Source organism: Nocardia sp. NBC_00403 (assembly GCF_036046055.1).
GTDB lineage: Bacteria > Actinomycetota > Actinomycetes > Mycobacteriales > Mycobacteriaceae > Nocardia.
Window position 1 is genome coordinate 4,937,566 of record NZ_CP107939.1, and the last position, 57,671, is coordinate 4,995,236.

Here is a 57,671-nt window from a genome sequence, read left to right on the forward strand (position 1 = left end):
CGGCTCGTTCGTCATGCTCGCCAAGGGCAATCGCTCGGCCCAGGTGACCAAGGCGTGCAACGAACACGGCGGCTTCTACCTCGGTTCCATCGGCGGGCCGGCCGCGCGTCTCGCGCTGGATTGCATCAAATCCGTCGAGGTGCTCGAGTATGAAGAGCTGGGTATGGAAGCGGTCTGGAAGATCGAGGTCGAAGATTTTCCCGCCTTCATCGTGGTCGACGACAAGGGCAACGATTTCTTTGCCGAAACGCAGAAGCCTATTGCGCTTCGGGTGCGTACGCGCTCCAAAGAACGCGTCTGATATGGCCGTTTGACCGCAGCGCGGGCAACTATGCGGACATCCGAATGTCACCCCGATCGCCGGGGTGGCGTTTGCCGTCACAGCAGGCACTCTTAATCGAGGACGTCGCCGCACAGTTGTGCCATGGAGGTCGAGGAGGGCAATGAGTACGACGTTTCGTATCTCCGAATCAGCCAGCCGCCGGTTGGCCGAACGCGCCGCACGCGAGGGAACCAGCTCGATCGCATTGCTCAGCCGCCTGATCCGCGAGGGGTTCGACCAGCTCGATCACCCCGGCATCGTTTTCCGCGGCCCCATCACCGACCGCCGTGCGGCTCTGGCGGCCGGGCCCGATGTGTGGGAAGTCGTTGCGCGACTGGAGGAACTCGATGGGCCGGTCGAACGCCGGATCGCGGTATTGAGCCAGCAATCGGATCTGCATTCCCGCAAGATCGAGCTCGCCGTCGCCTATGCGCGTGATCACGGCAGCGAGATCGTTGAGCGAATTGTCCGGAATCGTGAAGCCGCAGAGGAGATCCGGCGGGGGGTGTGGGCGAGCTCGACGTCACCGGGTGTGCGTAGTCGACCAGTGTGAACAGGTGGTCAAGGGAACTCGGGGTCGCCGATGCGGTGTGCATCGGTGACCTTCCCGTCGGTGCGCCTCCCCATGTTTGGTCGTGCGGGAAGGGGTGTCGTGCAATAAAGTTCGTGCGATGTGGGCGATCGTCGGGCGGTGGATACCCGATCGTGACGGCGGGTTCGGTGTCGTGACCACCGAGTCGTGTGACGAGCTCATGGTGCGGGACGCGCTCATCGAGGCCGACGGTCCATTGCGGACGGGGGATCGGGTGTGGGTCGAGTTCGTCGATGGTACGGACGCGGGTGCTGTCATCAAACTGGTGAAGGCGCCCTAGATTCCGGATTTGGTGATAGCAGAACCCATGCTTCAGTGATCCACAACACTGGAATGGATTGTGGACAAGGGCCATTCCTGTGGATAACACGCTGTGGGACACGCCGATTCGGCCTTGCTCGACGGTAACTCCTTACGCCAGATGTGGATTCTGGACAACGGTGTCCCGAGGACAAGGTGTTGTCACCCCGTTTGCCGGCATGTCGCTGAATTCGTCGCGCCACGCGGCTTGCGGTTCCGGCGTATGCGAGCCTGTCGAGCAGCGTGCGGCCGTTTTGCCGCTGGATCGGGCCTGAGGCAACCTGCCGCAGGAAGCCGTTAGTATCGCCCCCATGCTGAAGTGCGGAGTGCAAAGGAATCGGATCCTGCTCGCCCTGCCTGTCGCGGTGTTCCCCGCGCTGGTCGCCACCGCACTGGCCCTGCCGACCGCGTCCGCCACGCCCGTCGACGAGCGGGTGGTGACCGGGTCGGCGAGCGGCACCGAGGGGCTCGAGCCGAAGCTTGCGTTGGCCTATTCGCTGGCTCATGACCAGGCCGAGGTGGAGGGAGTGGAGCTGTCGATCACCTCGGGCTATCGCACGCCGGAGCAGCAGGAAGAGCTGTGGCTCAACGGGCTGCAGACCTACGGCAGCCCGGACGAGGCGCGGCGCTGGGTGCTGCCGCCCTCGGAGTCGACGCATGTGTCGGGTCAGGCGATCGATGTGGGGCCGCGGGGTGGTGCGCAGTGGCTGGAAGTGAACGGTAACCGGTGGGGGTTGTGCCGGATCTACGAGAACGAGTGGTGGCACTTCGAGCTCGCCACCTTGCCCGGCCTGGCATGCCCGCCGCTGCGCGCGGATGCCAGTGGGCGGTAGCTGGGCCGCTACAGTGGATCGCCGTCCAGTAGCGGTTCCATACGGCGGTAGGCGTCGTAGTCGCGGAAGTGGCGGGAGTAGAAAGTTCCGCCGGTCTCTAGATTGTCGTCGACGGCGGGGGCTACGTCGACAAGGTGCTCGAGTGACCAGGTGACGGTGTCGCCGCGCTCGTTGCGATATCGCGCTTCCTGGTCCTCGGCCTTGGTCCGCGCTGCCGTCCGCGCGGATTCCACCGAATCGGCGAACACGAGGATGAAGCACTCTTCGTAGAGCGGCCGGTAGTCGGGTGCGTCAGAGGTCGATTTGTAGAGCGCCACCGCCACGTACGGACTGGTCCGGGTGCGCTCCAGCGCTTCGGGCGGCAGCACCTGCTGTGCGCCGAGGACTTCGAGGCCGAGCAGCGTGCCCGACGCGCTGATGTCGAGCACCACGGTCCCTCTTTCGATCGCCGTGACGACCCGTTGTGCAGCCGCACCTGGGGCGATGCTGTCGGCGATGTGGCAGTACGCGGCATCGGCGGCCGGGTCGTAGGTCATCCGCATGTCAGATTCCTTCGTCGGTGTCTTTTCGCCATTGTGTCGCAGAGCACTCCACCGTGGCCTCTGCATTCTGGGACCATGTGGTCTCAGAATTCCAGTGTGGCTCGGAGCGACGAGTTCGGCCGAATCGACAGTCGGTGTCGTGACAGCGGTCGTCGCCAACCGCGACCCGAATTCGCCGCTGTACGACAGGATCGACCTGAGCCGGACCTTCTTCGCCGGACATTCCGGCGGCGGGCAGGCCGCTTTGCAGGCGGGGTCGGTGTTCCCGGGTATCGCCTCATTGATCGATCCGGCGATGCGGGTGCGCGGCGTACTCGCGGTGCAGCCGGGCCCCTTGGCGGTCGGCGCGCTGGTCGGCGTGCCCACCTTGTTCCTCACCGTCTACAACGATTTCGTGGTGCCCGACTTCGCCTGGGTGCGCTGGTGGCAGTACAACCTGACCTTCCGCGCGTCGGGGTGGATTGCAAATGCTCGTGGCGTCAGCCATTGCAACGTCCTCTGGTGCAACGGAAAACCGTTGCCGCAGGACGTCTTCGTCGCCCTGCTCGTCCATGCCGGCCAGATCGTCACGGCGCTACTCGGACTGCCGCGTGGCGCAAGATAGGGATGTTCTGCCACCTGATGCGGCCCGCAGCTCGGCGAGGGCAATACGTCGACCGAGATCGTGTACGTCAAATCTCATGGATCAATTATCGAACATTTCAGCGGGCAGGTCGTTGTGCCACGAAGTTGGCAATATGTGGCGGCTCATATGAATCGAGCTCATCGGCACAGCTCGCCAGCGCCTCGTCGAGCAATTCAATTCGCTCTGCTATCGGTATACTCATAAGGCTGGGTAAGAATGTAACCATGGAGCCATGGCGATAGAATCCGTCGAGCGTGAATCGAAATGCTTCACTCGGTGACAACGGCAGCTGCCAAGCTTCGATATGTACGTTGTCGAAGCCTGCTGTACGCAACTGCTGCGACTCCCAAGAAGTATCTGTAAACTGTTCGGACGACTCGGCGTTCTCCTCGGCCGGTTCAATATGATGCCGTGCGAGCGTCGATCGAAGGTGATCGACATAGACTTTACCGAACGAGTTGTACCATCGTCCGTTGATTTTCATCTCACCGAGATACTTTGTGAGGTTGAAAGCCCACCGCCCTCCAGGTCTCAGTATCTTGTACGCCGCCCTATGGAGGTTCGTACGGGATTGGTATGTGTAGTAGTAGGTAAAGCTGGAAAGGATGACGTCACAGTCCAGAAAGCTGGCATCCGTAGCCGACTCGACTAAATCTTCTGCGCCACCCTGAGCCCATTCGACGCCGCAAGGGAAAATTTTACCCGAGGCGCGTTCGAGCATGGGGAGACTTGGTTCAAGTGCTAGCAACCTTCCTGACGGGCCTGCAGCTTCGGCGATGGATTCAGTCGAAATTCCGGTTCCCGCTCCGACATCTATGGCCAAATTTCCTGGCTCGACCACAGCCAGGCTCACGAGATGATCGGCAGCAGATTTATAGATGTGTGAGTATCTTCTGTTCAGGCCCTCATACTGGTCGGGATAATCTACAGGCAACGCATTCCAGTTGAATACAGGAATTTCGTTATTTGGCATTGCAAGCTCCATCGTAAGGTAATCCGAATCCGGTCCGCTCGGGAGATCGGCTGGATTACCTGAGCTTGCTCATGCCCCACTGGGCGGATCCGGTCACAAGCGCGGCAAGGGCAAATGTGAGAACTCCCGTCGCCGGGTTGGCGGCGAACGCAGCTGGGATGGCAATGATGGCGCCGCCGGATATTGCAACGATCGGCTCTATTGTTGATGACCAGATGCGGTAAGTAACACAGCCGCTGATCGTTTGTCCCTGTCGTGGTTCCCAGCTCGTGTGCGAATACACCGCGCGACCGTCGATCTCCGCAGTCCTCTCAACGGCATGCAATGAGGTGTCGTTACTGTCGACGCTCAAGCTTGCCCCTTTCGGGAATTGCATTTTGGTCTCGAAATGATTGGTGCGGGACAGAAATGTGTAGGTCCATACAAACGTGTGAGTTGTGTAGAACGTGCCCCGCTTTGTGGTATCCACAGAGCTTTCCAGCGAGTAGCAGAAGTTGAGTTCTATCGCCGATCCTTCAAGGCAATCCGACAGATCGAAAATTACAATCGTACACGCAATGTCGTTCGAGGTGTCTACTTGCTCGACCCGATAGAGCAACGGGGATGGACGTGTAGTTATGTCGACAGCAAAAGGTGGGCGGTTGGGTGTGTGTGGAATACGCCAGCGGTATTCTGGTGAATCGTCGACGAGCGGGCCCAGGCACATCAATACACGAATTCTTCGTGTAAGGTCTCCATGAGCGGAAAGTTCGCTGTCGAAAGTGACAGCAACAAGCCTGTGGGGAGACGGGGTTGCATCCCCGAAGGCCTTATCCTGCTCGCGCAGCTGACGATATATTGCACGCTCGTTGGCTGAACCGCGCCGAGATGGGGAGTTCGTACGCTCGTCACTGGCATTCATTTGTGCCTTACCGTATAGATGGATCGCTGAATTCAAGGCTACGTCACTTCGCGGTATCAGCGCCCCGGAACTCTTCACCCGTATCGACCGGTTTGCCGGCGGGCACGTAGCTCTGCAGCTGGGCCGAGCGCACCACCCGAACAGTCGGTTCGACTAGCGAATGTGGTTGTTCCACAACAGTCTTCGAGTGTCCCGTGCGGGACACCCGAGCGTGCGACGGAGCCGCCCACACACCCTGACCACGCCCCCTGGTTAATTGACCTTCCGTAGGGCTCTCAGAGGTCGCGGCCGATCATGAACAGGTCGGGGTCGAAGTCATGTGACCCGTCTTAGCGGATGTGGAGTCCGTCCAGCAACCTGCCTGCTAGTGCCTCGTTCGGATAGGTTGCGCTGGCGATCCGATGTGCCTACGGTTATATCCGGGCTGCGGGCACCGCCCCGAACAGGCTCGATCAGTCGGAGCAGGCCGAGCGATCGGTGCCGCGACTGCGAAACAACCGGCGTTTTCATTCGCGCCGCGTGGCACCCGCGTACATTCAGGGAACTTGCTCGGGCTGTTCCCTATGCGAAGGGATCGCCGTCATGAGCGTGCCTGATCGCCGATGGATGCGCAGCACCGCATGCGCTGCGCTCGCGGTTGTTGTCGCATTCGCTGCCGGAGCTTGCGGATCGGACCGTCGCAGTGACGTCGAGGAACACACGACCGCGCCGGGAACGGAGACTTCGCGCGTCGACGGCCCCGAAGCCGCGCGCATCGTCGAGGTCGTCCGCGGCGAAGTAGCCGAGCTCAATCTCAGCGCGGCCGTATTCGGTGTGTGGCATGGCGACGACGAGATCGTCCGCGGTGCGCTCGGGGGATCCCCGCTCGGCATTTCGGCGACATCCGATATGCGGCTGCGGGTGGGGCAGCCGATGGAGCCGATGCTTTCGACGGTGCTGCTGCAGCTCGACAAGAAGGGGGTGGTGCGGCTGGACGAGCCCATTGCCAAGTGGGTTCCCGACTTCCCCCGCGCCGACAAGATCACCCCGCGGATGCTCGCCAACGGCACCACGGGCATCGCGGACTATGTCACCGATCCAGAGTTCCTGCGGCGCTTCTACACGAACCCGATCGCGGGGTGGACCGCGCAGGAGATCTTGGAGCTGGCCAACTCGCGTCCGCCGCTGTTCGAACCCGGCACCAGCTGGGCGTATGCCCACAGTGACCTCACCCTGCTCGGCGTGGTGCTGGAGAAGGCGACCGGTCAAGCCCTCGGCGACCTGCTCGAGCAGCACGTCTTGGACCCGCTGGGCATGCACCACAGCGCGGTGGTGCTCACTCCGCAGATAGCCGAGCCGATCCTGCACGGCTACACGAACGAGCGCCACGTATTCGAGGACTCCACGTTCTGGAATCCCACGGCCTTTCTGAACAGCGGCAACATGAACTCCACCGTCGCCGATGTTGCCGTGTGGGTGCGTGCGCTCGGCGCGGGCAAGCTGCTCTCCGACACGCAGTTCCACGAGATGATGGCGGCGTCGACGGTAGGACTCGGACCACTGACCGCACAGAAGTTCTTCGCGTTCGGCGTCGTTCATTTCGACGACTGGCTCTTCATGAACCCGGCATTCGGCGGCTACAACGGTGTTGCCTTGTACGACGCGGAAACCAAGACGACCATCGTCGTCTACGTCACCCTCGGGCCGAGGGCCGACGCCAACCTCAACAACGCGGTCCCCATCGGCACCGCGATCGGTGCCGTCGTCGTGCCGGACCGCCCGCCGCATGTCTCATGATCTTCCACTAGCGACCTGGTCCGGTGGCCCGGAAGCGTCTGCCGGGACCACCGAGTCGGACATGTTCAGCTGACCTGGACGGTTTCGGCCCGGGTCGGTGTACCGGCTTCGTTTCCTGGCATGTCCGGCAATGTGAGTCCCCCTTCGATCGTGTTCGCTACCCGGCGGCGGTTGGGGGAGCCAAGGGCTGTGGTGAGGTCGGTGCCGTCGTGTTCGGCGAGGAGGTCGCCGCTGTCCCAGACCAAAAGGGTTGCGCTGACGGTGTTTTCGGCGGCAGAGTGGGCGAGGTCGTAGTGCGCACAGCCGGGGACGTGGGTGTAGGTGATCCAGAGGTCGTAGCCGGTCATGAACAGGTCGAGATCGAATTGGACGCTGAGGCCGAGTAGTTCGCTGCGGCCGTTGTCGTCGACGCCTGCGAAGGCTTCGTCGAGTGCCAGGAGGCGGGGGGCCTGGGGGTCGGCGGAGTCGAGCATGACATGGGCGGCGGCGAACAAAGGCAGGTGCAGCGACACCGACTGCTCGCCGCCGGACAACGCGCTGTGGCGGGCGACGGTGAGTTTGTCTTCGCTGCCGTCGGCGGAGATGAGGGTGAAAGAGAAGACTCGCCAGGTCCGGTAGTCCAGTGTTGCGGCAAGGATTTCGGGGTAGGAGCGTTCGGGGTGGGCGGCGCGCGCGGTGCGGATTTCGGAGGCGAAGTGAGCGCGGATGGTGGCGAGATCCTCGGCGACCAGTGACGAGGAGTCGCGGTCGAGAAGCTTGCACATCGCGCGCGCCGGATCCGACAGGGTGTCGGCCAGCACCCAGTGCACGCCGATGGTGTTGCCCGAGGACATCCGCCGCTGCTTCATTTCCGCGCCCATGCGGGCGATAAGATCGCGGGCGTCGCTGGTGCGTTCGTAGATCTGCTGGGCGAGTCCGGTCAGCAGCGCGTCTTCCAGGATGCGGCGTTCGGCGTCGGTGAGCAGCAGCTCTTGATCATGGCGGGCCTGGTCGATGCGGGTCGCGAAATCCGCGAGCGCGGACAGTCCGTGGTCGTCTTGGACCTGGACGACGGTCAGTCCGTCGGCGGCGTCCCATTGCAGCCGATAGTCCCGGCCGCACCCGGCGAGTGCGGCATCGAACTCCTGCAGCGCCGCGGTGACCGCGCTGCGGGTGGACTTACGGGCGGCCTCACCGGCGCGCACCGAAGCTGTTGCCGTGGAGAGATTTTCGAACAGCTCGGCGACCTCCTCCGGCAGCACCTGCGGTTCGGCCGCTGGCCCCGCCGCGGCGATCCGGTACAGCAACTGTTCGGGAGTCGACCACGCGGCCGCACTGCTGGGCCAGCGACCGTCGGCGGGCGTGCCCAGGAGTGTGAGCAGGTCCGGTTGTGCGTACGGGGCAAGACTTTTCACATCGGCGAGCACCTCGGTGAGTGCGGTGCCGAGCGATTCGTGTGCGGTGCGGTAGGCGGCCTCGGCATCGCCGACCGCTTCGATCGCTTCGTTGGCGGCCTTGCGGGCGGCCTTCTGCCCGGCCCGTGTCGCCTCGATCTTTTCCCGCGCCTGGTCGAGTTCCCGATCGATGTCGGCGGCACCCGCACCGAGCGCCTCGCGCAGCGTCTCCAGCTTCCGCAACTGTTCCTGGTAGCCGGCCTGCGCGGCTTCGGCCTCCTCGGCGAATGCCTCGGCGAGATCACGGGCCTCGTCGAAACGGTCGACGCCTTCGCGTTCGCGTTCACGCTCCCGCTCGTGGTCGGTGCGCAAGCGCAGCAGGCCTGTTCCGGTGTTCTCGAAATGCCGGATGGCAGCGGCGAGTGCGTCGATATCGCGGGCATCGCGCGGCGTGCGGTGCTGGACCGCGACGGCACGTAGCTTCTTCTCGACCGCCGACACGTCCGCAACAGCTTGGTCGAGATCGCGCTCGGCCTGTTGGACCGCCTCGGAGCGGGAACGCATCATGCCCGCGGTCTCCGAGACCGCGCGCAGCGCCGCCGCTACTGCGGTCGGGCGGGGCAGTGCCTTCGCGGCCGCGGAGATGCGGGCGAGCTCGGCGGCGGCCGCGGCCTCTTGGTCCTGCGCCTGCTGCCGCACACTCTCAGCGGCCTCGATCGCCGCCGAGAGTTCGGTCATGCGGATTTCGCGGCGCTTGGCGCGTGCGGTCGCGCCGATGAACTCTGCGTCGGGCTTGTGGTGGCGGCCGACCTGAACGCCCTGGCGGAAGCCACCGGTCGTGCTGACCGCCACTGCCGCACCGAGATCGGCGTCGCCGTCGTGCAACGCGATCGAGGCCAGCACTTCGGCGACAATCGGCTTCGGCACGGTGAGTTCGTCGGAATCGTCCTCGACGACAAGGACATCGGCGAGTGTGCGCCCCGTCGGCCGTGCCGTCGCGGGCAGGGGAACCAGGAACTGATCGGAGGCGTAGTCGGATGGCAGCTCGGATTCCGCGCAGACCCAGCTGTCGAGCAGGTCCGCGGCATGCAGCGCGGCCTCGATACCCGCTGCTGTCGCCGGGGTGACATCGTCGGCGAACCGGACCAGCCGCCACAGCGGTGCGCCGGGCCTGCCCTCCCTGGCATCGGTGCGGGCGACGTAAACCGGTGGCGCCTCATCGCGTTGGGCAGCCACCCGATCGCGCTCGGAGGTGAGTTCGGTGATCCGTTCGACTGCTGCCGCCGCGGTGGCTCGTGCTTCTCGGCGGCGGTTACGGATCTCTTCCAGCAGCGGTTCGGCATGTTCGGTGAGCACCTCGGACATACCCGCGGCCTCGTCGGTTCCCGCGTGTGCCAGCGCCGCGTCGAGTGCCTGGAACAGCCCTTTCGCGATGCGGGAGTATACCTCTCGGTGCGCGTCCCACCAGGACCGCAGTGCGCCCGCCGCCTCGGTGCGCGCCAGCACCACCGCCGCCTCGGCGTGTGCGACCTCGGCCGCGGCGGACTCACGCAATTCCCTTGCCCGCTCGGCCAATCGCTCGGCCCTGGTCCGTTCTGCGGCCGCGGAATCCATCACACCAAGCGCCTTGCGGACCGCGCGCACATCGGCGTCGCGTTCCTCGGCCTGACCGCGCACCGCCGCCGTCAGCTGGTCGGCGCGGGTCTGTTCGGGCAGCGCGGTCCAGTTGATGCCCGCTTCCTCGGCCGCGGCGCGCAGCTCGTCCTCGCCGCGAGCCAGTGCGGCCGCCGCATTCCGCACCGCCGCCTTGGCGCGCTCGGCCTCCTGGCCGCGTTGATCGAGGGTCTGGCGCGCCTTGAGCGCCTTGTCGCCGTGCACGCCGGCCGAGGTCTCCAGCCTGCGCACGGCGTCGGCGAGATCGTCGAGCTGCTGCTTGCCCTCGTAGGCGCTGGAGCGCTGCAGCGTTTCCCGATCGGAGAGAGCCTGTTCGTAGGAGCGGTCGGCATCGTCGGCGCGTGCCTCGGCGGCGGTGCGTTCGCTCTCGCGCCGCTCGCGCAGCGCGGTCGCGGCGAAAAGAGCGGTGCCGGCGTGGGTCACTGCGTCCAAGCGGGCGCGCACTTGATCGACATCCGTCTTCGCCTGCACCGCAAGGTATTTCCGGTACACGCCGACGAAAGCCCTGGTCGCCGTGTCGGCATGGACCAGGCCCTCCAGGGTACGACCGACCTCCTCCATATCGCTGAAGGACCGTGCGGCGTCGAGGATCAGCTGCTCGTCGAGCGGCCGCAGACCGTCGGTCAGCGCCTGCGAAAGGCCGCGCGGGTCCAGGTTCTTGGCCAGTTGTGGACGGCGCAGCGTGAGGATCAGGTTGATCAGCTGGTCGTAGCGCTGGGTGCCGAGACCGAACATGCGCGCGTCGATGGCGGTGCGATATTCGACCGGCCGATCGACGATGGCGTCGGTGCCGATCTGCTCGGCGAGCTGTTTGCGCGTCAGCGGCCTGTCGTCGGGTCCGATGAGCGAAAAATCGACGCCCGCACGACCATCGGCGACGAAATACCAGCGGGTGACCTTGTCGGAGGAGCGCGTCGCCCGCATTCCGATGCCGACAGTCACCACCTCCGGGTCCGCCCAGCTGCCGCGCGCGAACTCCATCCACACATAGGAGTAGGCCGATTCCTGCTTGCGGTACAACAGGTTCGACTTCATCGTGCGCTCTTCACCGGCGAACGGATTGAGCCTGCGTGGCTCGATCCTGCCGTCCAGCACGAACGGGAACAGCACCTCGAGCGCCTTGGTCTTGCCGGAACCATTGGGGCCGCGCAGTACCAACCTGCCGTCGGCGAAACAGAATTCCTGATCGCGATAATCCCACAGGTTGACAATTCCGGCGCGGGTCGGGACGAACCGCACTCCGCCATGAATGAGCGACATGATCTACATCCCTTCCGTACCAACGCTGTCGGCCCCGATGGTGTCGGAGGCGGTGACGAAGAGTTCCGCGGTTCGCTTGGTCCGCACCGTGACGACCGCGCCGCGATAGCGGGCCAGAGCGGGCAGAATGACCAGCCCGTCCGAGACCGCGCGGAGCAGGCGCAGGCGCTCCAGCAGCGCGACGACCTCGGTGGTGAGACCAGGAACGTTGGCCTGCCACTGCGCGGCGAAGGTGAGGCCGTAACGGTCGGTCAGCGCCTGGACCGTTTCCCGCACCCAGGCCGACTCGATGAACGGATAGGTCACTTCCTCCGGCGCTTCCGCGGATGCTTCCCGCACCGAATCCGGTTCGCCCGCACCGAAATCCGTCGACGGCAGATCGGCTAGCGGGGCGAACACCGTGGCTGCCGGGATGACGTCGTCGAGTTGCGCTGCCAGTGCGGCCGCTGGGTCCGGCGCGGCGGGGCGTCGCGGCACCGGATTGTCGATGTCGAGCACCCGATCGGCGATCTCACCGACCAGCAGCAGCGCCACCTGGGCCAGGGTCCCGGTGCCGGGAAACCTGATGTCCGAGAGTCGCCCAGAGGTATCGATGAGCGCGACGCCCTCGGCCCGGCGTTCGGCGCGCAGACCGGTGAACAGCTCCACATCCGCGACGACCCGGTCCTGCACGAGCAGCGGGCGTTCGTCGTCGGCGAGGTCCTCGGCATAGACGACGGGGCGCTCGACGAGGGTCCTGCGCACCCGGCGGGCACTGTCGGAAATATGCGCGGGCCCGGCCGGATGGGCCATCGCATCCTCGGTGAGCAGCCCTTCCACACTGTGCAGGTGCTGCAGCGCCCGTGGCGGACGGAACAGTGCGAACACCACAGGGCGGTCGATGTCGTAGAGAGCCTCGCCTGCTTCCGGGTCCGCCGCCCAACCGCCCGCATCGCCGTCGGCGAGTGTAAGTGCGCCGCGCGCTGCCAGCCAGCCGATCGCATCGACGAAGGCGTCGCGGTCCGCCGCCCGATCCGGGGCGAGTTCGAGTCCGTCGACTCTGCCGGTGTAGGCGGCGACCTGATCGGCCAACTCCGACAAGGTGATCTGGTCGCCCGCGCGGCCGAGCGCGGCCAGCGCCAGCGCGAGGTAGGCGTAGCGGCGGCGATCGAAAACGCGGTCGGCGACGGTACGGGCGGGCTTGCCCGCATCGAGCCGGTCGATCACCGGGAAGACCCGAGCCGTGGCCTCGGTGACCTCCAGCCGATAGCCGAACAGCGCGGCGAGGTCTTCCCGCAATTCGGTAGCCCAGCGGCGGATCAGCGGCAGCGCGATCCGGTCCGGGTAGGTCCGGGTCACCAGGTGATTCGCCAGGATCACCCTGGCTGCGCGCTGGTAGTTGTCCAGCGCCAGCGAGTCGATACGGCGTGCGTGGATCATGCGCGGCCCCCGCGTGATTCGGACTTTCCGGCGGCGGTGCGTGTCCGGGTCGTCTGCCGGACATCGAGCTTGCGATTATTCAGATGTAGCAGCCCGCGTGTGGTACGTACGACCGTCGGGGCGGCATGCTCCGACACCGTGAGTGTGACTCCGCTATCGGAGCCCGTTGTCCCGTCCACCCGCCCGCTCACCGGCACCCATGCCGTCGAGGCCGCATCGAGCAGCCGCAACAACACCTCGGTCTCCCGCTCGTCGAGCACCCGTTCGTGCACGTCCGCGGCGGCGAGGGACTTCGCGGCCTCGGCGCGTGCCCGCTGCGCATCCAATTGCGCTTCCCGCAATCGCCGAATTCCCGCATCATTGCGCTGAATTCGCGCGGGAGCACCCGCCGTCGGCGGGCGGCCGGTCTCGGCCAAGGTCCGCGAAATCTCGAGTGGCGGCGCGTCCCACCAGGATCGAGTGGCCGGAATCAGTTCCGCGTCTGGATGCTCCAGCGCCAAATGTCGCGGCCTGCCCAAGCCGAACACCGCATCGAACAGTGCATGTGCACTGTCGGTACTGGGCGCGGCGGTGAACCAGCCGGCCAGGTGCCGCAACGCGGACTCCCGGCTCACACCACCCCGTCGGGTTTCGGTCACCCGTCGCAACAGCGACAAGACCGCGGCGATTGCGCTCATGGTCGCTTCGCGCAGCCGCTCGGCCTCGGTCGACGACGTCTCGCCGGTTTCGGCCGCCGCCGCCACGAACCAGGTCCGCAACCCGTGCCATCGCGCCCGCCAATCGGCTTGCCGTTCGGCAAGACTCAGCAAAACCCGCTCATCGCAGCTCGCCGCCCGCTCGACGAGTTCCGCCGCGCCGGTCTCTTCGATCTCCCCGATCGCAGCGGCCAGCCGTGGCGCGAAGCGCGCGAGGTCCATGCTGAAGTCCCGCATGTGTGCGAGCAAGGCATCCTTGTGCACGAGAAACGACTCCGGGGTGATCTCGGTGGTGCGCACCATGTCGCCGAGCGAAAGATAGAAGTGCGCGGCCCGGGCGGCCATATCCGACAGGGTGGCGTCGAGCCGCCGCAGCGTCCGGTAGACGCGCTCCGCGTCGCCGGCCCGGTTGGCCTCGGCGAGCGCATGGAGATCGGCCAATAGTTCCGGCAGCACCAGCCGCGACAACGACGCCTCGTCCAATCGGGACTCCAGCACACCTGCGACCGCACGATATGCCTGGAACCCGGCCTGCGTCAGCTGATAGACGTAATGCCGATTGCGATACTCGGCCAGCGTGGCGGCCCGGGTGCCGTCATAACTGCGCTCGAGCACCCCCCACTGATGCAACTGGTCGAGCAGCGGCCCGATCTCCGCCCCCGTCAGCCGCGGCACCTCCAACTGCCCGTCACCCTCGACCAGCTCGGCCCGCGGACGCCCCCCGTTGCGGTCGATCCACTCGGCCACATCGTCGGCGTGTAACAACACGACATACGCCGCCCGAGCACTGTCGAATGCCCGCAGCACCCACAGGTACTCGGTCCGCTTCTCAGCGGTAGCGAAAGAAAACAGCCGCAGCCGTTCATCCCACAGCGCGGGCGCGGCACTCGGCAAGCCGTCGACGGAGTCGGTCACCGGGAACAGGGTAGTAGCGGGGTGGTCGCCGCCTACAAGAACGACCCCCATTCGGCGTGGCTGTGTCCGGTTTGCGAGCGTTCGCCACGCGGTTGTGCGAGGTCGCGGCTACCGAAGGCGCTGAGGTATCAGACGAGCGGTTCGCCCCGGGCACGGACGCGTCCGAAGTATCGATGCCGTCGCGGTGGTGCAGGCTGCTCGGCCCTCGGTTCGTCGGTCATGACCGGCCGTGGCGAATCGAACGCTACGGCGAATCAGCATGTGCCGACCGGCAAATGATCACTCGGTCGCCAGCGACCGCAGCTGGTCGAGGTACACCAGCGTGCGCGGATCACCGGGGAACCGCTCGATAATTTCCCGAGCCGTCTCGCCCGCGATCCACATCAGGGAGGGCAGGGATCGGCGTCTCCCCGCGAACGCCCGCATGCCCTCGTGCAGCGCCAACTCCAGGTCACGGCGGCGCACGGCCACTACGGCGAGGGTGAGACGGGCCTCCGACACTCGCATCGGGTTGCGGACGGTGCCGTCCGCCCGGGTCGAGTTGCGGATGACTTCTCGGGCAAAGGATTCGGCGCGCGAATCCTCTCCGGCCACGCGGCAGCAATCCATGGCGTAGAAATCGAACTTGTTCGGATCGACGACGAAATGGTTGTCCAGATTCGAGGGATGGTCGAGTCGCTCCAAGATTGCTCGGCCCTCGTCGAGCGACGCCTCGACCTCGCAGCGCTCGCCGAGGCGAGCCCACGCCTTCGCACGTTGTGCGGACAGCTGGACGCCGACACCGAGGTTCCGGCTGGTCCGCAAGGCCAGATCGACGGCCTCGATGGCGCCACGATAATTGCCCTGGGTGAGGGCGAACCAGGCCGCCATTTCCGCACTCCACCCGATGATTTCGGCGTTTTCGGCCTCCTGGCCGAGCGAGTAGGCGGCGCGACGGGTCGCCTCCGCGGTGGTCCGTCGGCCGAGGTCGTAGTCCACGCAGCCGACCAGCAGCGCGACCCAACCGGCGAGCACCAGTATTTCCCGGTGTTGCAACAACGTCAGGCGGCCGTCGAGCAACGAGGTGATACGCCGCAACCATGCGGTTCCCTCGATGTGCAGATCGTGCGGGTCGGCGTAGGGGTACTCGCAGCACAGCCGCTCGGCGGTGATTCGAATGGCATCGAGGGTGGCCGTGGAGACATCGGACATACGGAGCCTGCCGATGAACTCCAGGGTGTCCATGCCGGTGGCCGAGAGCAGTTCATCGTCCCGGTTCGGCCTGGCCTTGGGGAAGAACGCCGCGGTCACGGTGTCGAAGGCGGCGGCGATGATAGGGGCATAGAAATCATCGGGACGCGACTCGCCCGATTCCCAACGTCGCCAGTTACGCAGGAGTGTACTGTCGGTCGGCAAGTTGTGGGATGACTTGAGGCGCATAACGCGGACGGCATCTGCTTGTGACCACCCCCGTGCGTCGCGCTCGGAGCGCATCCGGACAGCCCAGACGGGTCGATCGTCTCCAGCGGCCACGTCTGTAGTATCGCACCAGTTAACGTTCGGTGGCCCGGATAGGGCATTTAGATGTCACTGGGTTGACAGCTGCATTCGCAGCATGTCGTCCTACATGCTGGGTATGGGCGCGGAGAGTTTGCCGCCCGCCGAATGCAAGAACATCTGCTCTTGCAGGAACGCAATACCCCACCAATGGGGAGATCCACATAAGAGAACAGCGATCCCCAATCCAACGGAGGTTCGGGTGGAAGCGTTGATCTATGGATACTTGCGTGACGATCTGGCCGACGGCCACAGCGAAGAGCTCGAGGATGCACTACGCACCCATGCCCGCGCGGAAGGGCTCTGCTTCGCCGCAACGTTCCATGAATCGACCTCAGGTGACGGCACGGCCTTGGTCGAGCTGACACAGGAGCTCAAGCGTGCGGATGCGCACCACGTAGTGGTGCCGTCACTCGATCACTTTGCCGGCCAGACGATTCCGCGAGACATGCTGATCGCGAAACTGGCTCAGGAAGCGTCGGCCGAAGTCCTGACTCTCGAGAGCTGAGCCTCTCGACAACGGCCATCGCCGCAGGCCCGCTACCACCCTTGTAGCGGCGACACCCGCCCCGAGTGCTGCGAGCAACGCCGCAACATGGTGATGCCCGAAGAGCGGATACACCTGCCAGTGCAACAGGTAGACGAACAGTGAGCTGTCGGCCAGCACTGCGGCCACGCCGGCGATGAGCGCAGGAACCCGGACAGCGGGCAGCCAGAACAACAGCAGCAGACCCGCCATGACGAGGCGCTCCCGATCGGCGACATCGACATCGGGAATGTCGAAGTAGCCCGTCACCGACATCAGCATGACTGCGCTCACCAGTAGCCGTTGCCAGATCGTGCGCGCTTTCGCGGCCGCCCAGCCCAGCGCGAAGAACCAGCAGGCCAGCGGCGAGAAGGGCACATCGTGCGCGGAGTACAGGCCGAAAGACTGGACCCGGAACAGCAGGGTGACTGCGACGAGCACCATGGCGAACCAGAACGGATCGCGCCGCTCGAGCCTGTCGAAGAACGGGATGCGAACCAGTAGCGCGGCCGCGATCATGAACAGCACCAGCACCTCGATGAACCACAGGTGCCCGGCGGTGTCGCTGTCGTGCGGCCCGAGAATCTTGTTGAGCAGCAACACGTTCTGCCAACCGTAATAGTCGGAGAACAGCAGCGTGAGCGCCACCCATGCTGCAGTCGGAATCGCGATCAGGGCGGCGGTGCGCAGCGCGTGGTGCAGCCGCTGCGCACGCGGCGCCGCGGTCACCGCGAAGCGGGCGAAGTTGAACCCTGCCACGCCCAGCAGCACATGTGCACCGCCCCACAAAGTGAAGATGCCGATGTGCGATCCCGCGATCAGCACGATGCCTACTGCCCGCAGCAATGTCGAGGGGTCGAGCGAGCGGCCGAACGTGGTGTTGCCGCTCGGGATCCGTTCGAGCTCGGCGACGGTGAGCGCGGGCCAATCGGCCGGGAGCCTGCCGAGCGCGCGTTCGAGTCGGGCGGAGGTCGTCACGTAGGTGAGCGAGTTGCCACCGAGATCGACGAAGCTGCTGTCGGGTCGGATCGTTGCGGGGTCGAGGCCGAGCGCGTCGGCGTAGAGGGCACGGATGTCTCGGGTGGTCGACGGTGCGGCGCCGGGCAGGCTGCGGATCGCCGGATAGTCCGGCTTTCCATTGGCCAGGCGGGGCAGTTCGTCGACCGGGCAGGTGCGGATGGCGGCGGCGGGCAGTCCGGACAGCCGGGCCGCGGTGGCGGTGACCTGGGCGCTCGAGCGGACATCGGCATCGCGCTGGGCCGCGATCACCAGGTGTTCCCCACTCTCGGTGCAATTGGTCGTGAATCCCGCTGTAGCCAAGCGTGATTCGAGCCGCTGCAGGTCGATGCGCAGGCCGAAGATCTTCGCGAACCTACTGCGCCTGCCGACCACCTGATACAGGCCGTCGGCGGTGCGGCGCGCCAGGTCGCCGGTCCGCAGCGCCTCGACGGTGTGGCCGAGCGCGAGATCAGCGGGGGACTGCGCGTACCCCATCATCACGTTGGGGCCGTGATAGACGAGCTCGGCCGCGGAGTCGTCGTCCACCTGCTCCAGGGTGAAACGCCCGCCGGGGATCGGAACGCCGATGCACTCCGGGTGTTCGGCGGCGAGCTCGGGCGGGAGGTAGGCCATCCGGGCGGTTGCCTCGGTCTGGCCGTACATGACGAAGAAATCCCAGCCCGAACGTGCCCCGAGCTGTGCGTAGGCGCGCACTCGCTCGGGCGCAAGACGCCCGCCCGCCTGCGTGATGTAGCGCAGATCGGGCAACCGCATCCGGTCGAAGCCGACCCGGTCGAGCAGATCGATCGTGTACGGGACGGCGGCGAAGGACGTCACACGGTGACTGCGCACCTGATCCCAGAACTCGTCGTCCAGGACAGACCGTTCGGTGAGCAGCAGGCTCGCGCCGCGCAGGAGATAGCTGTGTACGACCGAGAGCCCGTAGCAGTAGAACATCGGCAACGTGGTGGCGGCGCGGTCGTCCGGACCGATGGACAGGTACTCGGCGATGGCGGACGCGTTCGACATCAGATTCGTGGTGGACAATCGCACCAGCTTCGGCGACCCGGTCGACCCCGAAGTGCTCAGCAGCAGCGCGAGATCCGGGTGCAGGTCGTGCCCCGACTTCGCGCGGCGCGAAACGGGCGCACCGGCATCGACGACGACATCCGGATCGTAGGTATCCAGCAATTCTTCGGTGATCTCGGCGGCGAGCAGAACGACAGAGCCGGTGCTCAGCGCGCCGAGGTACGCGACGAGCGAATCGATGTCGTTGCGCGCCGCGAGCGCGACGAGCCGCCGGTGCGGTCCCAGTTGCGTCGCGTATTCCTCGACGAGTGTCGCCAGCTGCGCATAGGTGACCCGCTGCAAACCATCCGCCACCGATCCCGCTGCTGTGACACCCGCCGAAGGAGATCGAGAGCAGAGGACGGCGATCCGGTCGTCATAACTGCGAAGGTGCGCGACGATCGGGGAAATAGTCACCGGAAAAGTCTATGTGGGAAGCCTTTCCTCACCGACACGTGGCCCCACGGCGAACATCCGGTGAACTGTGCTATCGCCGCGGCGATTACAGCCCGAAACTGCCAGGACCACGCCTGCGCAGGTACTTTTCGAACTCGGCGGCGATAGCATCGCCATCGATCTTGGCCATCGCGTCGTTCACATCGACTGCCGCGTCGCCACGTTCCTCGAGCGAGCGCACGTACTCGCTGATCTCGTCGTCGCCGACGGTCATCTCGTTGACCGCGACCTCCCAGTCCTCGGCCTGCTTGGGCAGTTCGCCGAGGGGCACTTCGATGTCGAGGACGTCCTCGACACGGTGCAGCAGGGCGATGGTCGCCTTCGGATTCGGCGGCTGTGAGACGTAGTGCGGCACAGCGGCCCAGAACGATACCGCGGGCACTCCCGCCTTCACGCACTGATCCTGCAGTACTCCGGTGATCCCGGTCGGGCCCTCATAGCGGGTCTGTTCCAGATTGAACCGTTCGGCCGCTTCCTTGCTATAGGCCGAGCCGGTGACGGGAACCGGGCGGGTGTGCGGGGTGTCGGCGAGCAGCGCACCGAGAATGACCACAGTCTGTACGCCGAGTTGTTCGATGAACTCGAGCAGGTCCGAACAGAAGCTGCGCCAGCGCATGTTCGGCTCGATGCCGCGCAGCAGCACCACGTCACGATCGCTGCCCGGCGGCGAGCACACCGACAGCATGGTCGAGGGCCACTGGATTTCCCTGGTCACACCGTCGACCTGACGCACGGTCGGCCGATTGACCTGGTAGTCGTAGTAGTCCTCGGAATCGAGTTCGGCAAGCGGCTCGGCATCCCAGATCAGTTCCAGATGCTCGACAGCGCCACTGGCCGCGTCACCCGCATCGTTCCAGCCCTCGAAGGCGGCGACGAGCACCGGATCCCGCAAAGTGGGCAGTTCCGGCTCGGGTGACACCGGGGATTCACTGGAGTTCACCCCGCTCAGCCTACGGTGTGTGAGGAAGCTCTGTTGACTTTGCCACGCCTGCAGCGCTGTGTGTTCGCCGTGGCTGTGGGTGCTGTCTGGGGCGGTGTGGCGGCGGACACCCGTACGGTGGTACGGGTTGTCGCACCTGCCCACTAGGCTTGAACCCATGTCTGCGTCCATTCCCGCTGAGTTCGATACCACGCTTCTCGACACGCTCAGCCGGCGTGTTGTGATCGGCGATGGCGCGATGGGCACCATGTTGCAGGCGGCGGATCTGACACTCGACGACTTCCGCGGGCTCGAGGGGTGTAACGAGATCCTCAACGACACTCGCCCGGATGTGCTGCGCGATATTCATCGCGCGTACTTCGAGGCGGGCGCCGACGCGGTAGAGACCAATACCTTCGGCTGCAATCTGCCGAATCTGGCCGACTACGACATCGCGGACCGAATTCGCGATCTGTCCGAGCGTGGGACCCGGCTGGCGCGCGAGGTCGCCGACGAGATGGGGCCGAGCGCCGACGGCACGCCGCGGTATGTGCTCGGGTCGATGGGGCCCGGCACCAAGCTGCCCACCCTGGGTCACGCCCCGTACGTCGCGCTGCGCGATGCCTACGGCGAGGCCGCGCTCGGCATGCTCGACGGCGGCGCCGATGCCATTCTGATCGAGACCTGTCAGGACCTGCTGCAGGTGAAGGCCGCGGTGACCGGCAGCCAACGCGCGATGGCGAAGCTGGGCAGGCGGATTCCGATCATCACCCACGTCACCGTGGAAACCACCGGAACCATGCTGGTCGGCAGCGAGATCGGCGCGGCGCTGAGCGCGCTGGAGCCGCTCGGCATCGACATGATCGGGTTGAACTGCGCGACCGGACCGGATGAGATGAGCGAGCATCTGCGCCATCTGTCCCGGCACGCGCAGGTGCCGGTGTCGGTGATGCCGAACGCGGGCCTGCCGATCCTCGGCGCGCACGGCGCGGAGTACCCGCTGACGCCCGAAGAATTGGCAATCGCGTTGCGCGGCTTCGTTTCCGAGTTCGGGCTCGCGCTGGTCGGCGGTTGCTGCGGCACCACGCCCGAGCACATCCGTCAGGTCACCGCGGCGGTGCGCGAGGTCGAACCGACGCTGCCACCCATCAATGCTCGCCGTACGCCAGTGCACGAGCCGAGTGTGTCGAGTATGTACACGGCGGTGCCGTTCGAGCAGGACGCCAGCATCTTGATGATCGGTGAGCGCACGAACGCCAACGGCTCCAAGGCTTTCCGCGAGGCGATGCTCGCAGAGGACTGGCAGAAGTGCTTGGACATCGCCAAGGATCAGACCCGCGACGGCGCCCACATGCTCGACCTGTGCGTCGACTACGTCGGCCGTGACGGCACCAAGGACATGGAGGCGCTGGCCAGCAGGCTGGCGACGGCATCGACACTGCCGATCATGCTCGACTCCACGGAAACACCGGTGCTGCAGGCCGGTTTGGAGCATCTCGGTGGCCGCTGCGCGGTGAACTCGGTGAACTACGAGGACGGCGACGGCCCGGATTCGCGCTTCCAGCAGACGATGAAGCTGGTCGCCGAGCACGGCGCCGCCGTGGTCGCGCTGACCATCGACGAGGAAGGCCAGGCCCGTACCGCCGAGACGAAGGTGGCGATCGCCGAGCGGCTCATTGCCGACATCACCGGTAACTGGGGTGTGCGCGAGAGCGACATCATCATCGACACGCTGACCTTCACCCTCGGTACCGGTCAGGAGGAGTCGCGCCGCGACGGCATCGAAACCATCGAGGCCATCCGGTTGCTCAAGAGCAAGCACCCCGAGGTGCAGACGACTCTCGGCCTGTCGAACATCTCCTTCGGCCTGAATCCCGCGGCCCGTCAGGTGCTGAACTCGGTGTTCATGCACGAATGTGTCCAGGCCGGACTGGATTCCGCGATCGTGCACGCCTCGAAGATCCTGCCGATGGCGCGCATCCCTGACGAGCAGCGCGCAACAGCACTGGATCTGGTGTACGACCGCCGCACCGAGGATTACGACCCGCTGCAGAAGCTGATGGGACTGTTCGAGGGGGTGTCGACGTCATCCTCGCGCGCCTCGCGTGCCGAGGAACTGGCCGCGCTGCCGCTGTTCGAGCGCCTCGCCCGGCGCATCGTGGACGGCGAGCGCAACGGCATGGAAGACGATCTGAACGTGGCGATGCAAGAGGTGCCGCCGCTGCAGATCATCAACGAAACACTGCTGTCGGGCATGAAGACGGTCGGTGAGCTCTTCGGTTCCGGCCAGATGCAGCTGCCGTTCGTGCTGCAGTCGGCCGAAGTGATGAAGGCGGCTGTCGCGCACCTGGAGCCGCATATGGAGGCCACCGACGACAGCGGCAAGGGCCGCATCGTGCTGGCCACCGTCAAGGGCGATGTGCACGACATCGGCAAGAACCTGGTCGACATCATCCTGTCGAACAACGGCTACGAGGTGGTGAACCTCGGCATCAAGCAGCCCATCGCGACCATCCTGGACGCGGCCGTGGACAAGAAGGCCGACGTGATCGGCATGTCCGGGCTGCTGGTGAAGTCGACGGTGGTGATGAAGGAGAACCTGCAAGAGCTCAACTCCAAGGGTGTTGCCGAGCAGTTCCCCGTGCTGCTGGGTGGTGCGGCGCTGACCCGCGGCTATGTCGAGAACGACCTGACCGAGGTATACGAGGGCGACGTGCACTACGCCCGCGACGCGTTCGAAGGCCTGCGGCTGATGGACGACATCATGACCCGCAAGCGCGGCGGCGGTATCGACCCCGACAGCCCGGAGGCGATCGCGGAGCGCGAGAAGGCCGCCGAACGCAAGGCTCGCCACGAGCGTTCCAAGCGCATCGCCGAACAGCGCAAGGCGGTCGAGGTGCCGGTCGAGGTGCCCGCACGCTCGGATGTGGCCGCGGATCTGCCGGTGCCGGTGCCGCCGTTCTGGGGCACCCGCGTGGTGAAAGGTCTTTCGCTGCAGGAATATTCGGGGCTACTCGACGAGCGCGCGCTGTTCCTCGGCCAGTGGGGTCTGCGCGGCCAGCGCGGCGGCGAGGGGCCAGGCTATGAGGAACTGGTGGAGACCGAGGGCAGGCCGCGGCTGCGGTACTGGCTCGACCGGCTCAGCACCGAGAGCGTGCTGCAGCATGCCGCGGTGGTGTACGGATACTTCCCCGCCGTATCCGAGGGCGATGACGTCATCGTGCTGACCGAGCCGAGTCCGGATGCGCCGGAACGGTATCGGTTCACTTTCCCGCGTCAGCAGCGCGACCGCTTTCTCTGCATCGCTGACTTCATTCGCTCCCGCAAGCAGGCGAAACAGACCGGCCAGGTGGACGTGCTGCCGTTCCAGCTGGTCACCATGGGCCAGCCGATCGCCGACTTCGCCAATGAACTGTTCGCCGCCGACAACTACCGCGACTACCTCGAGGTGCACGGCATCGGCGTGCAGCTCACCGAGGCGCTGGCCGAGTACTGGCACCGCCGCGTCCGCGAAGAGTTGGTTCTGGAAGGGCACTCGGTCGCCGAATCCGACCCGGCGGACGTGCAGGACTACTTCAAACTCGGCTACCGCGGCGCTCGCTACTCCTTCGGCTATGGCGCCTGCCCCGAATTGGAAGACCGCGCGAAGCTGGTGGACCTGCTGGAAGCCGGTCGCATCGGGGTGGTGCTCTCCGAAGAGTTGCAGTTGCATCCTGAGCAGTCGACCGACGCGTTCGTGCTGCTGCATCCAGAGGCGAAGTACTTCAACGCCTGATCTGCCCTACCGCTGCTGGGAACACCGGATCGATCGGCTGCCGACTCGGTCACGTTCGCGCTCCAACCGATCGCTCTTGATCTTGATCAGGTTCTGGATCCGAGTGATCTTGTGCGGAGCTTTCGGCGGGTGCCACACCGGTAGAAGTCGCCTCCAGCGGGCTTCGAGGTGGGTGCTGCTACACACGTTTACCTGCGCTAACGGCACTGTTCAAGTGGGTTTGCCGGTGGTGTAGTGGACGAAGAGGGGGATCCCCTGTACGAGGAGCAGGCAATGGCCAAGCCATTCAGAGGTCTCGTCAATCTCGACATTCGCGACTCGATCCCCGACTGGGGACCGTACGAACAACCGAAGGCGCCACCGGGGTCGCCGAACGTGCTGTACATCGTGCTCGACGACGTGGGATTCGGGGCACTGGGCTGCTATGGCGGCCCGATCGACACTCCGAACATCGACCGGATCGCGGCCAACGGTCTGCGCTACGGCCAGTGGCACACCACAGCGCTGTGTTCCCCGACCCGATCCTGCCTGCTGACCGGCCGCAACCACACCACCAACGGCATGGCGTGCATCAGTGAGGCGGCGGTCGGCTTCCCCGGTGCGAACGGGCACATCCCGCCGGAATGCGCCACCCTCGCCGAGGTCCTGGTCGAGCAAGGCTTTTCCACCGCGATGGTCGGCAAATGGCATCTGTGTGCCGAGGACGAGATGAATTTGGCGTCCACCAAAAGGAATTGGCCGATCGGCCGCGGATTCGAGCGCTTCTACGGCTTCCTCGGCGCCGAGACCAACCAGTGGTACCCCGACCTGGTCCACGATAACCATCCCGTCGAGCAGCCCGCCACCCCGGAGCAGGGCTACCACTTCAGTGTCGACATCACCGACAAGGCCCTCGACTACCTCGGAGACGTCAAGGCGATTGCACCGGACCGGCCGGTGTTCCTGTACTACGCGCCCGGCTGCGCCCACGCCCCGCATCAGGTGCCGCGCGAATGGGCAGACCGCTACCGCGGCCGGTTCGACGCCGGCTACGAGGCAATGCGGGAGCAGATCCTGGCGCGGCAGAAGGAGATGGGTCTGGTCCCCGCCGACACCGAGTTGCCGCCGCTGAACCCGATCGGCACTCCCGAGACTCGCACCGGCCCAGATGGGAAACCCTTCCCGGCATTGGACTACACCAAACCGTGGGACACCCTCTCCGACGACGAGAAACGTCTGTTCGCCCGGATGGCCGAGGTGTACGCGGGATTCGTCTCGCACTGCGACGATCAGATCGGTCGGCTGCTGAACTATCTCGAGGACATCGAGCAGCTCGACAACACCATCATCGTGGTGGTCTCCGACAACGGCGCCAGTGGCGAAGGCGGTCCCACCGGGTCGGTCAACGAGAACAAGTTCGCCAACGGTGTTCCGGACAATCTGGCCGAAAATCTCGCCAAACTGGACGAGTTGGGTGGCACCAAGACCTATAACCACTACCCGAACGGGTGGGCGATGGCCTTCAACACCCCGTTCAAGATGTGGAAACGCTACTCGTTCAACGGCGGTACCGCCGACCCGTGCATCTTCTCGTGGCCTGCGGGGATCGAAGCGCGCGGCGAGACCCGGGACCAGTACCACCACGCGATCGACGTGGTCCCGACGTTGTTGGACTGCATCGGCATCGAACTTCCGGACACGGTGAAGGGGTACACCCAGCACCCCCTGCAGGGTGTGAGCATGCGCTACAGCTTCGACGCCGCCAACATCCCCACCGCCAAGCGCACCCAGTTCTATTCGATGCTTGGCACCCGGGGTATCTGGCACGACGGCTGGAAGGCCGTCACCACCCATCCCGCGATCAGCGGCTGGGGCCACTTCCCGGAGGACACCTGGGAGCTCTACCACTGCCAGGTGGACCGATCGGAGCTTTGCGATCTCGCCGCCGAGGAGCCCGTGCGGCTCGCCGAGCTGGTTGGGTTGTGGTTCCACGAAGCCGGTGCGAACCAGGCGTTGCCGCTCGACGATCGCGCCGCCGTCGAGATCGTCACCACCCCGCGTCCGCAGCTCGCGCCGCCTCGAAACCGGTACGTCTACCGACCCGGTGGAGCCGAGGTGCCCGAGTCCGTCGCGGTCAACATCCGCAACCGTTCGTACTCGATCGGCGCGCTTGTCGACATCCCCGACCCGGGCTCGGCCGGGGTGTTGTTCTCCCATGGCGGCCGGTTCGGCGGGCACGCCCTGTATGTCAAGGCCAATCGGCTGCACTACGTCTACAACTTCCTCGGCAGCGAGGAGCAGAAGATCAGCGCGTCCGAGGACCTGCCAACCGGGGAGAACCTGATCCTGGCGGCCTCGTTCGAGAAGGACGGTGAGGATCCGCCCGGCACCGCGCACGGCGTCGTCAGCCTTTACTACGGTGACCGCAAAGTCGGTGACGGACGGATCAAAACCCAGGCCGGCAAGTTCAGTATCGCTGGCGAGGGTCTGCACGCCGGCCGCGACAGCGGGGAATCGGTCACCGACGACTACCCCGGATCCGCTCCTTGGGCGTTCACCGGTGGCACCTTGAAACGGGTGGCGGTGGATGTCAGCGGCGAACCCTACGTCGACCTCGAACGCGAAGCCGTCGCCATGCTCTCGCGCGAATGACCGCTGCCCGACCTGGACAGACATGAATAGGACACACAGGCCGGTCGCCGCCCCTGCCGCGGCGGCGACCGGCCTGCTGTCCCTGTGGAGACTTGCCGCCCTCGGCCTTCCTCCGATATGTCTCTATCCCGGGTCGCTGGTGCGCGCGTGGCTGACGGCGACGATGCGGATCGCGGAGTTCAATTCGTCAGGTCCGATATCGCGGACTATCGGCACACTTCCGGAAACCGAAGCCGTCTGCTTGGGACCGAACCCGGGTAGAAAGGTTTCGGTCCATCACGGTCTGATGATGCATCGGAAGCCGATGTGACATGTGGAGGTCTCCTCGGTCTGGCCCTGACGCGCCGCAGGTCGATATCGCAGGCAGTAGTTCGGCGCACACAGGTACGAGCCGCCTTTGATAACACGACGTGCGTATGGCTCGCCGGGCTCGGGCGAAGGCGCAACGGCCTGGCGTGGGTTGGCGGGAATGCAGCAGGCAGCTGCCGTTGCGCCGGTCTTCCCCGCCTCGGAGTGGTCGGCGGTGTAGTAGTCCACCGTCCACTCCCACACATTGCCCGCCATATCGCTGAGTCGATAGCCGTTCGACGGGAACCGGCCCACCGGCGACGTGCCCGCGACGCCGTCCCCATTGAGGTTCTCCCAGGGAAACCGGCCCTGCCAGACGTTGGCGCCGCGCCTGCCACCAGGTTCGTGCGTTGCGCCCCATACGAACGGTTGCCGGTCCAGGCCACCCCGGGCGGCGAATTCCCACTCTGCTTCGGTCGGCAATTGCTTGCCGGCCCACCGGACGTAGGCCGAGGCGTCGAACCAGGACACTTGGGTGACCGGATGGCGTTGCCTTCCATCGAGACTGCTGCCGGGTCCCTGCGGATGGCGCCAATCCGCACCCGGCGTAAACGACCACCAGCGCCAGTAGTCATCGAGCGGCACCGGTCCTGGGGTGGGGGTGAACACCAAGGAACCGGGCACCAGCAACGACGGGTCTGCTTCCGGGTGTTGCGCCGGTTCTGGCGGTGTTTCTGCGGTGGTGACGTATCCGGTGTCCTTCATGAACCGCCGGAACTCCGCCACCGTCACCGGATGGGTATCCATCCAGAAACCATCCACGGTGGCCTGATGAACGGGACTTTCTTCCGGATAGAAGTTTTGGGATCCCATCCAGAAAGTCCCGCCCGGGATCCACTCCATGTTCTTCGGAGCCGTACGCGTCATAGAATTCAGCGTTTCATAGTTGGCTCCAGCATAGGAGGGATCCACGCGGTCGGTCGGCTTCAAACCCTATTGCGACCAGTGCTTATTCGGTGGAGTCGCGCCGGGGCCCGCGAGCAACTTTTTGTGTCGCAGCCATCGCTCGCGGTCGGCGTGGCGATGCACGCCGGAAGGCGGCGAAGCCGAAGAATACGTAGATTCCGCGCGTCGGTCCGAGGTGGGAAAACGCTGGGAGACAATTCACGCATCCCGGTGCAGTCAGCGGTCGGTCGACTCGACTCGCGATTAGACCACCTCTCACGTGGTGGTGGTACCGCCCCAGTCCTCGCTGTGGCACTGACTCGCTACAAGAAACACGCGAAATCAACCACATGAGACGCGGTCTCAGCGGGACTTTTCGCAGATCTGGTCCTCAACCCCCGTACAGCAGCCGGTTGAGGGCCAGAAGGTCGCCCACAAAGGTGACGCTCCCTTCGGCGAGCGCAGCGTCGAGCGAGGCTGGATCGGCCAGCAGACTGCCGAGCGTCTTGGGGTCCGTACGAAGCGAGATGTCGGCCGTGGCAGGTTCACCGCTGTGCACCTGAACCTTTCCGGAGTCTGCGCAGACCGTCCAGACCGAGCCGTCGAGGTCGAGGCGACAAACGATAGGCGCCGCCGCCGGGTCGGGACGAGCGGCGCCTCGCAGGAAGATCAGCACCGAGGTGGCGCTGAGCGAGGTGGGCTCCGTGGGGTTGGGGGCATCGATCCCCCAATCGCCAAGAGCTAGCACGATCGGTTCCAGCTTCCGGCCCCACTCTGTCAGTTCGTAGACCTGTGGGCCTGCCGTTGACGCCAGTTTGCGGCGACGGATCACCCCGTGACGTTCGAGTTCTCGAAGTCGATCGGCAAGCAGGTTCGAGCTGGCGTTAGGCAGAGCGTGCCGCAGCTCGGAGAAGCGTTGTGGCACCAAGAGCAGCTCCCGGACGACCAGCAGTGCCCACCGCTCCCCGACAACGTCGAGAGCCCGAGCTATCCCACATGAGTCCCGATAGCTACGGCTGGTCGGCATGACCACTCCCTCCTCGTCCACCCTCATTCGAAACTGCCACTCATGGTAGTTGCTTTTCGCAACTCTTTGCCGACGGCTCCCCGACAGCGTCGAGAGCCCGAGCTATCCCACATGAGTCCCGATAGCTACGGCTGGTCGGCATGACCACTCCCTCCTCGTCCATTCTGATTCGAAACTGCCACTCATGACGGTTGTTTTTCACAACTCTTTGTGGTTATTGTTTAGCAGTCAGCCCGGCGAAGCCAGCGAGGTCAGGTGGCGACGATGGCGCTCGGCGGCGATCTGGCGCTCGGAAGGACAGATCCATGCGACAGCCAAGTGGCCCACTCCGAGATCACCGGACCGATCCGGCGGTGGAGCCAGCGTCAAGGTCGCGCAATAACCCGGCAAATAGGAGCCTGCAATGAGTATTTCGACCCCAGCCTCAGCTCAGAAGCCCCAGCATGCATCGATCGTGGATCCCGATGCGCACCAAGTCTTGTTCGAGAATGAACACGTTCGGGTGATCCATGCGCGCGCCTCGCACGGTTGGGAAAGTGCGATGCACTCGCACCCGCCGATGCTGGTGGTCAACCTCGGCTCCGGGCGACAGAAAGTGACCTGGGCGGATGGGACGACGCAGATCGTGGATCTGAACCCCGGTGCGGTCGTCTGGCAAGAAGACGCCTTCGATCACGCCTGGGAATTGCTGGCGGGCGAAGTGAACGTGATTCTCGTCGAGGTCAAGTCGGCATCCACGACATGAGGCACGGTCTCGAATCCCACGCGTGAATCGGCAGCAGGCCCACTCCGGGCCTGCTGCGTACTACCAGCACTCGCACACAATAAGGAGATTCGCCAATGACCATCCCGAAACCCGGCAGCATCCTGCTCGGCACCACCCAGCCCGCGGTCCTGCGCGACTGGTACCGCAAGGCACTCGCGCCAGAGCACACGGGCGACGGACCGATCGATCTCGGAGGGTTTCTGCTAGTCATCGATCAACGGGACGACGTCGGCTCGAAAACCAACGAGCCGGGCCGGGTGATCCTCAACTTCCACGTCGACAATTTCGACGAGGTCGAGGAACAGTTGCAGGCGGCGGGCGTGGAGTGGATCGCCCCCGCCGAGGATCGCCCGTCCGGCCGCTTCGCGACGTTCGCCGACCCTGACGGAAACTATCTTCAGATCATCCAGTTCAAGCGGAACGGGTGAGCCTGGCCTCGGCCCACACATAAGCTCAGTGAGCGAAAAGAAGTACCCGCGCTGCGCGGGCCGGGCCGATGAGAAAGCTGTCCTGGCCCGCACGGTGGTTGACGGCGGTTAGTGGAACGAGCATCGAGCCCGCCGTGATCAGCACCGGAAACTGTCGTAGCTTTCTGCTACCACGGAGTCTCGCGCTCCGGGTTGCCGGCCCGCCGACCCAAGCCGAAGCGGACCTTCGGCTGCTGCCCCGCCGCCGCCGTCGTCGGTGATCGGACCGAAGGGGACGGTGTGATTCTCAACGCATCGGATCCCGCAGGGTCGCAGCGCCGTTCGACTGGCTATTGCCGTGATTGCCTCGAAATATGCGATCGCGGTGCAGGTCCCGGCCGGTCGCGGGAAATTCCGTAGCCGGGGCGCGCCGGGCTTTTTTGCTGACAGGGCCTGTGGTGACCTGCGGAATCGCGGAAGATCGCGCGCGATGGTGGATGTATGTCAGTTGGGTATGACATTGTCGGAAGCATTGCAACTGCATCCGGAGCAGTCGGCGGATGCCGCCACCCTGCTGTATTCGGGTGCAATGTACTTCAGCGCGTAGGATTTTGGACGATTTCCGCTTACGCGCGGAGTGCTGGACGACTCGGCGGGCAAGTAGGAGGGGCACAACACCATGACCTCGGATCGGTTGATCGCGGGACGGTATCGGATCACGGATCCGATCGGTACCGGTGCGATGGGGGTTGTGTGGCGGGGGACCGACGTCCGATTGCGCCGTACCGTCGCGGTGAAGCAACTGCTGCTCGCACCGGGTCTGTCCCGGTCGGCCGCCATCGAGGCCAGGCTGCGGGCGATGCGGGAGGGGCGGATCGCGGCCCGTCTGCATCATCCCAATGCGATCACCGTTTTCGATGTCGCCGAAGAGGACGGCCAGCCGTGGCTGGTGATGGAGTACATGAACGCTCCGAGTCTGGCGGCCAAACTGTCCGGCAAGCGCACGCTCACGCCGATAGAGGTGGCCAAGATCGGCGCCCAGGCCGCCGGTGCCCTGGCCGCCGCGCACGACGCGGGCATCATGCACCGGGACGTGAAGCCGGCGAATCTGCTTGTCGGCGATGACGGGACGGTGAAGATCACCGACTTCGGCATCTCCCGCGCGGTCGGAGATGTGACTGTCACTGCGACCGGTTTCCTGGCGGGCACACCTGCCTACTTGGCGCCGGAGGTGGCGCGCGGCGAGAATCCTGAGTCGGCCTCCGACGTGTTCGCGCTCGGTTCCACCCTGTACGCGGCGGTCGAGGGTTCGCCACCGTTCGGCGAGGGCGACAACCCCTTGGCGGTGCTGCATGCGGTGGCGCGCGGGGAGATACCGCCGCCGAAGCAGGCCGGTGCGCTCGGACCGGTGCTGCTGCGACTGCTCGCGCCGACGATCGATGCGCGCCCCACCATGCGCGAGGCGCAGGAGGCCATGGAAGCCGTTGCCGCGGGGCGTATCCCGGCCTTGGCGTCGGCACCGGCATCGACGAAGACGCTGCCTGCTCCAGGAGCGGACGCGACGACGGTGCTGGCCGCCCCCGGCTCCGACGGTGTGGCCGTAGCGGGCAATGCCGCCGGGGCCACCGAGATGATCTCCGCCGCCGCAGCGTCGGGCGCGCCTGCCGTCGCCGCGGCCGCCGCACCGCCCGCGCCGCCGAGCCGCTCGGGTGGCACGCTGCCCGGCGGTTCCGGTGACGGTCAGTCGCGTGGGCGGTTGCTTGCCGTCACGGCTATCGCGGTCGTCGCGGTGCTCATCGTGGTCGGACTGATCGTGGCCTCGACCAACGGTGACGGCGCGGACGGCCCGACCGCCGCGCCGTCGACCGGTGCCGTCATCTCGGGCGCCGCGGAAAGCCCGGCGGACCCGTCGACGAACGCCGTGGGACCGGCTCAGCAGGAGCCGTCCGCCGCATCGCAGGCGACGACTCCCGCTGCCTCCTCGGCGTCGGTCACGCCGAGCCCATCGGTCAAACCGACCACCACCCGACCGCCGGCTACCACCATCACCACCACACCGTTCGGCCCGCCCACTGCCGAGCGGATCGCGCAATTCATCCAGGGCTACTACGGAATGCTGCCCGGCAATGTGGGCGCCGCGTGGTCCCAGTTGTCGCCCGCCTATCAGGCTCAGACCGGCGGCTACGACGCCTACGCCCGGTTCTGGGGTTCGGTCCGCTCGGTGAGCGTGGGTGCCGTCACACCGAACGGTGAGAACCGAGCGGTCGCTTCGCTGACCTATAACCTGAAGGACGGCACGACCCCATCGGAGAACCGGTGGTTCCAGATCGCGTCGGACAATGGGCGACTGCTGATCGCGGCCTCTGGCACGTAGTCGGCGACACGAAGGAGACGTACCGCAGGTGACAGCGCGATCAGAACTGGCGGGTGTGCTGTGGGACATGGACGGCACGCTGCTGGATTCGGAGAAGCTGTGGGACATCGGTGTCCGTGAGCTGGCGCGCCGGCACGGCCACGAGATGACCCAGGACCTGCGGCATGCATTGATCGGCGCTTCGGGCCCCGATGCGCTGCGCATCATGTTCGACGGCCTCGGCATCGAGCACACCGCCGCCGCTGTGCGCGCCGCGGGCGAGTTCCTGGAGCGGCGGGTGACCGAGTTGATGACGGGCCCGATTCCGTGGCGTCCCGGCGCGAAAGACGCACTGGCTCTGGTGCGGACGGCGGGACTTGCCACGGCACTGGTCACCAACACCAAACGGTCGCTCACCGAATTCGGACTCGACACCCTCGGCCGTGACTTCTTCGACGAGTCGGTCTGCGGCGACGAGGTGGCCAACGGCAAGCCCGAACCCGACGTCTATCTGCGCGCCGCGGGGCTGCTCGGTGTCGACCCGCGCAACTGCGTCGCCATCGAGGATTCGCCGACCGGCGCACGTGCGGCCCAGGCCGCGGGCTGCGCGGTGATCGTGATCCCGTGCGAGATTCCGGTGCCGCAGCTGCCGGGCCGCGTCTTCCGTGATTCACTGGTCGGGTTGACTCTCGGCGATCTGCACGACGCATTGCGCGTGCGCGACGCGATGGCGGCTTCGGCAGAATCCGGCCATCGGCGTTGATCTTGTTCTGCGCCACAACAATTCGGTCGACGCCATTGTGACCGACAGGTATACACCGCCGATGCCGGGCGAGTCTCAGTGAGAGTTACTGTGCCGCAACACAAATGAGTGCTGTTCGGGGGTGTGACGGTAGTCACGGGCAATCTTTCCGAATCCCGGGCGTGTCTGCGAATGCTGCACCAAAATTACGCCATGACAGCGACGGGAGTGCTGGATGAAATCGTCGATACGGCACGGTATTCGCTTGCGGATCCTGGGGGATCGTCCTGGCGGGATACGGTGGCGCGGGCGCGCGCGGAATTGGCCGAGGTCGGCTGCACTGTGCTGCGGGAATTCATCCGGCCGGAGCTGATCGAGACGCTGCGCGCGCAGGGGGAGGCGATAGCGCCCGAGGCGTATTACGAGGTCGAGCGGGTGAATGCGTACAACATTCCGCTGGATACCGAACTGCCGGAAGACCATCCGGGACGGATCGTGCTAACCCGCGGAAATGCGTTCGTGCCGCGCGATCGGATCCCGGTCGACGCACTGATCCACCGCCTCTACATCAGCGCGGTGTTCCAGCGGTTCGTCGCGGATTGTTTCGGGCTGGCCGAACTGCACGAATTCGCCGATCCGCTGGCCGGACTCTGTCTGAATGTCGTCGCGCCCGGAATGGCGCATCCGTGGCATTTCGACACCAACGAATTCACCGTCAGCATGCTGACGCAGCCCGCCGAGACGGGCGGTGTCTTCGAGTATTGCCCCAATATCCGCTCGACCGAGACCGAGAACCTCGACAACGTGCGCGCCGTGCTCACCGGCGCGGGGGCACGGCTGATCCGGCGACTGGACTTGCGGCCCGGCGACCTGCAGCTGTTCAAGGGCCGCTTCTCGCTGCACCGGGTGTCGCCGGTCGAGGGCGGCACGCAACGACATTCGGCGATCTTCGCCTACACGAATCGTCCCGGCGTCATCGGCACCGTGGAGCGCACTCGCCAGCTGTTCGGGCGGGTGCTGCCCGACCACCTGGCCGCCGCGGCCGACGCCGTCCGAGGCGACCGATTGCTCGACTGAGTACAACGACGCTGCCTGGGCAGTACATAGCTCGACCCGAGAGGAACGAACTAGTGTCAGTGCCGTTACACACGACCGGAAAAGCTTCCTTCGACGATATCTACACCCGTCCCGATCCCCGCGACTACTACGCCCGGATGGCCGAACTCGACTATCGGATTCCGGAACTGGCGAAACCGTTCTTCCAGCAACAGATTCGGGAGTATTGCGCCTCGGCGCGCGTGAGCACCCCGACGGTGCTCGACATCGGCTGTTCCTACGGCGTCAATGCGGCACTGCTGCGCCTGGACACCACCATCGGCGAACTCGCCGGGCACTACCGGCGGGCCGAAGGCGACCAGACCGCGCTCATCGCCCGCGATCGAGCCCGGCTGGCCGCGCAGGACCGGCTGCCCGATGTTCGCTTCATCGGCATGGATGTCGCTCACCCCGCCCTGTCCTACGCCAACGCCGCCGGATTCCTGCACGACACCGTGCACGCCGACCTGGAGGCCACGGACCCGACCGAGCAGCAGCGAGCCATCCTGGCGACTGCGGATATCGTCGTGTCCACCGGCTGTGTCGGTTACGTGACCGAAAAAACATTGTCCCGGGTTGCGCTCGCGCACCCACACCGGCGGCCGTGGATGGCACACTTCGTCTTGCGCATGTTCAGCTTCGAGCCGATGGCCGCGGAGCTTGCCGCGCTCGGCTACCGCACCGAGCAGGCGCCCGGCATCTTCGAGCAACGCAGGTTCGCCTCCGACGCCGAACGCACGCAGGTGCTGAATACCCTGTCCGACAATGGCATCGACACCACCGATCGCGAAACCGAAGGCTGGCTCTACGCCAACCTGTACCTCTCCCGCCCGCTGACCGAACACGCCGACCCCGAGGAACTGCATTGAGTCAACGCACCTTCGCCGCCGACGAACACCTGCCCCGGGTGCCGCTGCCGACGCTGGAGGACAGCTGCACCCGATTCCTGGAATGGTGCGCACCGCTGCTGACCGCCGATGAAATCACCACCACCGAGGCGGCCGTCGCCGACCTGCTGGCCGCGGACGGCCCCGGCCGGACTCTGCACGCCGCACTGGCGGAATACGACGCGACCCCTGGCGTCGGGAGCTGGCTGGATCTGTTCTGGCCGTCGCGCTACCTCGGCAGGCGCGATCGAATCGCCTTGAACGCCAACTTCTTCTTCCTCTTCCGCGACGACACCCCGTTGGCCACCTCGACCGCTCCCGACCAGGTGGAGCGCGCGGCGGGGATCGTCGCGGCCGCCGTCGACTACAAGCTGGCGCTGGACGCCGAGGACGTCCCGCCCGCCACCCAGCGTGGGCAGTTGCTGACGATGTGGCAGCACAAATACCTGTTCTCCGAGACGCGGATTCCCGGCGCGGAACAGGATTCCGTGCGGGTGCCCTACAGCGCGGAATGGCCGGGGCCGTCGCAGGCCGGGCACATCGTCGTGTTCTTCCGCGGGAGCATGTTCCGGATGGAAGTGATCGGGCCCGACGGCGCGCCCTACTCGCTCGACGACCTCGCCGACGGTCTGCGCGCGGTATTGAAGGCCGGTGCGCGCTCGGCCCGCACCGACACCGCGGTCGGGCATCTGACCACCAAAGCGCGTGCCGAATGGGCGGCGAGCAGACAAGAGTTGCGCGCCGAACCGTCCAACATCGCGGCGCTGGACACCATCGAGACCGCATTGTTCTGCCTGTGTCTGGAGGACTTCACCCCACGCGACGAATTGCAGGCCTGCGATCAGCTGCTGCATGGCGACAGCGCCAACAGGTGGTTCGACAAGGCCGTGTCGTTCATTGTCTTCGGCGACGGGCAGGCCGGCATCAATATCGAGCACTGCGGGTTGGACGGCACCACCATCCTGTCGTTCGTGGACACGCTGCTGGAAAAGCCCACGCAAGAGCATGCCGACCGGTCCGGCGCACAGCCGCAGGGGCTGCCCCCGGTCGAACCGATCGAGTTCGTGCTCGATGCTGCCCAGCGCAGCGATATCGCGGCGGCGGGAGCGGCCTTCGCTCGGTATGCGGCCGAGAACGCCACCACCACAGTCACTTTCGAGAACTTCGGCACCGCGCGGGCCAAGCAGCTCGGCATCTCGCCGGATGCCTTCGCGCAGTTGAGCTATCAGCTGGCCCACCGTCGCAGCAAAGGTGTCACCGGCGCCACCTACGAATCCATCGCGACGCGCCAATACCGCAACGGCCGCACCGAGGCGATGCGGGTAGTGACCCCACAGCTGGTGGCCTTCGTCGACGCCATGCAGGATCCCGCGGCCGCTCCCGCCGACCGGGTGACCGCGGCACGGGCCGCGGCGACCGCACACGTCGAGCGGGCCAAACAGTGCCAGGCAGGGGACGCGCCCGAACAGCACCTCTGGGAGCTGCAGTGGATTCAACGCCGCCGCGGAGCCGAGCTCGGCGTCGAAGCGCCGATCCCGCTCTACGACAGCCCGGGCTGGACGATCATGCGCGACGACTATCTGAGCACCAGCTCGGCGCCGTCGGTCAACATCCGCTACTTCGGATTCGGGTCCACCAGTCCCAAGTGCATCGGCGTCGCATACGTGCTGCTGCCGGACCGGTGGAATCTGTACCTCGCGACGCCGCGCGCGGTCGCGAACGAGATGCATGTGTTCGCCGACCATCTGCGCACGGCTGTCGCTGATCTCGAGGCGCTGCTCTCGGGCGCGTGATCAGGCAGTTCCGATACACCGGCCGTCGTGGTTGCGGCGGCCGGACCTCATCGGTGGCATGTGCACGCGGATGACGGGTTCGGCTGGCCGTCGCCGCCGGTGTCCTGCCGGGCAGGTGGTGGTCGGCGGAGATGGCAGGTGGCGTAGCGGTGCGTGCGGACCGCAGCAACAGGCCCGCATGCGGGTCTGAAAGAATGACCTCTCGTGAAGAACTTCGAAACCCTGTTCGCCGAGCTCCAGGATCGTGCAGTCACCCGCCCCGAGGGGTCTGGGACTGTCGCTGCGCTGGACGCAGGCGTGCATAGCCAGGGCAAGAAGGTGCTCGAGGAAGCCGGTGAAGTGTGGCTCGCCGCCGAGCACGAGAGCGACGAGTCGCTCGCGGAGGAGATCTCGCAACTGCTCTATTGGGTCCAGGTGCTGATGGTCGGCCGCGGATTGAAGCTCGAAGACGTGTACCGACATCTGTGACGGTCGCCGGATTCCGTAGTTTCTCCCTTCCGAAAGGACACCCTCCCCATGCTGCGCGTCGCAGTCCCCAATAAAGGCGCCCTGTCCGAATCCGCCACCTCGATCCTGTCCGAGGCCGGCTACCGCAAGCGCACCGATTCCCGCGACCTGACCGTCCTCGATCCGGCCAACCAGGTGGAGTTCTTCTTCCTGCGACCCAAGGACATCGCCATCTACGTCGGGTCGGGCGAGCTCGACCTCGGCATCACCGGTCGCGACCTCGCGCTGGATTCCGGTGCCACCGTCCAGGAACGGCTCTCGCTCGGCTTCGGCCGCTCCACCTTCCGCTATGCCGCCCCGGCCGGTCGCGAATGGAAGGTCGAGGACCTCTACGACAAGCGCATCGCCACCTCCTACCCGAACCTGGTACTCAGTGATCTGCGTGCACGCGGCATCGAGGCCGAGGTGATCCGCCTCGACGGCGCGGTCGAGATCTCCATCCAGCTCGGCGTCGCCGACGCCATCGCCGATGTGGTCGGCTCTGGGCGCACGCTGCGTCAGCACAATCTGGTCGCGTTCGGTGAGACGCTGTGCGATTCGGAGGGCGTGCTGATCGAACGGACCGGCTCCGATCAGAAGGACCGCGCCCGCAACCAGCTCATCGCGCGCGTTCAGGGCGTGGTGTTCGCACAGCAGTACCTGATGCTGGATTACGACTGCCCGAAGGAGCTCCTGGACGCCGCGGTACAGATCACCCCGGGTCTGGAGTCGCCGACGGTCTCGCCGCTGACCGATCCCGGCTGGGTCGCTGTCCGTGCCCTGGTGCCGCGCAAACAAGGCAACGAGGTCATGGATCAGCTTGCCGAGTTGGGTGCCAAGGCGATTCTCGCCACCGATATCCGCTCCTGCCGCGCCTTCTGAGGCGCCTCGGCGGGTGGCGGGTGCTTTGTCTGGTCGTGTTTGCTGCCCGAGAACGGCCGATGCGCGCGATTTCATCGCTATGGCATCGGCCGTTCGGCGCGTCTGAGTTGCCGAGTGTTCGGGCGGCCGCGAGCGGGTGTCCTACCCATGAACACGGTCGGTTTGTCTTGTCCGGGTGATTAATTCACGTCGAGCGCAACCGGTGTGCTGCCTCGTCGAACGTTGCTACTGTGCGGCCTCTCGATGAGGAAACGCAAGGAGCACATCGTGTCACAGACACCGCCTGAGGAACGTTCGGGCAGCACATTCGCGTGGAGTGAGGACTGGCTGGCGGCAATTGTCGGACTCGCCCTCATTGCGCTGGTTCTCGTCGGCGTCATCCCGGATTGGCTGGTGCCGTGATGTCGGAGACCGATGCGGAAGTACCCGCGGTAGCCGAGGCTGACAATACGATCGACACCGAGCAGCCGGCGGCGACAACCGATGCCGCTGCGCAGTCGGACGTCGATGCTCGTGCGCAGTCGGACACCGATGTGCCAGTGCGGTCGGAAACCGCTGCGCTGCAGGCGATCGCCCGCCCGACGGTGACGGAGGTGGTGGTAGGCATTGCCGTCGTCATCCTGCTCGGTGCGCTGACCCGCTACTTCGACACCCATGTGCCGCGCTGGGCTGTCGACACTCCGCTGCAGCGGGTCGCCAGGTCGATCGAGTTCCCGGTCTACGCGATCGGCATCGGCCTGCTCGGCAATGGGGTACTCGCCGAACTCGACTTGCGCGAACGGCTTTCGGCCGGCTTCCGCACCGAGTTCTTCATCAAGACCGGTGTGGTATTGCTCGGCGCATCGATCAACCTGAAGATTCTGGTGACCGCCGCGGGTCCGTCGATACTGCAGGCGCTGCTGCTGATCACCTCGGTGTTCGCCTTCACCTGGTGGCTCGGCGGTCGCCTCGGGCTCGACGACAAGCTGCGCGCCCTGCTGTCGTCCGCGGTGTCGATCTGCGGCGTCAGCGCGGCGATCGCGGCCGCGGGCGCGGTGCAGGCCCGACGTGAGCAGATCGCCTACGCCGCGTCGCTGGTGATCATTTTCGCGCTGCCCTCGATCTTCGTATTGCCGTGGCTCGCTGATGTTTTCGGGCTGCCCGACGCCGTAGCCGGAGCGTGGATCGGCGGCAATATCGACACCACCGCTGCCGTCGCCGCCTCCGGCGCCATCGCGGGGGAGAAGGCGTTACAGATCGCCACCATCGTGAAGACCACCCAGAACGCGCTGATCGGCATTGTCGCGATCGCGCTGACCGCCTACTTCACCCTGCGGGTCGAGCGGAGCGCGGGCGCGGCGCGGCCGTCGCTCGGGCAGTTTTGGGAGCGGTTCCCGAAGTTCGTGATCGGCTTCGTGGCCGCCTCCGTCATCGGTACTCTCTACCTACAGTCGGTGGACAAAAAGGCCGGCGCGGCCCACATCGCGATCATCAACGACCTGCGCACCTGGTTTCTGATCTTCGCGTTCGTTTCCATCGGCCTGGAGTTCTCGCTACGCGGCCTGCGCGAGGCGGGCTGGCGCCCGATTGTGGTCTTCGGTTCGGCTGTCGTGGTGAATCTTCTTGTCGGCCTCGGCCTTTCGGTGCTGCTGTTCCACAACTTCACGGTTTGACCGGCGCGTGCCGCATCCACACGTTGGTGGGTGCGGCGCGGTGACCAGCGTCGATTGCTCACGAAATGTTAACGATTCGTTCCCGATACTGGATGACGAAAGTGTCGGAAGATGTCTGGGGCGCCGTGGTGCCACAGCGTTATGACTATCGGAGGACAGTGATGGATATCGGCGTCGAAACGGCCGGCCCGTGGCGGAGAACTCGAAATATGCTGATCGCCGCGGGGGACGTGATGGGCGTGATGGTGTTGAGCGGGGCGGTGTACGTGCTCGGATCCCATGGCGGCGCGCTGGATGCGTTACTGGCGTTCCGCGCGAAGTAGTCGCTCACTCCGTGACCGCGTCGGCCAGCGTCTCATCCGCTGATTCGCGGGTGCCGCCATCCGGCCAGCCGGGGTACGGCGGGGGTGTGCCGCCGAATTCGGGGCATAGGTCTTTATAGGCACAGTAGTCGCAGAGCCAGCTGGTGTTCGGGCGGAAGTCCCCGGTGCGGCCCGCCTCGAGAATCGCCTGCCACAGCGCGGAGAGGGTGCGTTCGAAGCGCAGCAGCTCGTCCTCGTCGGGGGCGTAGGTGAGCAGTTGTTCGTCGGCCAGGTAGATCAGCCGTAGTTGGGTGGGCAGAATGCCGCGGGTGCGCAGCACGACCAGCGCGTAGAACTTCAGCTGGAACAGCGCCTTGGCCTCCTGTGCCACTCCCGGCGCGCGACCGGTCTTGTAGTCGACCACGCGAAGCTGACCGGTTGGCGCGACATCGATGCGATCGACGAAGCCGCGCAGCAGCACTCCGTCGTCGAGTTCGACCTCGACTCTCGACTCGCAGGATTCCGGGTCGAACCGGGTCGGATCTTCGAGCCGGTAGTACGTCTCGATGAGTGTGCGCACCTCGCCGAGGAATTCGGCAAGACCGCCGTCGGCCACGAGTTCGTCGATTTCGGGTTGTTCGGCGAGCACACGGGCCCAGGCCGGTTCGGCGAGCAGGGCGGCGCGCTCAGGGCTGCGCTCGGCCGCCGGAAGCCCGTAGAGGTCCTCCAGCACCGCATGCACAACCGTGCCGCGCACGGCGTTGCGTGACGGCGGCTCCGGGATCCGATCGATGGCGCGGAAGCGGTATTTCAGTGGGCACTGCTTGAAATCCATTGCCCGCGAAGGGGACAACGCCGGCCGGGAGCGATCTGGCATCGCTCCGGGCTCGGGCGCCGCATCGGCGTCGGCGGGGGGCGTGGTCACGGGCACTGGCATACCTGGCAGGCTATCCGGCGGTACCGACACGCCGGTGCCAACACTGTAGGACCGCATCGACCGATCGAAACGGAGATTCATGACGGCCAGACGGACCGGGCCATTCACCACCGGTGACCGGGTACAGCTGACCGATGCCAAAGGGCGCCTCTACACAGTGGTGCTGGAACCCGGTAAGGAGTTCCACACGCATCGCGGCGGGATCAAGCACGACAGCCTGATCGGCGCCGACGAGGGCACGGTGGTGAACTCGACGAACGGCACGCCCTATCTCGCGCTGCGCCCGCTGCTGGTCGATTACGTGCTGTCGATGCCGCGCGGCGCCGCGGTCATCTACCCCAAAGACGCCGCGCAGATCGTGCACGAGGGCGATATGTTCCCCGGCGCGCGGGTGTTGGAGGCCGGAGCGGGCTCCGGCGCGCTCACATGTTCGCTACTTCGCGCGGTCGGTCCGCAGGGTGAAGTTATCTCTTACGAGATCCGTGATGACCATGCCGAGCACGCCGTACGCAATGTCGAGACGTTCTTCGGCGAACGTCCGGCTAACTGGTCGCTGACCGTCGCCGACGTCGCGGCCTATGACGGCCCGCCGGTCGATCGCGTCGTGCTCGACATGCTCGCCCCATGGGATGCGCTGCCCGCGGTGAGCCAGGCGCTGGTGCCCGGCGGTGTGCTGATCGTCTATGTGGCCACCGTCACACAGCTGTCGAAAGTCGTGGAGGCCTTGCGTGAACAGGAGTGCTGGACCGAGCCGCGCTCATGGGAATCGATGGTGCGTGGCTGGCATGTCGTCGGTCTTGCGGTTCGGCCGGAACATCGCATGCAGGGCCACACCGCCTTCCTGGTGAGTGCACGGCGACTGGCGGAGGGCACCGTCACGCCGAAGCCGCAGCGCAGGCCGTCCAAGGGCTGATGTAGCGAGCGCAACATGACCGATCGAACACAGACCGCCCTCGTCCCGTCGTATAGGGCGAGGGCGGCCTCGGGTCCGTGCCCGCTACGACGTGCAGGGCGCCTGGGCGAAGCCCAGCATGGTGCAGGCGGTGGCATCGGAGAGCTTCCACTTGCCATCGACGTGTTCCCAGGTCATCGGCATGGCCGGGGCAGCTCCGTGCGGGGAGGTGATGACGACCTGTGCGGTCGCGGTGGTGCCTTCGACCTTGACGTCGGTGACGGCGAAGGTCAGCGCACCGTAGCCGGCGAGCGCCTGATTCATCTGATCGATATTGGCGCTGCGCTTGTCGCCGTTGACGATGAGCGCGGTCTTCTCGGCTGTCGACTTGGCCGGATCGGCGACCAGCGTCAGGGTGGCCTTCAGTTCGTCCGCCAGCGGTGCGGTCGCGGTGCCGTGCGCACCGTGGTCGGCGCTGGTGGCCACCACACTGGTGGATGTCGCCGTTGCGGTGTCGGACTTGTCGTCGGAGCCGCAGGCGGTGAGCCCGAGGGTAACGGTGACGGCCGCTGCGGCGGTAGCCACGGAAACGCGCAGTGTCCTGGCGGGAAGGAGCATCGTCAGCAACCTTTCAGTTCAGTCGGCGGAGTAGGTCGCCGGAAGCAGGTTAGGGCAGGCTAACATGGTTCGTCCGGCCGCTGACCGCAGCCTAGATGTGATCACGACGAAACCATGTCGGAAAGCGAGAACAGTTCGCGCCCGGTAGCGTTGATAGACCGGGACTGGGAGGAGCAGCACATGAGCCCCATCGAGAATTCGGATTCGGCGGCCTGGAGAGAGCTCGAGGCGGTACGCGCCGAAGCGGCTGCACTCCGAAGGCAACTTGCCGATTCGCCGGATCATGCGCGGGAATTGGAAGCCCGCATCGATTCGCTGACCATTCGCAACGGCAAGCTGATGGACACACTCAAGGAAGCGCGTCAGCAGCTCGTCGCGTTGCGTGAGGAAGTCGATCGGCTGGGTCAGCCACCGAGCGGATACGGCGTTCTGATCGGCGTGTACGAGGATCAGACGGTCGACGTGTTCACTTCGGGTCGCAAGATGCGGTTGACGTGTTCACCGAACATCGACACCACGACCCTCGAATACGGCCAGACCGTCCGCCTCAATGAGGCGCTGACGGTTGTCGAGGCGAACTACTTCGACAAGGTCGGCGAGATCGGTACCCTGCGCGAGATCCTCGACGACGGCCGCCGGGCCCTTGTCGTCGGCCACGCCGATGAAGAGCGCGTGGTGTGGTTGGCGGGTCCGCTTGCCAAGGTCGCCGAGGTCGACGATATCGACGACCCCGATTCGCCCATTCGCAAGCTGCGCCCTGGCGACTCGCTATTGGTGGATACCAAGGCGGGCTTCGCCTTTGAGCGCATTCCCAAGGCCGAGGTCGAAGACCTCGTGCTGGAGGAAGTGCCCGATGTCGGCTACACCGATATCGGTGGCCTCGGTCGCCAGATCGAGCAGATCCGCGACGCGGTGGAACTGCCCTTCCTGCACAAGGAGCTGTTCCGTGAGTATGCGCTGCGCCCGCCCAAGGGCGTGCTGCTCTACGGTCCGCCCGGCTGCGGCAAGACGCTGATCGCGAAGGCGGTGGCCAACTCGCTGGCCAAGAAGATCGCCGAGTCCCGTGGTGAAGATGCCAAGGAAGCCAAGTCGTTCTTCCTCAACATCAAGGGCCCCGAGCTGCTGAACAAGTTCGTGGGTGAGACCGAGCGGCACATCAGGATCATCTTCCAGCGGGCACGGGAGAAGGCGTCCGAAGGCACGCCGGTGATCGTGTTCTTCGACGAGATGGACTCGATCTTCCGCACCCGCGGATCGGGCGTGTCCTCCGATGTGGAGACCACGGTCGTGCCGCAGCTGCTGTCGGAGATCGACGGTGTCGAGGGCCTCGAGAATGTCATCGTGATCGGCGCTTCCAACCGCGAGGACATGATCGACCCCGCGATCCTGCGACCGGGTCGTCTCGATGTCAAGATCAAGATCGAGCGGCCGGACGCGGAATCGGCGCAGGACATCTTCTCGAAGTACCTGACCGAGTTCCTGCCGCTGCACCAGGACGATCTCGCCGAGTTCGACGGCGACAAGGCCAAGTGCATCCGCGCGATGATCGAACGGGTCGTCGACCGGATGTACGCCGAGAGCGAGGACAACCGCTTCCTGGAGGTCACCTACGCCAACGGTGACAAGGAAGTCCTGTACTTCAAGGACTTCAACTCCGGCGCCATGATCCAGAACATCGTGGACCGCTCCAAGAAGTACGCCATCAAGGCGGTGCTCGACACCGGTAGCCCGGGTCTGCGCATCCAGCATCTCTACGATTCGATCGTGGACGAGTTCTCTGAGAACGAGGACCTGCCCAACACCACGAATCCCGATGACTGGGCTCGTATTTCGGGTAAGAAGGGCGAGCGGATCGTCTATATCCGCACGCTGGTGACAGGCAAGAACGCCTCGGCCAGTCGCGCGATCGACACCGAGTCGAATACGGGTCAGTACCTGTAGGTTCGAGACCGAGGGCCGCGCTTTCCACGGGAAGCGCGGCCCTTTGGTGTGTGGCGATCAGTGCCGGGGCGCGGTGCGTTTGGCATAGGAGGTGACCGGTGTCGCTTCCATGCGTTCGATGTCGTTCAGTGCGCTGATCCGGTCGGTCAGGTAGGTGGCGAGGGCGGCCGAATCTCGCAGGACCGTGATGACGATCAGGTTGTGTACACCGGTCATCGCGCCGATGAACGCCACTTCGTTGTCGGCGGCCAGCGCCCGAGCGACGTTGATCAGATGGGTCGGCGCCACCGTGAGCCAGAGCACGCACTGCGTCGAGTAGCCGAACACCGCGGGCTCGACCTCGACCTCGAGCCGCACCGCCTGGGCACGCCGCAGTTCTTCCAGACGGCGTCGGACCGCGGATTCCGACCAGCCGAGCCTGCGCGCCAGGTCGGGGTAGGTGGCTCGGCCGTCCACCGCGAGCGCCGGGACCAGCGCCCGGTCGAGATCGATCGGGGAGACCGGGGCGGCCTCGTCCTCATGTGGCGGCCGCAGCGCATCGATCTGAGACCCCGTGAGCGCCGAGGTGCGGCCATGCCAACGGCCGTCCATCAGTTGGGCCAGCAGTTGTTGCGCGGACACGTCGCGAACCTATGGGTGGCGTGCGAGCGCTGCCAGCGGCACCGCCCCACCGTCGGGGACACGAAAGACGCAGGCGATCTCCGTGCCGCTCGACATCGTGGTGACCCAGGCGGTGTCGGGGCGCCGGGCCAGCGCGCGGGCCAGGACGTCGGTCCCGTGCGGGAGCACGCGCATGCGCACCACCCACTCGGCCGCCCCGGATAGGTCGCTGTCGGTCGCGCTGGTCACCCGCAGCTTTCCCGCGGCGCGCAGCCGTTCATAGCGTCGGGCGACGGTGCGGTCGGAGACGCCGAGTACTTCGGCGATCCTGCTGAACGACGCGCGCCCGTCGATCTGCAAGCGCGTGCAGTAGCTGCAGGTCGAGGTTGTCGAGCGGGTGGTGTGTGTCCGATTCCACCAGTCCAGGGTAGGTGAGTGTCGGATACCGGCGTAGCGCTCCGTGCTGGGGTCCCAGCAGCCGCCGCGATCGCAGAATCGGCCTATGACCTACAGCATCAACGCCTTTCACCACACCGGAATTCTGACGCGCGACCTCGACGGACTGGAACGCACGTACCGCTCCTTCGGCTTCACCGCGAGCCCGCGTTCTCGCCACCTGCTCAGCGAGCGGCCGGGCGAGCCGCCGCAACCGGGGTGCACGGCCAATGCGTGCCTGTTGTTCGGCGGCTCGTACATAGAGTTGCTCGGCATCATCGACGAGTCCGCGCCGGACCCGTGGCGCACCAAGTCGATGGCCGACGGTTTCCAGATCCTGAACTTCGACACCGACAACGCCGAGGGCGTCGACCGTGCACTGACCGCCGCCGGGTTGCGCACCTCGGGCGTCCTCGATCTGGAACGCGAGGTCGACACCGACGAGGGCACCCGCACCATGCGGGCCCGCTCCCTGCACATCGATCCGCGCACCACCGTTGAGGGCTACATCGGCATCGCCCAGCACCTCACCAGGGAGTAAGTACACCAGCCGCGCTACCTCGGCCACCCGAACGGCGCCCGGGGCATTGCGGCCGTGCTGATCGTGGCCGCCGACGGTCAGTTCGACGCGGTCGTGGAGCGGTATCGTCGGGTGCTGGAAACCGATTCCAGGCTAGAGGGTCCGCGCACAGTACTGGAGCGAAAAGATGTGCGGCTCGAGCTGGTTCGCGCTTCGGGCGTGCCGGACGCACTGCCCGGCGAACCCCTCCTCGCGCAGTCCTACCTCGCGGCGATGACCATCCAGGTCGACGACGTGAATCATGCCCGCGGGATCGTGGAAAGCGCAGGCACCGAGACTCGGTCCACCTCGGACGGGTTCTTCGTCTCCGCGCGTGACGCCTACGGCGCCGCTTTGTACTTCGCGGCGCGATGATCGTCGAGACGACCTCTGGCCGCGTTCGCGGCGTCTCCGACGGCCGGGTTGGTGCTTACCTCGGCATACCGTTCGCTCGCGCCACGCGATTCGGGCCGCCACAAGCCGCGACGCCGTGGCAGGGGGTGCGTGAGGCTGTCGCACCCGGCCCGGCCGCACCGCAGCCGCCATCTCGCATGGCACCGGTGATGGGGCCTGGCACGACACCACAACAGTCGGAGGACTGCTTGTCGCTGAACGTGTGGGCGCCCGCGGGCGCCGGCCATCCGGTCCTGGTGTTCATCCACGGCGGTGGGTTCCTCACCGGCTCGGGTGGGCTGCCATGGTACGACGGCACAGAATTCGTGGCGCAGGGCGACATCGTGGTGGTGACCGCGAACCATCGGCTCGGCGCGCTCGGCTACCTGCGTCTACCCGGGGTGTGCGAGGGCAATATGGGGCTGGCGGACACGCGCGCGGCGCTGAATTGGGTGCGCGACAACATCTCTGCCTTCGGTGGTGATCCAGAGAAGGTCACCGTCGCAGGACAGTCCGCGGGGCGATCTCGATTCTGGCGTTGCTGTCGGGGAACCGCGCGTGCGGGCTGGTCCGCCGCGCGATCGTGCAGAGTGCGCCGCTGGGTATGCTCCCGGCAGCGCCGGATGCAGCAGCGGATATCGGGGGAATGTTGTTGCGGGAGTTGGGCATCGGTCCGAACCGGGCGGAGCGGATCATCGACGTGCCGGTGGCGCGGTTGCTCGCCGCGCAAGGCGTGGTCGCGCGCCGCACGGCGGGCCCGACGAACCCGGTTCCGCCGTTCCAACTCGTCGCCGACGGCACGATGGTCGCCGCCGATTTGGCTGAGGCGATCGGGCGCAGCGACGCGGACGGGGTCGAGATCCTCATGGGCACAACGCGCGACGAGGCGGCAGCGTTCTTTGCCGGCGATGGGAATGCCGTGGAGACCGTGACAGACCGGATGTTTCACGAGCCGACGCGGCAGCTGGCGAAGTCGCTCACCGACCGGGGCGAGCCACCATGGCTATACCGCTTCGATTGGCATCCCGGCGCCAGCCCGTTCGGTGCCTGCCATGGCATCGAGCTGCCGTTCCTGCTCGGCCACGCGATGGCATGGCGACATGCGCCGATGCTCAACGGTGCACGCCCTGCCGGCCTCGTCGCCGAGGTCCGCGCCGGCTGGACCGGCTTCGTCCGACACGGTGATCCGGGCTGGGCGCGTGGCACAACCCACCACTTCGCAGGTCGAGCCGTCCAGTGAACGGTGGCTTCGGCACTCGAATTCTGGCGGGAAAGGCAATAGGCGACACCCTCGCGCGCAGCCACCCGCCCGAGCCGCACTGGTACCTCGCGGCGATCGGCGGCGACCCGCAGGTCCGTGGAGCCGGGTACGGGCGAGCGCTGATGCAACATCGCCTGGACCAATGCGACGCCGACCAGCACCCGGCTTACTGGAATCCAGCCACCCGGACAACGTTCCTACTACGAGCGGTTCGGCTTCGAAGTCGTCAACCGGGTTGCGCTGGCCGACGGCGGCCCGACGTTGTGGGCGATGTGGCGGAACCCGTACTGGCCGTCCGTGCTAAAATTTGGCCGTGCGGCCAGAAAATAGTCCGATGGGCCAGCAGCGGTCCTTTATCGAGGAGGCACGGCGGCGGCAGATCATCGCGTCCGCGGTGGAGGTGATCTCGGAGGTTGGGTACGGGAAGGCGTCCTTGGCGCGGATCGCCAAGCACGCCGGCATCTCGAAAGGCGTGATCTCCTATCACTTCGAGGGCAAAGACGATCTGATGATGCAGTTGGTGATTCAGCTGTATGTGTCCGGCGCGGAGTACATGGTTCCGGTGGTCGCCGCGGCCGAAGGGCCGCGCAATCGGCTACTGGCGTACCTGGCTTCGAATCTGGCGTTCATCGAGGCGAACAAGAACTACGTCGCGGCGATGACCGACGTGGTGGTGAATCTTCGTGACGTGGAAGGGAAGTCGGTCTTCGCCAATCCGGACGGCGAGCGAGAGGTGCTCGAGCCGCTGGTGGAGATGCTGCGCGAGGGCCAGGACGCCGGGGTTTTCGGCGAGTTCGATGTGGTGATCATGGCCAAGTCGATCCGAGACTCCATCGACAGCGCGGCCGGACGCTCGATCCGGGAGCCGGATTTCGACATGGGCAAGTACTCGGCGCATTTGAGGAGGTTGTTCGATTTGGCGACGCGGAAGGTGGGGGACGATGACTAGTGTGGCGGAAACCGATGTGCGGGAGGGTGATAGGCCCGAAGCGCGGCAGCCGTACGCGCTCGTCGGTGTCACGGCGATCGCCCTGGTGTCGGCCATGGCATTGCTGGCGACCCTCGGGCGCTACGGCTTCTTCGGTGACGAACTGTATTTCGTGTCCGCCGGGCGCAGGCTTGCTGTCGGATACGCCGATCAGGGTCCGCTGTTGCCTGCGATCGCGCGACTGATGGATCTGCTCGCACCGGGATCGCTGATAGCACTGCGGATTCCGGCCGTGCTGGTCACCATCGCGGCGATCTTCCTCAGCGCGCAGATCGCGCGGGAATTCGGTGGCTCCCGTGCCGCACAGCTGTTGACCGCGACCGCGTACGCGACCTCGCCGTTCCTGCTCGTGCAGGGCAGCCAGTTGGCCACCAACACCATCGACACCGCTCTGTGGGTGCTGATCAGCTGGCTGCTGATCCGATGGGTACGGACCCGCCAGGACGGCTTACTGGTGTGGGCGGCGGTGGTGACCGCGATCGACATGCAGGTGAAATGGCTGATCCCGTTCTTCTGGGTTGCGGTGGCGATCGGTGTGTCGATCTATGGTCCGCGAGAACTGTTGCGACGCCCAGCGCTGTGGCTGGGTGGGGCAATCGTGGTCGTGGCCACCGTGCCGAGCTTGACCTGGCAGGCCGGTCACGACTGGCCGCAGCTGCGCCTCGGCGCGGTGGTCGCCGCGGAACAGAGCGTGATCGGCGGTCGCTACACATGGCTGCCGATCGCCGTTATGGCGGCCGGGGTGTTGGGCGCGGTGTTGCTCTTCGCAGGCGTCTGGGCGCTGTTTCGTTGGGAATCGTTGCGCCCGTATCGATTCCTCGGTCTGATGCCGATCCTGCTCGCCGTCGTTTTCATGATCACCAATGGCCGTCCGTACTACGCCGTAGGTTGTTACGCGGCCGTCATGGCGGCGGGGGCGGTGCGGTGGACTCAGAGCGCCGCACGCTGGCGGCCCTTCGTCGCCGTTCCACTCGTCGCGATTTCGGTTGTGGTAGTGGTGTTTTCGTTACCCCTGAAATCCGAGTCGACGATCGATCCGGCGGACAGTCAGGCCGAGGCCGGGCTGCAGATCTCGGTATACGGCAAGTTCGGCTGGCCGGAGCTGCGCCGGGCAACCGCCGAAGCCTATCGCGGACTGCCGGAGTCGGCGCGCGAGAAGGCGGTCGTGATCGTCGATTCCTACTGGCAGGCGAGTGCACTGGACGTGGATCGGGAGAGCTATGGACTGCCCGCGATCTACAGCCCCAACCGCGGCTTCGGCTATTTCGGCACCCCACCGGACGCCGCGACGACGGTGCTGTGGGTCGGCGGCGACGAAGTGGACCTGCACTCGATCTTCGAGACCGTGACACCGATCGGCCGCGTGGATGCCCGCCTGGGATACCCGGGCGTCACCCGCGATGTCACGATCTGGCGTGGTGAGCAGCCGCGTCGGATGTGGTCGCAGGCATGGCCGGACATGCTCCGACTGGACTGACGAGACATCCTCAGCAGGGGAGGTCGGAGTGTCCGCGCTCATCGAACCTGCCGGTGTCCGACAGTGCGCAGTGCACCGTCAACAAGCCAGAACAGCCCACCAGACCGCGAGGTCTGGTGGGCTGGCGGCGTTCGTGAGTGGTCGGACTCAGTTGCGCACGGTGGTCACCGAATCGAGAATCACGTCGGTGGCGGGGGCGCCGTCGCCCGATCCGTCCTGGACACCCGCAGCGGCGATAGTGCCGAGCACGTCCATGCCGCCGATGATCCGGCCGAACGGGGTGTAGTTCGCGGGCAACCTGGTGTCCTGGTAGACGAGGAAGAACTGGCTGCCGTTGGTGCCGGGTCCGGCGTTCGCCATCGCGACCGTGCCCGCGGGGTAGGTCGCGCCCGCGAGGTTCTCGTCGGGGAACTTGTAGCCGGGGCCGCCCATGCCGGAGGCGGTCGGATCACCGCACTGGAGCACATAAATGCCCTGGGTGGTCAGCCGGTGGCATTTGGTGTGGTCGAAGTACTGTTCGCCGGACAGGAACGCGAAGGAGTTGACCGTGCGCGGCGCCCGAGCGGACTCCAGCGCGATGGTTACTGTGCCGCAGGTGGTTTCCAGCGTGGCTGTGTATCCGGCGCTGGTATCGATGACCATTCCGGGCTCGGCCTGCCACTGCTTGCCGTTGGGCTGGCCCGCGGCCGGCTCGGAACAGCCCGCGCCCGTTGCTTTTTCGAGTCGGATCCCGGTGTCGGCCGAGACGCCGCCCGCGGCGAGAACCGCCACCGCCGCCCCGGCGGCCAGGACGCCGAGCAAGCGCACCGCACGCATGGGGACGCCGATTCGGCGATGCTGCTGCCGGTTGCGCCGATCGTGGTCGAGTTCTCGGGCCTGCAGTTCGCTGCTCACCGGTCGGAATCTCCTTCTGTCGGGTTGCGCACCGGACGATGCTCCGGGCGATCATTCCATCTCACCCCGAAGCGCGTGGCAGGTTGGTGCTTTGCGGCGTCGATCGGCCGCGAGCACGCGCGGCTTGTTGCCGTGCAATCAGGCTCGACGGACCCGTCGATAGGTAGGGGCGGCGGTGGTGGCGGCGACCAATTCCGTTGTCAGCCAGTCGAGATCGCTATCGGTGACGGCCGCGACGGTGATGCGCAAATGGTCGGAGACGGGGTGGTCGCTGACTTCGAAGGGTCCCCCGGGGGCGACTTTGATGCCTGCGGCGGCGAGCGAGATCATGGCCGCGTTCTCGTCGGCGACCGGTAGCCAGAGGTTGATGCCGTCGTTGCGGGCGATGGTGATGCCTCTGCTGGACAGCGCGCGGCGGAGTTCGGCCGAGCGTCTTCGATACTCGGCGCGAGCCGCGGTGACGATGTGGATGGCATCTTCGTTGTCGAGCATGCTGAGCAGGACGCGTTGCAGCAGGCGGCTGGTCCAGCCGGGGCCGAGCATGCGGCGTTCGACGACGGGGTCGAGGAGTCCGGCGGGTCCGCCCGCCACCGCGAGACGCAGGTCGGCGCCGTGGGATTTCGAGAACGAGCGGATATGCACGGTGTGCCGGGGCAGCCTGCTGCCGAGGGAGCGCAATGGTGCCGCGGCGATCCCGGCCGAATGGTCGTCTTCGATCACCAGGGTGGCGGTGCTCTGCAGGATGTCGGACAGTTCACGGACCCGGCCCGCGGTGAGGGAAACGCCGGTGGGGTTCTGTGCGCGGGGTTGCAGAATCAGAGCGGTGGCGGCGTGCGGACCGACAGCGCGAGCCAGATCGCCGGGTAGTAGACCGGATTCGTCCATTCGAACCGGTATCGGGCGGGCGCCGATGCGGGCCAAGAGGTCCAGAAACGGCGGGAAACACGGGTCTTCGACAGCGACCGCGTCGCCGAGTCGGATGTGCGCGGTGAGCAGCCGATCGACAGCGTCGAGGGCGCCGTCGAGAACGGCGAGACGTTCGGCACGGAAGGGCCAGTCGGTGCGCACCTTGGCGGCGAGGTCGGGCAACACCGCTTCGCCCATGTAGTCGGCGGCCAGGTCGTCGCCACCATGGCGGGCGATGTCGCGCAGCGCGGCGGCGAGATCGGGGAGCAGATCCGGATCGGGGGTGCCGCGGGACAGATCGACACGGAACGCGCTGTCGGTCGGTGGGTGCAGACGCTGGTAGCGGCCTGTCGAGGTGGTGGGCCGTGCGATTTCGGGTTGGCCGACGAAGGTGCCTGCCCGTCCGCGGGCGATGATCGCCCCGGTCGCGGCCAGCGCCCGCCAGGCCTGGTTCACCGTAGAAGGCGATACCCGTAGCTCCTTGGCGACCTCGCGGACGGTGGGCAGTCGCGACCCGGGTTGGAGTGCGCCGGAACGGATCCGGCGGCTGACGGCGGCGGCGATGCCCGCCGGGGTGCGATCGTCGAGATCCGCGGTGAACTCGGCCGGTGACACAACGGCCGGAGCGGGCGCCGCGCCGTTGTTCGGTGCGCGGGGTGTCGTCGCGGGCTCGATTGTCACACGCTCATTCTGCTTCGGGCACCGGACCGTAACCATCATCGGCATCAAGGTTTACGGCCACGAAACTGTTTCCGCAATCTTGTAACACAACCGAATTGGATCGGAGTGAAGTATAACAAAGCATGGGAATCGTTCGAGCGGCGCTCGTCCAGACGAACTGGACGGGCGACAAAGAGTCCATGATCAAAGTGCACGAGGACTATGCACGTCAGGCCGCCGCGCAGGGCGCGAAGGTGATCTGCTTCCAGGAGTTGTTCTACGGCCCGTACTTCTGCCAGTTGCAGGACGCGAAGTTCTATGACTACGCGGAATCGGTGCCGGGTCCGACCACGGAACGATTCGCCGCCCTGGCAAAAGAATTGGGCCTCGTCATGGTCCTGCCGGTGTACGAGCAGGAGCAGCCCGGGTTGCTCTACAACACCGCGGCGGTGATCGACGCCGACGGCAGCTATCTCGGCAAGTACCGCAAGCATCATATCCCGCACGTCAACGGGTTCTGGGAAAAATTCTACTTTCGGCCGGGAAACCTGGGCTGGCCGGTGTTCGACACCGCAGTCGGCAAGGTCGGTGTCTATATCTGTTACGACCGGCATTTCCCGGAGGGCTGGCGGGCACTCGGCTTGGCGGGTGCGGAGATCGTATTCAATCCATCGGCCACCTCGCGCGGGCTTTCGGGTTATCTGTGGAAATTGGAGCAGCCCGCGTCCGCGGTCGCCAACGAGTACTACATCGGCGCGATCAACCGGGTGGGCATCGAGGCCGAATACGGCGATGACGATTTCTACGGAACCAGCTACTTCGTCGATCCTGAGGGCAAGTTCGTCGGTGACGTCGCCTCCGACACGGCCCCCGAACTGATCATCCGTGATCTCGACATGGACCTGATCAAGACGGTGCGCGACCGGTGGGCCTTCTACCGCGACCGTCGCCCCGACGCCTACGGACCGTTGGTAGCACCCTGAGGCCGGTGAAACTCATATGACAAAGACCTTCATCCACGGCGGCACGGTCGTCTCGGCGACCGGATCGCAATTGCTCGACGTCCTCGTGGACGGCGAAACCATCGTCGCCGTTCTGCAACCGGGTGCAGCGGCGTTGGGCGCCGACCTCACGCAATCCGCGGACATCGTGATCGACGCCACCGGCAAATACGTGATCCCCGGCGGCGTCGATGGGCATACCCACATGCAACTGCCCTTCGGCGGTACCGAGGCGTCCGACACCTTCGAGACCGGCACCAGAGCCGCGGCCTGGGGCGGCACCACCACGATCGTCGATTTCGCGGTGCAGAAGCCCGGGGAGCGAGTGCAGGACACTCTCGGCGCCTGGCACGAGAAGGCCGCGGGGCGGTGCGCTATCGACTACGGATTCCACCAGATCATCGGCGAGGTGAACGACGAATCCCTCAAGGGGATGAGCGAATTGGTGGCCGAGGGCGTCACCAGCTTCAAACTGTTCATGGCCTACCCCGGCGTCTTCTACTCGACCGACGGCCAGATACTGCGGGCCATGCAGGCGGCGGGTGATCTCGGCGCGCTGCTGATGATGCACGCGGAGAACGGAATCGCCATCGACGTGCTCGTCGAGCAGGCGCTCGCCCGCGGCGAGACCACGCCGTACTTCCACGGTGTCTCACGGCCGTGGCAGATGGAGGAGGAAGCGACCCACCGGGCCATCATGCTCGCCCAGTTGACCGGCGCGCCGCTGTATGTCGTGCACGTCTCGGCCAAGCAGGCGATGGAACAGATCGCCACCGCACGGGGCAACGGGCAGAACGTCTTCGGTGAAACGTGTCCGCAATATCTGTACCTTTCACTCGAAGAGCATTTGGGCGCACCGGGTTTCGAAGGCGCGAAGTGGGTGTGCTCGACGCCGCTGCGGTCGCGGGCCGAGGGGCATCAGGACGAGCTGTGGCGGTATATCCGCACCGGTGACGTCAGCTCCGTCAGCACCGACCACTGCCCGTTCTGCATGAAGGACCAGAAAGAGCTCGGCATCGGAGATTTCAGCAAGATCCCCAATGGGATCGGCGGCGTGGAACACCGGATGGACCTGATGTTCCAGGGCGTGAAGAACGGCTTGATCTCGCTGGAACGCTGGGTAGAGGTCTGCTGCACCACCCCGGCCCGGATGTTCGGCATGTACCCGCGCAAGGGTGTCATCAGCCCGGGCGCCGACGCCGACATCGTGATCTACGACCCGAGCGGGCACACCAGCATCGGCTTCGGCAAGACCCATCACATGAACATGGACCACTCGGCCTGGGAGGGCTTCGAGATCGATGGCCATGTCGACACGGTGCTCTCGCGCGGCCGGGTGGTCATCGACCGCGGCGAATACCTCGGCAGCAAGGGGCACGGCCGGTTCATTATCCGCGAGCTGTCGCAAAACCTGATCTGACGCGCGTCCGCAACACGACGCACCTGATTCGAAACGGAGAGTGCCGCATGGACATCGGCGTGGTGCTGCAATGCACACCCCCTGCCTCGCGGGTGGTCGAGCTGGCCAGACAGGCCGAGACGCACGGCTTCTCACACGTGTGGACTTTCGACTCGCATCTGCTGTGGCAGGAGCCGTACGTCATCTACAGCCAGATCCTCGCCGCCACCCGCAAAGTAGTCGTTGGTCCGATGGTGACGAATCCGGCTACCAGGGATTGGACGGTGACCGCTTCCACATTTGCGACGCTCAACGACATGTTCGGCAACCGCACCGTCTGCGGTATCGGTCGCGGCGACTCGGCGGTGCGGACACTGGGCGGTAAGCCGGCCACCCTGGCCACACTGCGGGAATCGATCGCGGTGATCAGGGAACTCGGCAACGGTCGCAGCGCCCGCATCGGCGACACCGTGGTGCGCTTTCCATGGGCGGGCGCCTCACAGCTCGAGGTCTGGGTCGCCGGCTACGGTCCGCGCGCCCTCGACCTGACCGGCGAGGTTGCCGACGGCTTCATCCTGCAACTGGCCGATCCGGACATCACCGCGTGGACCATCGCGCGGGTGCGGGCGGCGGCCGAGCGGGCGGGCCGTGATCCCGGCACGGTCAAAATCTGTGTGGCCGCACCGGCCTATGTCACCGACGGCTCCGAGGGCGCGACCGCTCATGCGCGCGAGCAATGCCGCTGGTTCGGCGGCATGGTCGGTAACCATGTTGCCGACATCGTCACAAAATACGGGACCGGCGGCGATATTCCGGCCGCACTGACCGAATACATCGCGGGCAGGCAGGGCTATGACTACAACCAGCACGGCAGGGCGGGCAACATCCATGCCGATTTCGTGCCGGACGCCATCGTGGATCGCTTCTGCCTGATCGGCACGCCCGACGATCAGATTGCCCGTTTGCGCGAACTCGAGAAGCTCGGCGTCGATCAGTTCGCGGTCTACCTCCAGCACGACGCGAAGACCGCGACGCTGGAAGCTTATGGCGAGTCGGTTATTCCGCATATCGCGCACCCCGTCACCGCGACCGCGGCGGCCGAGTGATCGCGCAGGTGGCGGCTGCCGCGGCACTCGCGGCAGCGTGCGCCGAGCTGGTTCGGTGCAGGCTCGTCGATCATGCCGGGCAACCGGTGACAGTGTCGGTGGGTACGCGATGACGAGTCGACAGTGGCCTTTTCCGCCGAACACGGTCTGTGAGCTCACGAAGCGAGACGCCCATCCAATGCCGGTGTCGGCAGGTGCGAAATGAGTGCGGCATGGCGGGCGCGGCGGGCCGGGTATGCGATCGGCGTGCTGGTGCTGGTTATCGGACTATGGGAACTGGTGAAGTTCGCGGTGCCCGAAGGCGGGGTAAGCATCGGCGATCAACGGGTATTGCCGCGCACCAGCGATGCCGCTTTGCCGCATGCGTGGTCGGTGATCACCGTGCTCGGAGAAAAAGACGGTAGCGGCACGGTAGGGGGAACGCTGTTGCGAACAGCGGGATTCACCTTTGAACTGGCACTGCTCGCGCTGTTGCTCGGCACCGTCATGGGGGTGGCGCTGGCCGTGGTGATGCAGCGTTTCGCGTTTGTCGAACGCGGTTTGCTGCCGTACATCATTGTCTCGCAGACGGTTCCACTGATCGCCTTGGCTCCGCTCGTCGCTGGGTGGGGCGGCAAGATCGTCATCGCGGGTGAGCCGTGGCGGCCGTGGATGAGTATCGCGGTGATCGCCGCGTACCTCGCCTTCTTCCCGATCGCAGTCGGCATGCTGCGCGGGTTGCAAGCCCCGTCGAAGGCCTCGGTGGAATTGCTGCACAGCTATTCGGCGAGTTGGTGGAATACCTTGGTGCACCTGAGGTTTCCCGCTGCGGTGCCGCATTTCCTTCCCGCGCTGCGGTTGGCCGCGGCGGCCTCGGTGATCGGTGCGGTGGTCGCGGAGATCTCAACCGGGACCGCGGGCGGCATCGGCCGCCAGATCATCGTCTTCGCCCAGCAGGCCACCGGTGACGCCTCGCGGCTGTACGCGGCCGTCTTCGCCGCCGCCCTGCTCGGCGTCGCGATCACCGCCGTGGTCGGCCTCGCCGAGTTCGTATTACGTCGCTATAGCCGCCCGATCGGGGCGCGCAGCTCTTCAGGAGGTACCCGTTGATCGCCAAGGCAGACCAGGAAGCAACCGACGGTGCCACCTCGTCAGCGGCTGGGTCCGATGGCGCATTCCCGGAGAGCGGAGCGGCCGAGGCCCGGGACCTGCGCACGACGGTCGATCACTCGGCCGGCGCGGCGGGCGCTGTCGAGTCGGTGGCGGCCGTCTCGCTCGCACATGTCGGCAAGATCTTCGCGGCCGGTGCTGTCACCGCGCTGTCGAATGTGTCGCTCACCGTGGCCGCGGGCGAATTCGTTTCGCTGATCGGCCCTTCCGGCTGCGGCAAGTCGACCCTGCTTCGGATCATCGCGGATCTCGAGCAACCCAGCAGCGGCACCGTCGCGGTGCACGGCAAGACCGCACGGCAAGCCAGAATCGACCAGGACTACGGCATTGCCTTCCAGCAGGCGGGGTTGCTGGATTGGCGCACGGTGCAGGCTAATGTCGAATTGCCGATGGAGTTGCACAAGGTGCCGAAGGCCCAGCGCCGGACCCGCAGTGCGGAACTGCTCGAAATGGCCGGGCTGACCGATTTCGCGCGCCGCTATCCCGCGGAGCTGTCGGGCGGCATGCAGCAACGCGTCGCGATCGCGCGGGCGCTGGCCCGCAAGCCGTCGCTGCTGCTGATGGACGAACCGTTCGGTGCGCTCGATGAGATGACGCGTGAACGAATGCAGGGCGAGCTATTGCGGATTGCCGGTGAGACCGGTGCGGCCGTGGTTTTCGTGACGCACTCGATCCCCGAAGCCGTGTTCCTCTCCGATCGGGTGGTGGTCATGTCACCGC

General features: G+C 65.8%; 50 protein-coding genes and 1 pseudogene (2 of these 51 only partly in view). 34 read left to right on the forward strand and 17 right to left on the reverse strand.

Annotated elements, in window-relative coordinates:
* The 4 genes from OHQ90_RS21895 to OHQ90_RS21910 form a co-directional block, all read left to right on the forward strand.
* A protein-coding gene (locus OHQ90_RS21895; RefSeq protein ID WP_328400299.1) for a fumarate hydratase crosses the window boundary here: on the forward strand, window positions 1-301 show its 3' portion. It extends 1,376 nt beyond the left edge of the window; the window shows 301 of its 1,677 coding nt (coding positions 1,377-1,677); the start codon falls outside the window, past its left edge; it ends in the stop codon at window positions 299-301.
* Between the two features lie 142 nt (window positions 302-443).
* A complete protein-coding gene (locus tag OHQ90_RS21900; protein WP_328400301.1) occupies window positions 444-875 on the forward strand; it encodes a hypothetical protein in 432 nt (143 codons plus the stop codon).
* A 118-nt stretch (window positions 876-993) separates the two neighbouring features.
* Window positions 994-1,194 carry a hypothetical protein gene (locus tag OHQ90_RS21905; RefSeq protein WP_328400303.1) on the forward strand — a complete coding sequence of 67 codons (201 nt, stop codon included), beginning with the start codon at window positions 994-996 and terminating at the stop codon, window positions 1,192-1,194.
* A gap of 331 nt (window positions 1,195-1,525) precedes the next feature.
* Window positions 1,526-2,047, forward strand: coding sequence for a M15 family metallopeptidase (locus OHQ90_RS21910; RefSeq protein WP_328400305.1), 522 nt, complete (start codon window positions 1,526-1,528; stop codon window positions 2,045-2,047).
* 8 nt (window positions 2,048-2,055) lie between these two features.
* Here OHQ90_RS21910 and OHQ90_RS21915 read toward each other — a convergent pair whose 3' ends face one another.
* On the reverse strand, window positions 2,056-2,589 hold the full coding sequence (locus OHQ90_RS21915; protein ID WP_328400307.1) for a DUF4288 domain-containing protein: 534 nt from the start codon (window positions 2,587-2,589) through the stop codon (window positions 2,056-2,058).
* A gap of 139 nt (window positions 2,590-2,728) precedes the next feature.
* Between OHQ90_RS21915 and OHQ90_RS21920 the strand changes: the two genes are divergently transcribed.
* Window positions 2,729-3,193, forward strand: a complete 465-nt coding sequence (locus tag OHQ90_RS21920; protein ID WP_328400309.1) for a hypothetical protein — start codon at window positions 2,729-2,731, stop codon at window positions 3,191-3,193.
* Between the two features lie 97 nt (window positions 3,194-3,290).
* Here the strand turns inward: OHQ90_RS21920 and OHQ90_RS21925 are convergent, their stop codons facing one another.
* On the reverse strand, window positions 3,291-4,187 hold the full coding sequence (locus tag OHQ90_RS21925) for a class I SAM-dependent methyltransferase (RefSeq protein WP_328400311.1): 897 nt from the start codon (window positions 4,185-4,187) through the stop codon (window positions 3,291-3,293).
* A 55-nt stretch (window positions 4,188-4,242) separates the two neighbouring features.
* Window positions 4,243-5,088: a hypothetical protein gene (locus OHQ90_RS21930; protein ID WP_328400314.1), complete on the reverse strand. Its 846-nt coding sequence runs from the start codon at window positions 5,086-5,088 to the stop codon at window positions 4,243-4,245.
* Between the two features lie 582 nt (window positions 5,089-5,670).
* On the opposite strand from OHQ90_RS21930, the gene OHQ90_RS21935 reads away from it, so the two are divergent.
* On the forward strand, window positions 5,671-6,864 hold the full coding sequence (locus OHQ90_RS21935; protein ID WP_328400316.1) for a serine hydrolase domain-containing protein: 1,194 nt from the start codon (window positions 5,671-5,673) through the stop codon (window positions 6,862-6,864).
* A 65-nt stretch (window positions 6,865-6,929) separates the two neighbouring features.
* Here the strand turns inward: OHQ90_RS21935 and OHQ90_RS21940 are convergent, their stop codons facing one another.
* From OHQ90_RS21940 to OHQ90_RS21965, 6 genes are all read right to left on the reverse strand, one after another.
* Window positions 6,930-11,171 carry a TIGR02680 family protein gene (locus OHQ90_RS21940; protein ID WP_328400318.1) on the reverse strand — a complete coding sequence of 1,414 codons (4,242 nt, stop codon included), beginning with the start codon at window positions 11,169-11,171 and terminating at the stop codon, window positions 6,930-6,932.
* A 3-nt stretch (window positions 11,172-11,174) separates the two neighbouring features.
* The gene (locus OHQ90_RS21945; protein ID WP_328413020.1) at window positions 11,175-12,587 is read right to left on the reverse strand and encodes a TIGR02678 family protein; all 1,413 of its coding nucleotides are present in this window, start codon (window positions 12,585-12,587) and stop codon (window positions 11,175-11,177) included.
* The gene (locus OHQ90_RS21950; RefSeq protein WP_328413022.1) at window positions 12,587-14,143 is read right to left on the reverse strand and encodes a TIGR02677 family protein; all 1,557 of its coding nucleotides are present in this window, start codon (window positions 14,141-14,143) and stop codon (window positions 12,587-12,589) included. Before OHQ90_RS21950 ends, OHQ90_RS21945 begins: the two co-directional genes overlap by 1 nt.
* A 336-nt stretch (window positions 14,144-14,479) precedes the next feature.
* On the reverse strand, window positions 14,480-15,619 hold the full coding sequence (locus OHQ90_RS21955; protein ID WP_328400320.1) for an XRE family transcriptional regulator: 1,140 nt from the start codon (window positions 15,617-15,619) through the stop codon (window positions 14,480-14,482).
* 526 nt (window positions 15,620-16,145) lie between these two features.
* On the reverse strand, window positions 16,146-18,746 hold the full coding sequence (locus OHQ90_RS21960; protein WP_328400322.1) for an AMP-binding protein: 2,601 nt from the start codon (window positions 18,744-18,746) through the stop codon (window positions 16,146-16,148).
* 85 nt (window positions 18,747-18,831) lie between these two features.
* A complete protein-coding gene (locus OHQ90_RS21965; RefSeq protein ID WP_406239527.1) occupies window positions 18,832-19,734 on the reverse strand; it encodes a PAC2 family protein in 903 nt (300 codons plus the stop codon).
* A 148-nt stretch (window positions 19,735-19,882) separates the two neighbouring features.
* Between OHQ90_RS21965 and metH the strand changes: the two genes are divergently transcribed.
* Both metH and OHQ90_RS21975 read left to right on the forward strand, forming a co-directional pair.
* Window positions 19,883-23,479 (forward strand): methionine synthase, encoded by a 3,597-nt coding sequence (gene metH / locus OHQ90_RS21970; protein ID WP_442941151.1) that lies wholly within the window; start codon window positions 19,883-19,885, stop codon window positions 23,477-23,479.
* 273 nt (window positions 23,480-23,752) lie between these two features.
* A complete protein-coding gene (locus tag OHQ90_RS21975; RefSeq protein WP_328400326.1) occupies window positions 23,753-26,110 on the forward strand; it encodes an arylsulfatase in 2,358 nt (785 codons plus the stop codon).
* 276 nt (window positions 26,111-26,386) lie between these two features.
* Here OHQ90_RS21975 and OHQ90_RS21980 read toward each other — a convergent pair whose 3' ends face one another.
* Window positions 26,387-27,325 (reverse strand): formylglycine-generating enzyme family protein, encoded by a 939-nt coding sequence (locus OHQ90_RS21980; RefSeq protein WP_328400328.1) that lies wholly within the window; start codon window positions 27,323-27,325, stop codon window positions 26,387-26,389.
* Window positions 27,326-27,734: 409 nt separating this feature from the next.
* A complete protein-coding gene (locus tag OHQ90_RS21985) occupies window positions 27,735-28,268 on the reverse strand; it encodes a winged helix-turn-helix transcriptional regulator (protein WP_328413025.1) in 534 nt (177 codons plus the stop codon).
* A gap of 556 nt (window positions 28,269-28,824) precedes the next feature.
* Here OHQ90_RS21985 and OHQ90_RS21990 point away from each other — a divergent pair.
* The 12 genes from OHQ90_RS21990 (at window position 28,825) to OHQ90_RS22045 (ending at window position 39,756) form a co-directional block, all read left to right on the forward strand.
* Complete coding sequence (locus OHQ90_RS21990) at window positions 28,825-29,115, forward strand: hypothetical protein (protein WP_328400330.1); 291 nt, start codon at window positions 28,825-28,827, stop codon at window positions 29,113-29,115.
* Window positions 29,116-29,210: 95 nt separating this feature from the next.
* Window positions 29,211-29,564, forward strand: a complete 354-nt coding sequence (locus OHQ90_RS21995) for a VOC family protein (RefSeq protein ID WP_328400332.1) — start codon at window positions 29,211-29,213, stop codon at window positions 29,562-29,564.
* 658 nt (window positions 29,565-30,222) lie between these two features.
* On the forward strand, window positions 30,223-31,917 hold the full coding sequence (locus OHQ90_RS22000; RefSeq protein ID WP_328400334.1) for a serine/threonine-protein kinase: 1,695 nt from the start codon (window positions 30,223-30,225) through the stop codon (window positions 31,915-31,917).
* Between the two features lie 67 nt (window positions 31,918-31,984).
* Window positions 31,985-32,659 carry an HAD family hydrolase gene (locus OHQ90_RS22005; protein WP_328413027.1) on the forward strand — a complete coding sequence of 225 codons (675 nt, stop codon included), beginning with the start codon at window positions 31,985-31,987 and terminating at the stop codon, window positions 32,657-32,659.
* Between the two features lie 192 nt (window positions 32,660-32,851).
* Window positions 32,852-33,715, forward strand: a complete 864-nt coding sequence (locus OHQ90_RS22010; RefSeq protein ID WP_328400336.1) for a HalD/BesD family halogenase — start codon at window positions 32,852-32,854, stop codon at window positions 33,713-33,715.
* A 53-nt stretch (window positions 33,716-33,768) separates the two neighbouring features.
* Window positions 33,769-34,602, forward strand: coding sequence for a class I SAM-dependent methyltransferase (locus OHQ90_RS22015; protein ID WP_328400338.1), 834 nt, complete (start codon window positions 33,769-33,771; stop codon window positions 34,600-34,602).
* The gene (locus OHQ90_RS22020; protein ID WP_328400341.1) at window positions 34,599-36,413 is read left to right on the forward strand and encodes a choline/carnitine O-acyltransferase; all 1,815 of its coding nucleotides are present in this window, start codon (window positions 34,599-34,601) and stop codon (window positions 36,411-36,413) included. The genes OHQ90_RS22015 and OHQ90_RS22020 overlap by 4 nt, the downstream gene beginning before the upstream one ends.
* A 204-nt stretch (window positions 36,414-36,617) precedes the next feature.
* The gene (locus tag OHQ90_RS22025) at window positions 36,618-36,881 is read left to right on the forward strand and encodes a phosphoribosyl-ATP diphosphatase (RefSeq protein ID WP_040735712.1); all 264 of its coding nucleotides are present in this window, start codon (window positions 36,618-36,620) and stop codon (window positions 36,879-36,881) included.
* Window positions 36,882-36,929: 48 nt separating this feature from the next.
* A complete protein-coding gene (gene hisG, locus OHQ90_RS22030) occupies window positions 36,930-37,781 on the forward strand; it encodes an ATP phosphoribosyltransferase (RefSeq protein WP_328400344.1) in 852 nt (283 codons plus the stop codon).
* 267 nt (window positions 37,782-38,048) lie between these two features.
* A complete protein-coding gene (locus OHQ90_RS22035) occupies window positions 38,049-38,183 on the forward strand; it encodes a hypothetical protein (RefSeq protein ID WP_328400346.1) in 135 nt (44 codons plus the stop codon).
* Window positions 38,183-39,433, forward strand: a complete 1,251-nt coding sequence (locus OHQ90_RS22040) for a YeiH family protein (RefSeq protein WP_328400348.1) — start codon at window positions 38,183-38,185, stop codon at window positions 39,431-39,433. The genes OHQ90_RS22035 and OHQ90_RS22040 overlap by 1 nt, the downstream gene beginning before the upstream one ends.
* Before the next feature lie 92 nt (window positions 39,434-39,525).
* A complete protein-coding gene (locus OHQ90_RS22045; protein ID WP_328400350.1) occupies window positions 39,526-39,756 on the forward strand; it encodes a hypothetical protein in 231 nt (76 codons plus the stop codon).
* A gap of 4 nt (window positions 39,757-39,760) precedes the next feature.
* On the opposite strand, the gene OHQ90_RS22050 is transcribed toward OHQ90_RS22045, so the two are convergent.
* The gene (locus OHQ90_RS22050) at window positions 39,761-40,672 is read right to left on the reverse strand and encodes a RecB family exonuclease (RefSeq protein ID WP_442941152.1); all 912 of its coding nucleotides are present in this window, start codon (window positions 40,670-40,672) and stop codon (window positions 39,761-39,763) included.
* 79 nt (window positions 40,673-40,751) lie between these two features.
* On the opposite strand from OHQ90_RS22050, the gene OHQ90_RS22055 reads away from it, so the two are divergent.
* A complete protein-coding gene (locus OHQ90_RS22055) occupies window positions 40,752-41,585 on the forward strand; it encodes a tRNA (adenine-N1)-methyltransferase (RefSeq protein ID WP_328400352.1) in 834 nt (277 codons plus the stop codon).
* Between the two features lie 84 nt (window positions 41,586-41,669).
* On the opposite strand, the gene OHQ90_RS22060 is transcribed toward OHQ90_RS22055, so the two are convergent.
* Window positions 41,670-42,182: a hypothetical protein gene (locus OHQ90_RS22060; RefSeq protein WP_328400354.1), complete on the reverse strand. Its 513-nt coding sequence runs from the start codon at window positions 42,180-42,182 to the stop codon at window positions 41,670-41,672.
* 114 nt (window positions 42,183-42,296) lie between these two features.
* Here OHQ90_RS22060 and arc point away from each other — a divergent pair, with 114 nt between their 5' ends.
* Window positions 42,297-44,123 (forward strand): proteasome ATPase, encoded by a 1,827-nt coding sequence (gene arc, locus OHQ90_RS22065; protein ID WP_406229780.1) that lies wholly within the window; start codon window positions 42,297-42,299, stop codon window positions 44,121-44,123.
* Window positions 44,124-44,180: 57 nt separating this feature from the next.
* Here the strand turns inward: arc and OHQ90_RS22070 are convergent, their stop codons facing one another.
* Both OHQ90_RS22070 and OHQ90_RS22075 read right to left on the reverse strand, forming a co-directional pair.
* A complete protein-coding gene (locus tag OHQ90_RS22070) occupies window positions 44,181-44,744 on the reverse strand; it encodes an Lrp/AsnC family transcriptional regulator (RefSeq protein ID WP_328400358.1) in 564 nt (187 codons plus the stop codon).
* Between the two features lie 9 nt (window positions 44,745-44,753).
* Window positions 44,754-45,083: an Lrp/AsnC family transcriptional regulator gene (locus OHQ90_RS22075; RefSeq protein ID WP_328400360.1), complete on the reverse strand. Its 330-nt coding sequence runs from the start codon at window positions 45,081-45,083 to the stop codon at window positions 44,754-44,756.
* Window positions 45,084-45,225: 142 nt separating this feature from the next.
* Between OHQ90_RS22075 and OHQ90_RS22080 the strand changes: the two genes are divergently transcribed.
* The 7 genes and pseudogenes from OHQ90_RS22080 to OHQ90_RS22110 all read left to right on the forward strand — a co-directional run bounded on the left by OHQ90_RS22080 (window position 45,226) and on the right by OHQ90_RS22110 (window position 49,836).
* Window positions 45,226-45,699, forward strand: a complete 474-nt coding sequence (locus OHQ90_RS22080) for a VOC family protein (RefSeq protein WP_328400362.1) — start codon at window positions 45,226-45,228, stop codon at window positions 45,697-45,699.
* 54 nt (window positions 45,700-45,753) lie between these two features.
* Complete coding sequence (locus OHQ90_RS22085; protein ID WP_328400364.1) at window positions 45,754-46,092, forward strand: hypothetical protein; 339 nt, start codon at window positions 45,754-45,756, stop codon at window positions 46,090-46,092.
* Window positions 46,089-46,571: pseudogene (locus OHQ90_RS22090) on the forward strand (carboxylesterase family protein); the annotation flags it as partial. The gene OHQ90_RS22085 and the pseudogene OHQ90_RS22090, both read left to right, overlap by 4 nt.
* 77 nt (window positions 46,572-46,648) lie before the next feature.
* On the forward strand, window positions 46,649-47,350 hold the full coding sequence (locus tag OHQ90_RS22095; RefSeq protein WP_328400366.1) for a carboxylesterase family protein: 702 nt from the start codon (window positions 46,649-46,651) through the stop codon (window positions 47,348-47,350).
* Window positions 47,347-47,775, forward strand: coding sequence for a GNAT family N-acetyltransferase (locus OHQ90_RS22100; RefSeq protein WP_328400368.1), 429 nt, complete (start codon window positions 47,347-47,349; stop codon window positions 47,773-47,775). Before OHQ90_RS22095 ends, OHQ90_RS22100 begins: the two co-directional genes overlap by 4 nt.
* The gene (locus tag OHQ90_RS22105; RefSeq protein WP_328400370.1) at window positions 47,706-48,320 is read left to right on the forward strand and encodes a TetR/AcrR family transcriptional regulator; all 615 of its coding nucleotides are present in this window, start codon (window positions 47,706-47,708) and stop codon (window positions 48,318-48,320) included. The genes OHQ90_RS22100 and OHQ90_RS22105 overlap by 70 nt, the downstream gene beginning before the upstream one ends.
* On the forward strand, window positions 48,313-49,836 hold the full coding sequence (locus tag OHQ90_RS22110; protein WP_328400372.1) for an ArnT family glycosyltransferase: 1,524 nt from the start codon (window positions 48,313-48,315) through the stop codon (window positions 49,834-49,836). The genes OHQ90_RS22105 and OHQ90_RS22110 overlap by 8 nt, the downstream gene beginning before the upstream one ends.
* 147 nt (window positions 49,837-49,983) lie before the next feature.
* On the opposite strand, the gene OHQ90_RS22115 is transcribed toward OHQ90_RS22110, so the two are convergent.
* A complete protein-coding gene (locus tag OHQ90_RS22115; protein WP_328400374.1) occupies window positions 49,984-50,730 on the reverse strand; it encodes a peptidylprolyl isomerase in 747 nt (248 codons plus the stop codon).
* A 138-nt stretch (window positions 50,731-50,868) separates the two neighbouring features.
* Window positions 50,869-52,317, reverse strand: coding sequence for an aminotransferase-like domain-containing protein (locus tag OHQ90_RS22120; protein WP_328400376.1), 1,449 nt, complete (start codon window positions 52,315-52,317; stop codon window positions 50,869-50,871).
* A gap of 122 nt (window positions 52,318-52,439) precedes the next feature.
* On the opposite strand from OHQ90_RS22120, the gene OHQ90_RS22125 reads away from it, so the two are divergent.
* The 5 genes from OHQ90_RS22125 to OHQ90_RS22145 all read left to right on the forward strand — a co-directional run.
* Window positions 52,440-53,279 carry a nitrilase-related carbon-nitrogen hydrolase gene (locus OHQ90_RS22125; RefSeq protein ID WP_328400378.1) on the forward strand — a complete coding sequence of 280 codons (840 nt, stop codon included), beginning with the start codon at window positions 52,440-52,442 and terminating at the stop codon, window positions 53,277-53,279.
* 16 nt (window positions 53,280-53,295) lie between these two features.
* A complete protein-coding gene (gene hydA, locus OHQ90_RS22130) occupies window positions 53,296-54,717 on the forward strand; it encodes a dihydropyrimidinase (protein ID WP_328400380.1) in 1,422 nt (473 codons plus the stop codon).
* Between the two features lie 47 nt (window positions 54,718-54,764).
* Window positions 54,765-55,802 (forward strand): TIGR03842 family LLM class F420-dependent oxidoreductase, encoded by a 1,038-nt coding sequence (locus OHQ90_RS22135; RefSeq protein ID WP_328400382.1) that lies wholly within the window; start codon window positions 54,765-54,767, stop codon window positions 55,800-55,802.
* 201 nt (window positions 55,803-56,003) lie between these two features.
* A complete protein-coding gene (locus OHQ90_RS22140) occupies window positions 56,004-56,891 on the forward strand; it encodes an ABC transporter permease (protein WP_328400384.1) in 888 nt (295 codons plus the stop codon).
* A gap of 149 nt (window positions 56,892-57,040) precedes the next feature.
* On the forward strand, window positions 57,041-57,671 hold the 5' portion of the coding sequence (locus tag OHQ90_RS22145; RefSeq protein WP_442941485.1) for an ABC transporter ATP-binding protein. Its footprint extends 176 nt past the window's final position; only the first 631 of its 807 coding nucleotides appear in the window; it begins with the start codon at window positions 57,041-57,043; its stop codon lies off the right edge, out of view.

Excerpts from the sequence above, each read along its gene's own strand:
- OHQ90_RS21900 (WP_328400301.1), top strand. The coding sequence starts at position 444 with ATGAGTACGACGTTTCGTATCTCCGAATCAGCCAGCCGCCGGTTGGCC.
- OHQ90_RS21905 (WP_328400303.1), top strand. The coding sequence starts at position 994 with ATGTGGGCGATCGTCGGGCGGTGGATACCCGATCGTGACGGCGGGTTC.
- OHQ90_RS21910 (WP_328400305.1), top strand. The coding sequence starts at position 1,526 with ATGCTGAAGTGCGGAGTGCAAAGGAATCGGATCCTGCTCGCCCTGCCT.
- OHQ90_RS21915 (WP_328400307.1), bottom strand. The coding sequence starts at position 2,589 with ATGCGGATGACCTACGACCCGGCCGCCGATGCCGCGTACTGCCACATC.
- OHQ90_RS21925 (WP_328400311.1), bottom strand. The coding sequence starts at position 4,187 with ATGCCAAATAACGAAATTCCTGTATTCAACTGGAATGCGTTGCCTGTA.
- OHQ90_RS21930 (WP_328400314.1), bottom strand. The coding sequence starts at position 5,088 with ATGAATGCCAGTGACGAGCGTACGAACTCCCCATCTCGGCGCGGTTCA.
- OHQ90_RS21935 (WP_328400316.1), top strand. The coding sequence starts at position 5,671 with ATGAGCGTGCCTGATCGCCGATGGATGCGCAGCACCGCATGCGCTGCG.
- OHQ90_RS21940 (WP_328400318.1), bottom strand. The coding sequence starts at position 11,171 with ATGTCGCTCATTCATGGCGGAGTGCGGTTCGTCCCGACCCGCGCCGGA.
- OHQ90_RS21955 (WP_328400320.1), bottom strand. The coding sequence starts at position 15,619 with ATGCGCCTCAAGTCATCCCACAACTTGCCGACCGACAGTACACTCCTG.
- metH (WP_442941151.1), top strand. The coding sequence starts at position 19,883 with ATGTCTGCGTCCATTCCCGCTGAGTTCGATACCACGCTTCTCGACACG.
- OHQ90_RS21975 (WP_328400326.1), top strand. The coding sequence starts at position 23,753 with ATGGCCAAGCCATTCAGAGGTCTCGTCAATCTCGACATTCGCGACTCG.
- OHQ90_RS21980 (WP_328400328.1), bottom strand. The coding sequence starts at position 27,325 with ATGACGCGTACGGCTCCGAAGAACATGGAGTGGATCCCGGGCGGGACT.
- OHQ90_RS21995 (WP_328400332.1), top strand. The coding sequence starts at position 29,211 with ATGACCATCCCGAAACCCGGCAGCATCCTGCTCGGCACCACCCAGCCC.
- OHQ90_RS22000 (WP_328400334.1), top strand. The coding sequence starts at position 30,223 with ATGACCTCGGATCGGTTGATCGCGGGACGGTATCGGATCACGGATCCG.
- OHQ90_RS22005 (WP_328413027.1), top strand. The coding sequence starts at position 31,985 with ATGGACGGCACGCTGCTGGATTCGGAGAAGCTGTGGGACATCGGTGTC.
- OHQ90_RS22010 (WP_328400336.1), top strand. The coding sequence starts at position 32,852 with ATGACAGCGACGGGAGTGCTGGATGAAATCGTCGATACGGCACGGTAT.
- hisG (WP_328400344.1), top strand. The coding sequence starts at position 36,930 with ATGCTGCGCGTCGCAGTCCCCAATAAAGGCGCCCTGTCCGAATCCGCC.
- OHQ90_RS22040 (WP_328400348.1), top strand. The coding sequence starts at position 38,183 with ATGTCGGAGACCGATGCGGAAGTACCCGCGGTAGCCGAGGCTGACAAT.
- OHQ90_RS22045 (WP_328400350.1), top strand. The coding sequence starts at position 39,526 with ATGACGAAAGTGTCGGAAGATGTCTGGGGCGCCGTGGTGCCACAGCGT.
- OHQ90_RS22050 (WP_442941152.1), bottom strand. The coding sequence starts at position 40,672 with ATGCCAGTGCCCGTGACCACGCCCCCCGCCGACGCCGATGCGGCGCCC.
- OHQ90_RS22055 (WP_328400352.1), top strand. The coding sequence starts at position 40,752 with ATGACGGCCAGACGGACCGGGCCATTCACCACCGGTGACCGGGTACAG.
- OHQ90_RS22060 (WP_328400354.1), bottom strand. The coding sequence starts at position 42,182 with ATGCTCCTTCCCGCCAGGACACTGCGCGTTTCCGTGGCTACCGCCGCA.
- arc (WP_406229780.1), top strand. The coding sequence starts at position 42,297 with ATGTCGGAAAGCGAGAACAGTTCGCGCCCGGTAGCGTTGATAGACCGG.
- OHQ90_RS22080 (WP_328400362.1), top strand. The coding sequence starts at position 45,226 with ATGACCTACAGCATCAACGCCTTTCACCACACCGGAATTCTGACGCGC.
- OHQ90_RS22105 (WP_328400370.1), top strand. The coding sequence starts at position 47,706 with ATGGGCCAGCAGCGGTCCTTTATCGAGGAGGCACGGCGGCGGCAGATC.
- OHQ90_RS22110 (WP_328400372.1), top strand. The coding sequence starts at position 48,313 with ATGACTAGTGTGGCGGAAACCGATGTGCGGGAGGGTGATAGGCCCGAA.
- OHQ90_RS22125 (WP_328400378.1), top strand. The coding sequence starts at position 52,440 with ATGGGAATCGTTCGAGCGGCGCTCGTCCAGACGAACTGGACGGGCGAC.
- hydA (WP_328400380.1), top strand. The coding sequence starts at position 53,296 with ATGACAAAGACCTTCATCCACGGCGGCACGGTCGTCTCGGCGACCGGA.
- OHQ90_RS22135 (WP_328400382.1), top strand. The coding sequence starts at position 54,765 with ATGGACATCGGCGTGGTGCTGCAATGCACACCCCCTGCCTCGCGGGTG.
- OHQ90_RS22140 (WP_328400384.1), top strand. The coding sequence starts at position 56,004 with ATGAGTGCGGCATGGCGGGCGCGGCGGGCCGGGTATGCGATCGGCGTG.